Genomic DNA, 56,782 nt, shown 5'->3' with positions numbered 1-56,782 from the left:
TTTCACTTCCTGAATGTTGGAAACCACCTTCTCGTAGGAGCTGTCTTTGGTAGCAATAACAACCACTGGCATGTTCTCGTCAATCAGGGCAATGGGGCCGTGCTTCATCTCGGCGGCAGGGTAGCCTTCGGCGTGGATATAGCTGATTTCCTTGAGCTTGAGTGCTCCTTCCAAAGCTACGGGGAAATTATAGCCCCGGCCCAGGTAAAGGAAGTTCGGAACGTCCTTGAAGATTTCGGCAATCTGCCGAATCTCAGTGTCGAGCAATAAGGCTTGCTCTACCTTCGCGGGAATGTTGCTCAGCTCCACCATCAGCTCACGTAGCTTCACATCGGATAACGTGCCGCGCTTGTGGCCTACAATCATGGCTAGTAAGGTGAGCACCGTTACCTGAGCCGTGAAGGCTTTAGTGGAAGCTACGCCGATTTCAGGCCCGGCGTGCGTGTAAGCTCCGGCATCAGTGGCGCGAGCAATGCTGCTGCCCACTACATTGCAGACACCAAAAATTGTGGCTCCCTTGCTCTTCGCTAGCTCAATGGCGGCCAGCGTATCCGCGGTTTCGCCCGACTGGGAAATAGCAATAACAATATCACGCTCCGAGATAATCGGATTGCGGTAGCGGAATTCCGACGCGTACTCTACTTCTACCGGAATGCGCGCTAAGTCTTCGAGCAAGTATTCTGCTACCAATCCGGCATGCCAGGAAGTGCCGCAAGCCACGATAATAATGCGCTGGGCATTCACAAACTTCTGCTCGTAAGCCCGCACGCCGCCCATGTTCAAATGACCAGCTTCCAACTCCAGTCGGCCACGCATAGAATCGAGGATAGAACGAGGCTGCTCGAAGATTTCTTTCAGCATAAAATGCTCGTAGCCACCTTTCTCGATGCTTTCCAGCTCCAACTCCAGCTTCTGGATATAAGGCGTCTGATGGACGTCTTCTTTCGAGCGAATTTCCAGCTGGCCATCCCGAATCACGACTAGCTCATAGTCATTCACATACACTACTTCGTTGGTGTACTCAATGATGGGCGTAGCATCAGAGGCAAGGAAGAACTCGTCTTTGCCAACCCCAATTACCAAAGGCGAGCCTTTGCGGGCCGCAATCAGCTGGTTTGGGGCGTCCTTACTCAGTACGACGATAGCATAAGCACCTACTACTTCGTGCAGAGCCAAACGGACCGCTTCTTCCAGTGAGCAACTGTTCTGCTTCTGAATTTCCTCAATCAGATTAACAAATACTTCGGTATCGGTATCTGACTGAAACACATGTCCTTGCTGCTGCAAGTGGATTTTCAGAGCAGCATAGTTCTCAATAATACCATTATGAATAATGGCGATGCGCTCGGAAGTAGAATAGTGGGGGTGAGCGTTCACATCGTTGGGCTCACCATGCGTGGCCCAGCGCGTATGACCCATGCCAATATGAGCGTGCGTGTCCTTCTCCTTGATGAAATCAACGAGTTCCTGCACCTTTCCCTTCTTCTTATAGACATTCAGAGTGCCATTGAGCAGGGCCACACCGGCCGAGTCGTAGCCCCGGTATTCTAAGCGGCGTAAGCCTTTAATAATAATAGGGCAGGCTTCACGATAGCCGATGTAAGCAACGATTCCGCACATAGCGCGTCAGAAAATATAGTTTTGAAAGAAAAAGACGGCCCGCTTCCGGCACAAAGGGCGTGCCGACGCGCTAAGGCCGCCTGGGGGGCAAATTGCTAGCGCAATTTAGAATAATAGACGCGGAGCGTGATGTTGTCGGCGTCGAGTACAGCCCGGTTGAGGGTAAGAGTGGGTCGGGTCCGAAGTGTAGGGGAGAGGATAAGCGCGGCAGGACGAGTAGCATCCGTCTGGCTGTATATGTAGCTCTGGACGTAATTCGTAATCAGAACGCTATAATATTGTCTGTTATTCCCTAAGTCGTAGACGCGAGCCTGGGCTTCCACCCGTTGTCCTTGGCCACCTATGCTATCGCCCAGTATTACCCGGTCGGTCCGAAAATTATTGACCAAGCTCTGTAGTACCTGGTTATTGGCGTTGGCTTCATAGAGATAAAGCCGCCGAGGCAATGGAAACAAAGCAGTCGCAAATGGCTTTATGGGTATTATCAACTCGGCTCGGTTGATAGCAATGTCCTTCCGATCTTTCAGCGCTTTAAGGCCCGCGGGAATGTCCAGGCGCGTGCCAAAACCGATACCCTCCTGTACATAACTAATGCCACCGGCTTCTGAAGACGGTACTGCCATCTGCCCGTTTGTGAGACGCGCAAAAGGACCCGCGGCCGATAAGTCACTGATAATTTGAGTGAAGTAGCGCGGCGCATTCAGGTTAATACTGGTAGTGGCCTCACCGGCACCACGGGGCGGGCTGCCAAAGTAAACGGAATAGGAACGCCACTTCCTCGGGGCAGTCCCATCATGGTAATAAAATACTACCCGCAGCTCGTTGGAGCGATTAAAACCTACGACCGTACCTGAGAATTCATTGGTTGGCGCAACGGCTACGCCTTTCCAGAGAGCATCCAGTTGGGTCTGCGTGAAGGTTTCGTTTTGCAAACCTGAAAAAACGCCCCCTAGCAAAGCTGGAGTTTGTCCGGGGCGCGAAAGTGCCAGCCGAACGGGCACATTTATTTTCCTGGTAGCTGTATCGGTAGTTGAAGCAGGAGTAACGCGCTCCCGACGAGTCTTGAGCGCGCCAACCAAGTTACTACCGATAGCCTGACCTATGGGCAGGTCGGTATTCGCATTATAGCTGCTCCGATCATCAAGTTTTTGCGGAAGTGCAGATACATTGAACCGCAAGGGTTGCGTAGCTGTACCGTACACCTGGTCAAAGCTCATGACCATCACCGTCGAGTCCAGCACGGTGCCGACGAACTTAGCGGGCAATGAATCAGCGGGCATATTCACCTGCAAATTCAGGAACGAGCGGGCCGTAGTAGTACCCAGGGCTGCATCACTGATCCGTCCAACCAAAAAGTTGTCGGCTTTCAGCGTTTCCAGCGAGTCTTGCAAAATCGTAGCTACGGGCGCCTTGAACTCGCTGTAGTCAGTAGTAAGAGAAGCCGTATCCGGCGGATCCACCCGAATGTCATTCGGATCGTCGCAGCTGGTAGTCAGCAGGAAGGCGGCGGAAAAGCAGAGGGTCGCGGTGAGGCGAAAGGCGCTAGCTGGCCAATTCATTATAAAGCGCGTAGTAAGAAGTCAATAGGTTCTCGTCGGCGCCCACCTGACCGATGCACTTCTTCTGGGTGTTCTGGGCATACTCGGTGAACATAGCGTTCATGTTGTCGCTGAAATCTTCGTCAGATTTTACTACCGAATCAGCATAATCCATCCCGACTTTGATAAAGCCCTCGTAGTCGGCTGATTTCAGCGCGGCCAGCATTTTGTCATCAATGTCCAGCATTTTGGCTTTCTCAATGATGTCGCCGCTGAATTTGTGCGCGAACTCGTTGTTATAAATCGTAAATACCGATTTAGCGTCCTTGAAAATAGGGTCTTTCTTATAAGTCGTTTTCAGGTACATCGGAATCAGGCCGGTCATCCAGTCGTTGCAGTGAACGATGTCCGGCGCCCAACCCAGTTTCTTCACGGTTTCAAGCACACCTTTGCAAAAGAAGATGGCGCGCTCGTCGTTGTCGGCGTGAAACTTATCGTTTTTGTCCACCAACACTGACTTACGGTGGAAATAATCTTCGTTGTCGATGAAATAAACCTGAAGCTTAGCATTCGGAATAGAAGCCACCTTGATAATCAATGGCTTCTCCTCTTCACCCACGGCAATATTGATCCCCGACAAGCGCACTACTTCGTGTAAACGGTTCTTGCGCTCGTTGATAATACCGAAACGGGGAACAAAAATGCGGATCTCCATCCCCATTTCCTGCATGCCTTGCGGCAACATCCGCAGAAACTCCGCTACCTTGGTCGTCTGCAAAAACGGATTGATTTCCGTGGCAGCATAGAGTATTCTCAACTTGGACATATCGGGTTAGTAGAGGTGATTAAGTAAGAGGCAATAGTTTTGGATGCACAAAATTAAACATTTTTAAGCGGAAATTCAATAAAACCCACCTGCGGGTCCTTCCCTCAGGCCTTCTACCTTATGGAGATACTGCAATCGGCCGCCGCGTTGCAAGCCCAAACTGAAAAATGGCGCCGTGATGGTCAACGCATTGGCTTAGTGCCTACTATGGGGGCATTACACGATGGCCATCTGCGGCTGGTACAGGCCGCTGCCGCTGAAAACGACGTAGTAGTAGTCAGTATTTTCGTGAATCCGACCCAGTTCAACAGTCCTGACGATTTTCGGCTGTATCCGCGCCTGCCCGAAGTGGATGCTGCTTTGCTCAAACCGGCTGGCTGCACAGTGCTATTTCTGCCCTCAGTGGAGGAAATGTATCCGCAGCCTAGTAAACTGCGCTTCGATTTTGGCTCTCTGGAGCAAGTAATGGAAGGAGCGCACCGACCAGGCCACTTCAATGGAGTGGCTACGGTAGTAAGCAAGCTTTTCCATCTGAGCCGTCCTCATCGGGCTTATTTTGGCCAGAAGGACTTGCAGCAAATCACCATTATTCGCCAGTTGGTGGCTGACTTATCATTTGATCTAGAGCTTATCAGCTTCCCAACAGTGCGCGAGGCCGATGGCTTGGCAATGTCCTCACGCAATCGGCGCTTGCCCGCCGAAGCGCGGGAAATTGCCCCCCAACTCTATGCGGCGCTACAATTGGGAGAGAAATTAGTAGAGCAAAATCAACCGATAACTACTATAAAGGAACAAGTGCTGACCTTTCTGGCGGCTGAGAAAGCCATCAAAGTGGAATATTTTGAAGTTGTTGATGCGCAAACGCTCCAACCATTGCAAGTATTGATTCAGGGCCAGGAAGTTGCGCTGTGTATAGCCGCTTGGTTAGCAGAGGTCAGATTGATAGACAATTTCTTACTAGTGCACCGCCCGCTGTTGGTATAGCTGAATATATTGCTGGTAAAGACGGTGGTAAAATGGAGCCAGCCGAGGTTGGAACTGCCCTTCGCGCTTTAGACACGTCAATCTCTGTAATGCCGACGAACTAATCACGTAGAAAGGCTTAAAAAGCCCTCCAGGCAAGCTAGTAGCAATACTAGGCAGCCTGGGGGGCTTTTTTGTGCGAGCTGTAATAAGCTGATGGGTTCATAAGGAGAGCGACTAGATAAAGCGTTCAGGACCGAATCCCTATCTTTGCCGCCCTTATTTCACTTGCATTATTCTTCATGCATATCGAGGTTCTAAAGTCTAAAATCCACCGCGCCAAAGTCACGCAGGCCGAGCTGCATTACGTTGGCAGTATCACTATCGATGAGGACCTGCTCGACGCGGCCAATATGGTAGAAAACGAGAAAGTGACCGTAGTAAATGTGAACAACGGGGAGCGGTTCGAAACTTATACTATTCGTGGAGAGCGCGGCGCAGGCATGGTGTGCCTGAATGGTCCGGCCGCGCGCCGCGTGGCCGTCGGAGATATTGTTATCATATTTTCTTACGCCCTAATCGACTTTGCGGAAGCGCGCGCCCATAAGCCCACGCTCGTTTTCCCCGATCAGCATAATCGGCTGGTATAGGTCGAAGAAGCGAATGGTTGCTTACTGTAGACAACTATGCGCTCATGCTAAGGTAAATACACTATGAAGCAACTGCTGACTATACTTAAATACGGACTGCTCTTGGCCCTGTCGGGGCTGCTGATGTGGTACGCAGTGCGCGGACAGGATCTGAGCCGTATTGGCGAATATGTGCGAGAGGCCAACTATTTCTGGCTGTTCGTTACCATGGTCTTGTCAGTATTGGGGTATCTGAGCCGCGCTTATCGGTGGAAAATGCAGCTAGATCCGACCGGCCACAAAGCCTCCTACTGGGATGTATATCATGCCATGATGGTGGGCTACCTGGCTAATCTGGTGCTGCCACGCATGGGCGAGGTAATTCGCTGCTCCGTGCTGCGTCGCAGCAGTGGCGTGCCCGTGCAGGTATCGTTGGGTACCGTCATTGCGGAGCGCGTTATTGATGTGCTGATGCTGCTGGGACTACTGGGGGCCACGCTACTGCTGGAGTTTGACAAGTTCTGGTCGTTTGTAATGAGCTTGCTGACTGATAATTATGAATCGTTTGCTGCCCACCGAACTACCTTGCTGGCTATTGCCGCCATTGCCTTAGTGCTGCTGCTGCTGACTGCTTACGCGCTGTTCAGGAATCTGGAACGGCTGCGGCAGAATGCGTTCTTCAATCGTATTGTGGGTCTGGCAAAGGGGCTGTTATCAGGCGTATTCAGCGTGCTGAAGCTCGAGAATAAGGGGATATTTTTATTGCACACCATTTTTACCTGGTTAGTCTATTATTTAATGGATTACCTGGCTTTTTCCGCCTTCCCCGAAACCTACAACCTAAGCATGGTGGCTGGTTTGGCAGTACTGACCTTTGGGGCATTCGGGATGGCGGCGCCGGTATCAGGCGGTATTGGGGTGTTTCACGTACTGGTGCAAGCCACACTGCTCGTATATGGGGTTTCAAAGGAAGCCGGCATTGCCTACGCGCTGGTGGTGCACGGGTCTCAAACCTTATTAGTCGTCCTGATGGGCGGAATCAGCTTCGTATTAAGTATGGTAAAATCAGGCCGGATAGCACGCCGCAGTGCAGCGTCGTTGGCCGTAGCTACACCCGCCGATGTGGAGCAAGGATAAGATTGTTGACCGAAACGAGTTAGGACCATTGCTGGCGCAATGGCGGGCCGAAGGCCGCCCAGTGGTTTTCACTAATGGCTGCTTCGATCTGCTTCACCTGGGTCATGTAGATTACCTGGAGAAGGCACGCCACTTAGGTGGAGCTTTAGTCGTAGGCATGAATACCGACGCTTCTGTCAGTTGCCTGAAGCCGGGCAGGCCGCTACAGGACGAAATGTCACGGGCGCGCATCCTGGCGTCCCTTTTGTTTGTTGATGCCGTAGTGCTGTTCGATGAGCCCACGCCGCTTGCCCTGATTGAGCTGATTAAGCCCGACATTCTGGTGAAGGGCGACGACTACGCAATCAGTGGAATTGTCGGCCACGAATTGGTGTTAAACAATGGCGGGCAGGTACTCACCGTACCACTCGTAGCTGGCTACAGTACCACGCGGATCGTGGAGCGCATACGGCAGCTTCCTTCTTAACCTTTACTTTACTCTTCAAGCCCATGTATCTATTCCTCATTCTGGCGATGGTTGTAAGCGGGCTGATTCAGTGGCGCTTGCGTAGCAAGTTCTCTGAATATGCCAAGATAGGTCTGCAATCGGGCCTGTCCGGTAAGCAAATAGCGGAGCTTATGCTCGCCGACCACGGTATTACCGATGTGCGCGTTATTTCTACCGAAGGGCGCCTTACTGACCACTACAACCCCGCTGATAAAACGGTAAACCTAAGCGAGGCCGTGTATGCAGAGCGTTCGGCTTCCGCAGCTGCCGTTGCCGCCCACGAGTGCGGCCACGCGGTGCAGCACGCCACCGCTTACAGCATGTTGCAGTTCCGCTCCGCTATGGTGCCCGCGTTGAGCGCGGTGTCGCGCTTTATGCCCTTTGTTCTCATTGCTGGTGTGTTCATGATCAACACATCCATGATTCCGCTGGGTATCGGTATTGCGCTGTTCGCGCTTACTACGCTCTTCTCCTTCGTCACCCTGCCAGTTGAGTTCGATGCCTCTAAGCGGGCGCTGGCCTGGATTGACAAGCGCGGCATCGTGACGACTACTGAGCATGCTATGGCTAAAGATGCACTCTGGTGGGCGGCTATGACCTATGTGGTAGCGGCGCTCAGCTCCCTGGCTACTTTGCTTTATTACGTTAGTATTTTCATGGGGGGCGCAGCCGCAGCTAACCCTGAAAAGCAATTGGCTTTAGTACATTCAGATACCAAAAAAGCCCCCCAAAAAGACCGGGGGCTTTTTTGCATTTTAAGCCAGACATTTGTGCTAGTAGCTCGGTTATGTAGGTAGCTAAGTGACGCCTGAATGAGCGTAATTTGCCTTCCTCTGCCGAACCAGTACTTAACTTTCCACCCTAGTTTCCCACCCAAGCTTTTTACGAATGGATTTTCAGTTCACCGAAGAACAACTAGCCGTACAAGCGGCTGCCCGCGACTTTGCCCAATCCGAACTTTGGGCCGGCGTTATTGAGCGCGACGAACACCAGAAGTTTCCCGCCGAGCAAATCAAGAAAATGGGTGAGCTCGGCTTCATGGGTATGATGGTCAGCCCCGAGTACGGCGGCGGCGGCATGGATACCGTATCGTACGTACTGGCAATGGAGGAGATCTCGAAAGTAGATGCCTCCTGTTCGGTTATCATGTCGGTGAACAACTCGCTGGTATGCTGGGGCCTGGAGAAATACGGCACCGAAGAGCAAAAGCAGAAATACCTGCCCCGCCTGACCAGCGGCGAAATCATTGGCGCCTTCTGCCTTTCCGAGCCGGAAGCGGGCTCCGATGCCACCATGCAGCGCACCACCGCCGAGGATATGGGCGACCATTATCTGCTCAATGGCACCAAAAACTGGATAACCAACGGCTCGACAGCTTCTGTATATCTGGTTATTGCCCAGACGAATCCTGAGCTAAAGCATCGTGGCATCAACGCTCTTATCGTAGAGAAAGACACGCCCGGTTTTGTGGTTGGTCTGAAAGAGAATAAGCTGGGCATTCGCGGCTCCGACACGCACTCTCTCATGTTTACGGACGTGAAGGTGCCCAAGGAAAATCGCATTGGCGACGACGGTTTTGGCTTTAAGTTCGCCATGCATGTGCTGGCCGGGGGGCGTATTGGTATTGCGGCCCAAGCGCTGGGTATTGCTTCGGGAGCTTTTGAGCTGGCGCTGAAATATTCGAAAGAGCGTAAAGCGTTTGGGGTTGAAATCTCCAAGCACCAAGCTATTCAATTCAAGTTAGCCGATATGGCTACCGATATCGACGCGGCCCGTCTGCTTTGCCTGCAAGCTGCCCAGGACAAGGACAATCACGTAGACTACACCAAATCGGGGGCTATGGCTAAGCTGTTTGCTTCCAAGGTAGCGATGGATGCCACCGCAGAAGCTGTGCAAGTGCATGGAGGCTACGGTTTTGTGAAGGAATTCCACGTAGAGCGCTTCTACCGCGACGCCAAAATCACTCAGATTTACGAAGGAACATCCGAGATTCAGAAAATTGTAATCTCGCGGGAATTATTAAAATAAGAAGTTCATAGCTTAAAATTCAGATTATTTGCATTAAACCCAGTCATAAAATGACTGGGTTTTTCGTTTTTGTGAATTTTTATATGTTGTTTTGCATTGTCTACGTTTAGACGACTGTGCGGCTCCCTATATATCCCTACCCAAAACATCCCCGAATATGGAAGATTACAATAAAGTAATTGAATCGCTTGGTGTACGTTACATCAAGGCGAAGAACTTGGTATTGCAGCAGCCGTTTACGGTGCGCAATTATTATGATGTTGGTAACAATCTGATATTGCTGCACAAAGGCCACATTGCTTTCGGCGATGAGGAACAAGCAGTAGAGGAAGGTGAAATGCTCTTCATTCCGGGCGGTCGGGCTACGAAAGTGAACTACGGCGGCTCAGGGGGCAAATTGATTACCAACGACGACCTGATCAGCAATAAGGACAAATTTTTCCATTCCAACTCCGACCTCGACCTCATTGGCGACGCGGAAGAAAGCCATAGCCACGTAAGTTTTGAGGCTAAGGTATTTGACTCGGTGAACTTCTTCGCCTCGCTGGACGTGCCGGCTTTCCTGATTACCAATAACTCCAAGCTGGCTAATCTGGTCATCAAGGTGGTAGAGGAGAGTTTGCAGGAACTGCCTGGTCGTGAGCGTCTCATCACTATTTACACCGAGAATATCGTGGTGGAAATTGTGCGCTATATCTTGAAGAACAAGATGTTTGTGGAGCAGTTGGCAACCAACAGCACGTACTTCAAGGACCCACGCCTCATTGACCTGTTCAACTATATCAAGGAGAACATCGGGGGCGACTTGTCGAATAAGGTGCTGTCGAGCGTGGCCAACGTGTCGGAAGACTATGTAGGGCAGTACTTTAAGATGCTGACCGGCATTAATCCCCAAGACTACATCGAATACCAGCGCATGGAGCGCGCCGTATTCCTGCTTCGTACGACCAAGAAGAGCATCCGCGACATTGGTAAGGAAGTAGGCTACAAAGACACGGCTTATTTCTGTCGTCGCTTCAAGATGATGTTTGGGATTCCCGCCGGCAAGATGCGTCGCCGCGAATCTGCAATGAACATCTAATCACGGATTTCCCGGTTCAAAAAAGCCCCCCAGACCTAGTCTGGGGGGCTTTTTTGATGTGAAGCAAACGGCTTTGTTTTCAAAGACGCGCGTTACACAGTATCCAGGACAGCGTTGAAGTTTTGAATAACTCCAGACATCTCGGCTAAAAACTGAGGGGCTTTTTCAATCTGGTTACCAACTACAATAACGTCGGCGCCGGCCTCTAAAGCCGCCTGGGCTTTCTCGGTGGTGTTGATGCCACCACCAACTATCACAGGTACCTCCACTGCCTCCCGCACCGCCCGAATCATGGCTGGCGCTACCGGATACATAGCACCGCTACCACCATCAAGGTACATCAGGCGCAGCCCTAGCTGCTCGCCCGCCATAGCCGTGCAGGCCGCAATACTGGGCTTATCGTAGGGGAGGGGCGTGGTACCGCTCATGTAGCTAGCGGTGGTCTGCCGGCCCGTATCCACGAGCATGTAGCCAGTAGGCAAAATCTCGAGGTTGCTAGCCCTCAGCAAGGGTGCTGCGACTATATGTTGGCCAATCAAAAAATCGGGGTTGCGGCCCGAAATCAGCGACAACAGCAAGATGCCGTCGGCTTGGATATCCAGATGCAGGCTGTGGCTCGGAAACAGCAGCACTGGTACTGTACTGTTCGCTTTTATAAAAAATGAGCGACGCCTGGTGAGTATTCATCACCAGGCTGCCGCCCACAAAAAAATAATCAATAGGATAAGCCTCGCTCAGCGCTAGCAAGTGCCGACACCCGGCCTCGTCCAGTTGGTCGGGGTCGAGGAGCACAGCCAGAGATTTCTGGCCGCGCTGGCGGCGGTTGCTAAGCGTTTCATAGAGACTGCTGTGGCGCATCCGCGTCGTCGTGGTGATAAGTAAAGTCGATGTCCTTCGTTTCCGGCTCCATAACAGTTACCGTCGGAATGTCTGCAAGGTCGGAATTTTTGTTCACTGGCAAATATTCACCGACTTTTTTGGCCACATACGCCATCAAAACGGCAGTTACTTGGGCCATCAGTAGCTTGCCCGTATCCGACTGCAAAAAGTTTTGCAACACGGAAGCTACCATGGTAGGCTCTTTGTGACCAAACTGCTGGTTAGTATCGAACGCCGAAACCGGTAAGCGGCGGGCGTCATCGTAGGCGAGAGGAGGAAACGGGTCGGTTTCAGCGGAAGCGTGGTACACGTCAGGCGCCAGATCGGCCCGACCGGCTGCCGCGTATTGCTGACCGCGGTCAAACTGATGTCCGCCGCCAAATCCGTAGTCATCGCCAACATGCTGGCCACTCGCCTCGTGCCTTGCCGGATTGGAAACATAAGACGCCCGATGAGCGTTTTTGTTCTTTTTCCTTTCCTGCTTTTCCCGCTTCTTCTGCGCCTTTCGCGCCAAGCGGTCGTCCTCAAATTCCTCGTAGCCTTCGTCATCATCCTCGTCGTCTGAGTCGTGTCGGCTGCTGAAGGCTTTAGAAATCAGCCAAATGCCTCCCAGAACACCTGCCCCAATGGCGGCGTATTTGCCCACCTCCTGGGTTTTCTCCTTGATTTGGTCTACGTCGCCCAGCAGGGCACGCTCGTATTCGAGCTTCTGGCGCTCCAGAAATTCCTTTTCGTCCTCGAATAACGGGTTGTGTAGCTCTGCCATGAGTTAGTTACGCTTATCTGATTTGTAAATCGTGTTGTCCAGTGTCTTATCGGCCAAGCCCTGAAACAGCTTCTTATCGACTCCAACCACAAAGATGATCAGGAGCACCAAGTAAAAGCCGGCCACTATCCCGAAGCCCCAAAAGGAGCTGTCGAGGGCTTCGTTGAGCGCTAAACCGATGAAAACATTAAGGAAAATAAAGAAGAAAAGCCCAATTATGCCCATCGTGACACCGTGAGCGGTAGCCACGAAAGCCATTTTGGCTTTCTCCTGGGCTTCGAGGCGCACCAGATCAATGCGTGTATCGAGGTAGCCTTTCAGGTTGCCTATCAGGCTGTCATTGGGGGGCGTTTTAGAGTCGTCGTCAAAGGCCATACGGCAGAGGGTTGAATGGAAAGAAGGGTGTTAGTAGGTCGAGGGCCGGAAAATGCGCGTAGTACCTGATTTTTCAAGCCTTTTGCACATACGAAAAAGGCGGGTTTGTGTCTGAAAAATGAATTACTTTTACCCTATACTGCCGTGTTTTGAGTCAGAATCATTATCAAGTCTTAGGTGTCGGAACCACGGCGTCGGCCCGCGACATAAAAGCGGCCTACAAGCGCCTGGCTATTCAATATCACCCCGATAAGCACGGCGGTAGCCCCCGATTTGAGGAGCAGTTTAAGGCCGTAAACGCCGCTTATCGAGTCCTGTCTGATGCGGGCCGCCGGGCCGCCTACGACCACCAATTGCGCCGCGCTGCCCACGTTCAGGAGGTGCAGCGCCAGCAGCAGGCCTATCGTCAGCAGGGCCAGCGCGTGTATGGCGTGCCGATGCCGCCCCCGCCCGCCCCGATGCGTACGCGCCCCCCAGCCGGGTCGGCGGAGCGCCACTATCGCACTATCCCGAAACGCCGGAAGTTCACGCGCCGAGACTATCTGCTCACGGCTGGGTTCATTGGGCTATTCGTGCTGTTTATAGTTTCGGTGAAAGTGACCATGGACCACGTCACGGCCGTGGGAAATTATGACGATGGCCTGCGCGCTTACACCGACGGAGAGTGGAGCACGGCCCACAGCTTTTTCTCCGAGGCTCTGCACTTCAAGCCCGACTACCCGGAGGCCCTCCGCCGCCGCGCCGAAATCACGGAGCTGATCTATCACCAGCCGGCCGTTGCCCAAAACGATTATCGCGCCGCGCTGACCCATACCACGCGCCCCGCTGACCGCGCTTTTATTCTGCACCGTTTGGGTCGCTACGAAGCGCGCAACCAGCAGTCCGCCCTGGCCGATCAGCTATTAACCCAGGCGGTAACGCTGGACTCGACGCGGGCAGGCGCCTGGATACTACGAGGCGAATTACGGCTGCTCACCAAACGGCAGTTTAGCTTGGCTGTCCGCGACCTGAGTACTGGCCTGCGGCAGCGTACCGTGGCGGGCAGGGCCCCTACGCTTTATGCGCTCACCCTGCGGGGCCTGGCTCATTACCGCCTCGGCGACTACGCCCGCGCTCAACAAGATTATCAGCTGGTAGCTAACGCTAACCCTACGAATGGCCAGGTGCACTATCTGTTGGGACGCGTGGCTCAGCGCCAAGGCCAGCTTGCCGAAGCGTGCGTGGCCTTCACGCAGGCGGTACGGCTAGGCTATAGCTTTGCTAGTGCAGCCCAGCAGCAGAGTTGTCCTTAAAACGTAATTCCTGAAGAAAGCAAAAAAGCCCCCCAGCTTACGTGGGAGTAAATCTGGGGGGCTTTTATAATTTCAATAGGAAACAGCGGCCTTGGTGTCTCGTCCGGAAATAAGTTGACCGTTTAGTGGTAGTCCGGGCCTGCGTTGACCGTTTCGGTGGTAGTCCTAAAATTACTGACTTTTGGTTCGCTAGCAACGGGTGGTTTATAGTAGTTTTTCCAGCGCCGCTCCAACGGTCCCCAGCTGCGGTGTGCTTCATCGGGGCTTTGGTAGTTGCAACTCAGATGGGGGCGTTTGTAGTTGTAGAGAAACACCGCCCGTTCGAGGTGTTGCTGCGCTTCGTCCAGGGAGCGTACCGGCTGGTGACTCAGATACTCCTGCTTGAGGATGCCATTGATGCGTTCGGCCACCGGGTTTTCCCGCGGGTCGGAGTTTTCGGTCATGCTCACCTGCACGTGCCAGGCCGCCAAGGGGGCCAGATATTCCTGGCTACAATACTGGATGCCGCGGTCACTGTGGTGAATCAGGTGACGGCCCGCCCGTTTGGTAATGTGGCGCAGCGCCATTTCCAGCGCGCATCGGCAGTGGACCGTGGCTAACGTCTCGGCTACGGCGAAGCCCATGATACGGTGCGAGTAGGCATCGGTGAGCAGCGAGACATACAAACAGCCGGCTTCGGTAAACCAGTAGGTGATATCCGCTACCCAGACCTGGTTGGGCCGTAAGGGCGTCAGGTCCTTAATCAGGTTGGGATATTTACGGAATTTGTGCCGGGAGAACGTGGTAATGGTTTTGCGCTTGCGCCGCCGAATGAGCAAATTATTCGCGGCCAGCAAGTCAAACAGGGCATCCCGGCCTAACTTGATGCCTTGACGGACCAGTTGCTCTTTCAGCAGGTAGTAGAGCTTCTTGCCGCCCATGCGCGGATGGTCCTTTCGCACCTCGGCCACGAGGTCCAGTACGCACTGTTCCCGCTGCTCGCTGGTGAAGTGCCGATTTTCGTGCTGGTAGTAGGCCTGCCGGCTAAACCCAAGTACCCCACTGACCCGCCGCAGGCAAAAGTGCGGGCAGCTGACTCGCAGGAGCTGGACTACTTGGTACCGGACTTTTTTTCGATGCTCAGGCCCAGCTCCTGCTCGGCCACCCGGATCACGTTTTTGTAGTAGAGCACCTGCAACTCGGCTTGTTCGAGCTGTTTCTGCAATTGCTTGACCTGACCAGTGAGTGCATCGGCATGCTGCACCACTTGCTCGACGAGCGTGGTGGGCGGCTTTTTCGGCGTGTTTTCCATGGCGTGGGTACGTGCCTGCTCTTCTTGCCGGACACGTTCCACCCACTTGGTGACGGTCGAGCGAGTGAGCACCTGGTACTGGCTCATCGCCGACTCAATGGTGTGGCGGCCGAAGTTAATTTCCTCGACCATCTGGCGCATTTTCAGCTCATGCGCCTGCTTGCGAAAGAGAAATAAGTGTTCCATCTGCGGGGGATTGATGGTCAACTCATTTTAGGACAAGACAGTCAGGGTTGACGTACACGCAGTTGACCAGGCCAATGCCTTTGATGATGCCGTGCGCGTTGCCCGAGTACTGGCGGCGCACCAACTCGATGCGCTGGCTGTGGCGTTTGTCGAGCACCGTCTCGTCGAAGAGCACGTAGCCCCGCTCGCTGCCCACGAATTCGGCCCGCACCTGCTGCCAGAGCTGGCGGGGCGTACAGCGCGTGGTCTTGAGAAAGTACTGCACGTTATCGTGCTGCAAACCCGCCAGATGCTCGGCCCGGTAGGTGCCCGTGTACTTCACCTGGCTGCTGAGCAGAAACTGCCCGTACAGCTGAGCCGTGACTTTCATGCTTTTTTGCTCAATTTACCCCTTTTGCGTAAGTCCTAACCCTATGAATGCAGATAAAAGTGTAGGCCAAAAATCGTAATTGGAATAGCTTCCCATCGGTCGGCGAATAGCGCACTTGAATGCGAAGAACGTCCTCCCACTAACGTCTCGGCGGTGCTAGTACCCTTGTGCGCCTTGCGGCTTCCATTCTGCTTTTAACACAGACATCACAATTTTATCGTGAAATACGCCTTGTCGACAAGCAGCCTGTCGTAGACGCCCTTCCACGACAAAGCCAGCTTTCGTGTATGCTTTCAAACCGCCCGTATTCGATTCGGAAACCGTGAGCATAATCCGATTGAGTTGGTGGCTGGTGAAGCCTATGTGGACGATTTGCTTCGTTACTGCCGTACCCACGCCCTTCCCCCACGATGCTTTCTCGCCGATAAAGAGGAAGTATTCGCCCGATTGATTCGTTATGGAAATACCCGAGAGGCCGGCATAGCCAATCAATGCGTTGGTTTCCTCCAAATAGATACCTAAGTTCAGGGTGTTCGCCTGCTGTAAGGTGGCCGCAAACCACTGGTCAATCTGCTCCGTGGTCTTCATGCGTTGGAAAGCCGAGAGCGAATACTCGATGACTTCGGGGTCGCGGAGCCACGTGTAAAAGTGCGCAACGTGTTCCGGTTGCAAAGGAGCGAGCTTCACCATAACCCTGTTCTATCATTTACTTGCCCTGGAGTAGGCAAGCGCTAAAAGTAAGCATGCTATAAACCCAAATCTGACTCTCGGACCAAAGAACCAATTTTATCGTGTGGCCGCCCTGTTTGACAGATGCTCACTTAACTTCTGTACCAAACTTTTAACCAAGGCCAACAGCGCTACGGTCGGCTTGGCCTATACGATGAATTGATCAGCCGCCGCAAGGTTTAGAAGTAGCAGCTACGTATTAGTAATGCTAGTGCACAAAAGCCTCAATAGCCTCACACATTGATGAGGCTGGTACAAAATATTTGTAGGTACTACCATTCTCATAATGCCCTGCCTAAAAAATTCTCCAACTCCATAATGCTTTTGAATGCTTTAAGGTAGTCCGTGTTCCATAGTTACACAGCTAATAAGACCATTTCAAGCTTTCTCTTTTTCTCGATTAAGCGGCCGATTTTGTTTGTAGAATCATATAATGCTTGCTGAAATAAAATTCACTCTATTTTATTTATAATATTTGTATAATTATTATATTAATTTGAATAAATAGGAGAATAAGGAAGTAAATATTTAGCGTACTGCTTACTATAGGGCTATGTGGCAACCACAATTTGATGCTCAAGGACAGCAAGAAGTAGCGTTTTGACTATGGAATCATAGTAGCTTTAGATAAAATGAACCCCAACCGTATTTTATATTGCTTACACTAGAAACAAAAAACCCTCTTCGCAACTCGCGAAGAGGGTTTCTGGTGGTAACGGTTGGAATCGAACCAACGACACCAGCATTTTCAGTGCTGTGCTCTACCGACTGAGCTACGTTACCAACTTTCCTTGGTCCTTTACGACTTAGGAGTGGCAAAAGTAGTAAACCAAAAGCAAGCTGCAAGACTTACACTAAAAAAGTTTTCGCTCAAAACCTTAAATTTGTTAGGCATAACGAGTAATTTTCGGTCCAACCTACCACCCAACTGCTTTCCTGTGACTATCGAAAACATCATTTTCCTACTTGTGGCCATTGCTGGCTTCGGCTTGTTTGCCTGGCAAGCGCGAAAGATCCGCGCCAACATCCTCGTGGGCCGCGACCGTGATATGTCGGGCAATATCGGGGAGCGGCTGCAGAAAACCTTGCTGGTAGCTTTTGGGCAGCAGAAAATGTTCAAGCGCATTACGCCAGCCTTGTTGCATTTGGTAGTGTACGTAGGGTTTTTGGTGATCAATATCGAGGTGATTGAGATTGTGATTGATGGCGTGTTCGGTACGCACCGTGTTTTGCAGTTTCTGGGGCCGGTGTACGATGTACTGATGGCTACCAACGAAATCCTGGGTGCACTGGTGATTTTAGCAGTTATCGCCTTCTGGTGGCGGCGCAACGTGAAGAAGGTTCGCCGCTTCTCCGGGCCTGAAATGCGTGCCTGGCCCCGCATCGACGCTGATATGATTCTTTATATCGAAGTGGTGCTGATGGTGGCGCTGTTTGTCATGAACACCTCTGATTTGAAGTGGCATCGCCTGCAAAACCTGGAGATGCCGGGTTCATTTCCTGTTAGCTCGTTACTGTTAGGCATTTTCCCCAACGATCTGAACTTCCTGCACTTTCTGGAGCGAGCGGGCTGGTGGGCGCATATCGTGGGTATTCTGATTTTCCTGAATTACCTGCCGAGCAGCAAGCACTTTCACATTATCCTGGCTTTCCCGAACGTGTACTACTCGCGGCTGGTGCCGCAGGGGCAGTTCTCGAACGTGGATAGCATTACTCACGAGGTGAAAGCCATGATGGACCCCAGCTATGAGGTGCCCGCCCCACCGGTAGGCCCCGACGGCTCGGCGCTGGCAGCTACCTCATTTGGGGCCAAAGACGTGGAAGACCTCGCCTGGACTAACCTGCTCAACGCTTATTCATGCACCGAGTGCGGACGCTGTACGGCTTCCTGCCCGGCCAATATCACGGGTAAGCTGCTCTCGCCGCGCAAGATTATCATGGACACCCGCGACCGGATGGAGGAGAAATACAACTCCCCGCTAATTTTTCAGCCCAACATCTACGGCGACGAAAGCAAAGGCACTGAGCGGGTGAAAATTGACGTGGAGCAAAATACGCTGCTGCGAGGCCGCGTAACGCCCGAGGAACTGTGGGCCTGCACTACCTGCAACGCCTGCGTAGAGTCGTGCCCGGTGAATATCAATCCGCTGGAGTCTATCATTGAGATGCGCCGCTTCCTGGTACTGGAAGAGTCGGCCGCGCCGGCGTCATTGAACACCATGTTCTCTAACATTGAGAACAACGGCGCTCCGTGGGCTTTTTCACCCTCGGATCGGTTTAACTGGGCTGATGACTTGTACTTGGCTGAAAAGGAGTCAGTAACCGCATAAAAAGAACACAACATCAGGCGGTCATGCTGAGGTCACGAAGCATCTCGCGTGTTTATTCTGATTAGTAATCCTACGTCAACACGCAAGATGCTTCGACAGGCTCAGCATGACGTTCAATAGTAAAAATCAATCAACCAAATGGCTGAGCAAATCACTCCAACCGCCAAACGTCAAGTTACCGTTCCCGTCATGGCCGATCTGGCTGCCCGCGGCGAGCAGCCCGAAATTCTGTTTTGGGTGGGTTGTGCCGGCGCCTTCGACGACCGCTACAAGCGCGTAACTCGTGCTTTCGTACGCATTCTGGAGCACGTAGGCATTAAGTACGCCGTGCTGGGCATGGAAGAAACCTGTACCGGCGACCCGGCCAAGCGCGCCGGCAACGAGTTTCTGTTTCAGATGCAGGCCATGCAGAATATCACCACCCTGGATGGCTATCAGATTAAGAAGATCGTGACGGCCTGCCCGCACTGCTTCAACACGATTAAGAACGAATATCCGGCGTTGGGGGGCAATTATGAGGTGATTCACCATAGCACCTTTCTCCAACAGCTCATCAACGAAGGCAAGGTAGGCGTAGCGGGCGGCGGCGAGTTTAAAGGTCGGCGCATTACCTTCCACGATTCCTGCTACCTGGGCCGCTCCAACAACATCTACGAAGCGCCCCGCGACGTGCTGGCTACTCTTGATGCCGACTTGGTAGAAATGAAGCGGAGCCGCGCCAATGGCCTTTGCTGCGGTGCTGGCGGCGCGCAGATGTGGAAAGAAGCGGAGCCCGGCAACAAAGAAGTCAACATTGAACGCACTGAGGAAGCCCTTTTCACCCTTGATGGTGACGCTCAGGCGCTGGCGCAAACGCGCGGCGTGGAAGACGGTAACGCCGGCGCTACGCCGAGCCCACGCGCCAACACGCGGGGGGCAATTATTGCCGTATCGTGCCCTTTCTGCATGACCATGATGAGCGACGGCGTAAAGAACAAGGAGCGCGAGTCGGATGTGCAGGTCTTCGATTTGGCGGAACTGATAGCCAGTGCTGAAGGACTGAACGCCTAGCGTTGGGCTTAATGGCGTTTTTGTTTATTCGAAACAGCCTCGTCGGAACTTCCCGGCGAGGCTGTTTCTTTGTATGGTTATCGCGCGTATTTCCAGGTCCTAAGCTCCTCCTCTATGTTCGTTCCGTTTGAAGAATTGCCCCCCAGCGCCCGCGTTTGGATTTATCAGGCCGACCGGCCGCTTACGAAGGTAGAGCTAGCAGCTGTTGAGCCCGCGTTGGCACAGTTCGCGGCCGAGTGGACCAGTCACGGCCGCATGCTGCGCGCTTCGGCGGCATTTCGGCACGGGCAGTTTTTGGTATTGGGACTCGATGAAGCCGTCGCTGGTGCAAGTGGCTGCTCTATTGATGCCTCCGTGCGCTTTGTACAAAGTTTGGAACGGCAACTGGGCATAAGCCTGCTGGAAAAGTCGCACCTGTCCTTTCTCGTTGATGGTCAGGTGCAATTACTCGACCGTCGTGAGCTACGTCAGGCGGTAGCTGCCGGCCAGCTCCAGCCCGAAACGCCCTACTTCGACAATACCATTGCCCAGCACAGCAAGCTAATGGCCGCGTGGCCCGCGCCTGCCGCCCAGACTTGGCTGGCCAAATACTTTCAGGCCTCGCCTCAGCGTTAAACTTACGGCTCTATTCCTGCCGAAACTTAGTATTATTGCCAGGCATAACAGCATTACTGGTCTACGCCGAGCGCCTTACCTTCCTACTGCCTTCCTTCTATGAAGAATTCTATTATTGTATGGGCTGCCGCCGGATCTGTGGCTGCGTTGGGCCTGAGCGGCTGCGCGACCTCCGAATCCGGGACGAAAGCTGACAAACGCTTTGCTCGCGGTGAGTATGAAACGGCCATTGCCTTATACAAAGCGCAGGCGGAGCGGGGCAAAAATGCCCCCCAGAGTAATTTTCGGGTAGGCGAATCATACCGTCTCTCCAACCGCATCGAGCAGGCCGAGCTATATTATAAAATGGCTGTAGGAGCAGGATTGAAGAATGCTGATGCCGGCTTTTACTACGGATTGGCACTAAAAGCCAACGGCAAATACGATGAGGCAGCGGCTCAGTTTGATGACTACGTGAAGCTAGGCACCAACCGCGCTTTGGCTGCTCGGGCCGAAATTGAAGCCAAAAACGTACGCCTAAGCAAAGAGCTTTCCGCCCAGACAACGCGCGATGAAATTCAGGCACTTGATCAGGTAAACTCTGAGTCATCGGACTTTAGCGCCACCATGATTCCGGATACCAAGGAAATCGTGTTTGCCTCGGGCCGGGATGGGAAAAAATACCTGGGCAATGGGGAAGGATTCAACGACCTGTACGCCATTCGCTTCGAGGATGCGGAGAAGATGACTGGCGGCACCGTCCGCAAGCTGGAGCCCCTTTTCAACACCGCCGACATGCACGAGGCCAGCGCCACTTATGCCCCGGATGGTAAGATGGTCGTGTTTGCCCGCTCGAACAGCGGCAAGAAAAAGGGCTACCTGAGCGTCGACCTCTGGGCCTCCTATTACCGCAGCGGCGCCTGGAGCGAACCGGCCCTCATCAACATCAACGACCGCACCACCGACGATTTCTCGCCCGTTTTCTCCCCCGATGGCCAGACGCTGTACTTCGCTTCCGGCCGCAAAGGCGGCGAAGGTGGTACCGACCTCTACAAAGCCACCATAGCTGCTAATGGCCGCTTTGCCCCCGCCGAAAACCTTGGTCCTGAAATCAATACGCCGGGCAACGAAAGCTTCCCCGCTATTGCCCCCGATGGCACGCTGTTTTTCTCCTCTGATGGGCATCCCGGCCTGGGCAAGCTGGATGTGTTTGTGGTCGACAAGAGCAAAGTGCGCAACCTGGGCGCGCCCATGAATAGCAGTGGCGACGATTTTGCCCCCTATTTCACGGCGCAGAATGTGGGTGTGTTTTCCTCTAACCGCGCTGGTGGCAAAGGCAGCGACGATTTGTACCGCTTCCGCCGCAACACCACCAAGCTGGTCAACTTCTTCGTTGATGGCACCCTACTGGAGCGCGATACCAATACCGGCACTACCAAGCCCGTGGCCGTCGAAAACGTGGAGCTTTTTGCCAATGGCAACCGTAAGGTTCTGGAGGCCACCACTGGACCTGATGGCAAGTTTAGCTTCAAGCTTGACTCGGCTACTGCTTATGCCCTGGTGGCCGACCGGTCCGGCTACTTTACAGCTCGTACGTCGGTAACAACGGTCGGTAAAATGCCAGCCCAGGATAAATTGCCGGAACAGGTGAATGACATTCGGATCCCTGTGACGCTCACGCTCAATAAAATCGTGAAGAACGTGGCCATTGTAGTTGAGAACATCTTCTACGATTACAACAAAGCCGACATTCGGCCCGATGCCGCCATTGAGTTGGATAAGCTGGTAGAAACCCTGAACGACAACCCCAAAATTACCATTGAGCTAAGCTCCCACACTGACTCGCGCGGCAAAGACGCCTATAACGCCAGCTTGTCGCAGCGCCGTGCCCAGTCGGCCGTCGATTATATTATCTCGAAAGGCATTGCTAAAGAGCGCATTACGGCCAAAGGCTATGGTGAAACGCAACCAGTAGTGCGCAACGCCAAAACTGAGGAGGAGCACCAGCGCAACCGCCGCACTGAGTTCAAAGTGACACGCATCGCCGAATGAGAGTAGATAAGCTGTAAGTCCACTAAAAAGCCCCTCAGAACTGCTCTGGGGGGCTTTTTAGTGCTTTGTTATATATTTCGATGGTGCTGGCAGAACCCTTGAATACATGGTCAGGGATACATAATAAAGCTCTTTAAGCAAGGCCCAACTTATAATGTGTTGATAATTAAATGACTACCTCCAATGTAAAACTGAATAGGATTTAGTATATTCAAAATGGCATAATACTTGGCTTTAAGTATCTAATCGGAGGCATCCCTATTGCTTTCACATTCTTCACTCATGAAAAAGGCCTTACTTCTGAGCTTCAGTTTGCTGATGCTACTCTCGGCCCAGCTGCGTGCGGCACCGGTTATCGTCAATTTTGCCTCCGAGCGCGGCGTACCGTTTCATCTGGTGTTTGATGGCCAACCGCTGACCCGTGGCGGCGTGCGCCAAGTGTCCATCGACCGGCTTACGCCTGGCTTTCACTGGGCTGAGTTTCGGATTCCGACGCCTTACGGCCGGGCCGTCAACTACCGCACACGCGTGTTCTTGGACCCCGGCTTGGAAACCAGCTACGTGCTGATTGCCCGCAATGGCTTCGCGCCGGCCTTGCGCAAAGTAGCAGCCGTACCGCTCGGCCTCGGGCGCGGACCCGGCCGGCGGGCGTATCCTGATGACGTGATTTACGACGATGACCGCCGGGAGCCCAACGCGCCTATCGACCCCTACGGCTCGTATTCTCCCGGTCCGGGCACGGTCTATCCCGGTGCTTATCAGGTAATGACGCCACAGGATGTAGACGCCCTGGCGCAAGCTTTGGCAGCTCGTTCCTTTGATAGCGACAAGTTGATCGTAGCTCGTCAGGCCTTGAGCGAGACGGGTATTCGGGCCGATGATTTGCGTCACCTGCTCACGCAGTTCAACTTCGATGGCGATAAGCTGGAGCTAGCCAAATATGCGTACCCCGCCGTGGCCGACCGGCAGAACTTCTACCGGGTTTATGATGTGTTTCGCTTCAGCTCCAGTGCCCGTGAGCTGGAGGGGTTTGTGGAAAGAAACCGAGGCCGATAGATAGTTTAATCAAATTACAAAAAAGCCCCCCAGAGTAGTTCTGGGGGGCTTTTTTGTGGTTAACACGTTGTTGCTTACCGAAGCCGATCCATGCTACGCACGAGCTGCTCGTCGCGGCGGATGAAGCGGTTGGCCAATACGTTGAGCAGCAAGGCTAGGGTAGGTAGGTAGAAGCCGGCCTCAAACTCGCCGGGAACCTTGATGTTGAGCAGTTGCTCGCCTACCCCGGAGTAGTAGAAGCCCGCCCCGATGGTAGCCACAATCAGCAGAAAGTTGGCTAAACCTAGCTTAAGCTGACGAAAACGGTTCTTGAATTGAAAAATCTCGTACACCGCTACCGCCGCCGAAACGAATGTTAAAATAGCAATGGGATACGTGGGTGTTGGGGCTGGCGAGCCCGGCTGAGGTTGTGTAAAAGCCAGCCTATAGGCCGACAGCACCACTTCCTGGCCGGTTAGTGAGTCGGTTTTGCTCCAGATAGGCAGCACTAGCACACTCAGCATGGCCAGGGCCAGCAAAAGAAGGAACACGCTTTGGATTCTTTGTATCATCTTTGTGGTTTGACGGTTCATGCCGCATTGCCGAAGCCTACGGGCCGGCAAAAGTAGCCAACAACGACCGTAATAACCGCATTTCAAGTCAATGCTAAGTGCTTATATAGTAGATGCCGTCCGCACCCCAATCGGACGATTTGGCGGTGCGCTCAGTAGCGTCCGCCCCGATGACCTCGCCGCCCACGTACTGCGTGAGCTGTTGCGCCGCAATCCGACCCTCGATAAGGCGGCCGTAGAAGACATCATTATCGGTGCCGCCAACCAGGCCGGCGAAGACAACCGCAACGTGGCCCGCATGGCTGGTCTGCTGGCGGGTTTGCCCGCGTCGGTGCCCGGCAACACCGTGAATCGCCTGTGCGCTTCGGGTTTGCAAAGCATTATTGATGCTTCGCGGGCCGTGCGCTGCGGGGAAGGAGACGTATATCTGGCCGGTGGTGCCGAGAGCATGACCCGTGCGCCTTTCGTAATGGCCAAGTCGGAAACTGCCTTTGGTCGGGAGCTTACCGCTCATGACACCACTCTCGGCTGGCGCTTTGTCAATCAAAAGCTCTCGAAGCTGCATCACCCATATGCCATGGGCGAAACGGCGGAGAATGTAGCCCGCAAGTACGGCATCACTCGCCTGGAGCAGGATGAATTCGCTTTCAACTCGCAGCGCAAATACCACCGCGCCAACGAGAAAGGCCGTTTCCGCCGCGAAATCGTGCCTGTATTCGTGTCCAACCCTAAGGGTGATGCGGCATTGTTTGACACCGATGAGCCACCGCGCTTGTCGACTATTGAGAAGCTGGGCACACTCAAGCCTGCCTTTCAACCCCAGGATGGTACTGTAACAGCTGGCAATTCTGCGGGCATCAACGATGGTGCGGCCGGGGTGATTGTGGTGAGCGAAGAAGCGCTGAAACGCTACAACCTCAAGCCGCTGGCCCGCGTAGTAGCCGCCGCCGTGGCTGGCGTTGATCCAGCTTTTATGGGTCTCGGTCCAGTGCCAGCCAGCCAGAAGGTGTTGCAGCGTGCGGGCCTGACCATGAATGATATGGATCTGATTGAGCTGAACGAAGCGTTTGCTGCTCAGTCGATTGCCTGCATGCGTGATCTGGAGCTTGACCCTGAAAAAGTAAACGTGAACGGTGGCTCTATTGCTATTGGGCACCCGCTGGGCGCTAGTGGTTCACGTATTACGGCTACGCTGCTGCACGAAATGCAGCGCCGCGAGGGTGTACGCTACGGACTGGCTACCATGTGCGTAGGGGTCGGGCAGGGTGCGGCAGTAATTTACGAGAAGATCTGATTTGCCCCCCAGCCTTATGTCTGCTGCCCAGCTGCGCCCCACATTGGAATTACCCGTGCGTGGGGCGCGGCTGCGGCCCTGGCAGCTAAGCGATGCCCAGGCATTGAGCACGCACGGCAGCAGCCGCGCCATCTGGCTCAACCTGCGCGACCGGTTTCCAAATCCCTACACCCTCACCGAGGCTGAACACCATCTGCGCTTTGTACTAAGCCCGGAAGGCATGACCGATGTGCACTTGTGTATAGAGGTGGATGAGGAAGCGGCGGGCAGCATCAGCGTGTTATTTAAGCAGGATGTCAATCGGCGTTCGGCGGAAATCGGCTACTTCTTGGGGCAACGGTTCTGGGGACGCGGCGTCACAACGGCGGCTGTCGGGGCATTGACGGAGTACGCGTTTGCCAACTTTGACCTGTGCCGCCTGTACGCCGTGGTATTTGCTCCGAATGCAGCCTCCGCGCGCGTGCTGGAAAAAGCTGGGTATGAGCTGGAAGCACGGTTGCGCAAGAGTATTACCAAGGACGGCCAAACCATGGACTCCCTGCTTTACGCCTCCGTAAAGTAGCGTAGGCAGTAGCTTACGTCCTTATTAAACGGTTTCCGACAGCGCATTGCGCCCGCTAAAGCCTCCGCTAACATGCGCTATTTTCTTCATCTGGCCTACGATGGCACCCGCTTCCACGGCTGGCAGGTGCAGCCCAACACGCTCACCGTGCAGCAGGAACTGGACCGGTGCCTCTCGCAGGTGCTGCGCCAGCCCGTATACTCGCTGGGCAGCGGCCGCACCGATTCGGGCGTGCACGCCAGCCACCAGGTGGCCCACTTCGACGCCGATTTGCCCCCCAGCCTCGATGAGACCACGATTCTTTATCGTCTCAACCGCGCATTGCCCCCCGACATTGCCGTGCGCCGTCTGCACGCTGTGCCGGACAAAGCACACGCCCGCTTCGATGCCGAAGCCCGCACCTACGAGTACTTCGTGCGCCTCATTCCCGATCCGTTTGGCGTTAACCAAAGCCTGTACCTCGACCGTGCGCCCGACCTAGCTGCTATGAATGCTGCCGCTGCCTACCTCGTCGGCTCCCGCGATTTTACCAGCTTTTCCAAAGTGAAAGGCGGCGAAAATCATTACATCTGTGTGTGTTATGAGGCGGGCTGGCATCCTGTTCCGGGCGGTTTGGTATTTCGCATTCGGGCCAACCGGTTTGTGCGCGGCATGGTGCGCTTGGTGGTGGGCACATTGCTAAGCGTAGGGCGTGGCAAACTGACACCGGAAGAGTTTGGCCATATTCTGCACGCCCAAAGCCGTATTGCGGCAAGCGGCGCTGCCGTGGCGAAAGGATTATTTCTGAGTAGAGTAGAGTATCCAGCGGAATTGGTAGCAGCGGAAGAGCCTACCGGAATGCCGTACTTTGTGTTGAGTTCTTAAACGCCATCCCAAAAGGCGGTCATGCTGAGGCAACGAAGCATCTCGCGTGTTTAGTAGGATTACTACTCCAACCTCAGCACGCGAGATGCTTCGCTGTGCTCAGCATGACGTTCTGGTGAAGCGGGGCGGTCTGGTTTTAGAATGACATCGTTCATTTGCAACCTCCAGCGCCCGAGTGTGGTTACTTGACATTAGTACCCTGTATCGATTAAAAAACCCTCTGTGGAGCAAACAACTACCGCCACCAAAACCGGCAATATCTTCGACTGGCAGGTGCTAAGCCGCCTGATGAAGTACGTGCGGCCCTACCGGCGGATATTTTATTTCCTGATTTTCCTGACGGTAGCCACGGCCGCATTAGGTACGTTGCGCCCTTTTCTGATCCAGAAAATGGTGGACCGCAGCATCGAGCAGGGCGACCTGACGGGCGTGAATCAGATGTTTACGCTACTGCTGGTACTGCTGGTGGCCCACACGCTGGTCAGCTATCTGCAAACCTACTTTGGCGGTTGGCTGGGCCAGTACATTGTGCGCGACATTCGGGTTGATCTATATCAACACATTCTAAATCTGCGCCTTAAGTTCTTCGACCGCACGCCCATCGGGGTGCTGGTAACCCGCAATATTTCCGACGTGGAGACCTTGTCGGATGTGTTCAGTGAGGGGCTAGCGGCGATGATTGGCGACATTTTGCAGCTGCTGTTCATCATGGGCTTCATGTTCTGGATTGACTGGCGCCTGACGCTGGTGAGCCTGTCCGTGATTCCGCCCCTGATTATCAGCACGTATGTATTTAAGGAGAAGGTGAAGCAGTCATTTCAGGAGGTGCGTACGGCGGTGGCTAACCTGAACTCCTTCGTGCAGGAGCACCTAACGGGTATGAATGTGGTACAGATCTTCAATAATGAGGAGCGCGAGTTTCGCAAGTTCAAGGCTATCAACCAGGAACACACGCGGGCCAATGTGAAGTCAGTGTTGTATTACTCCATCTATTTTCCGGTGGCCGAAGTGTTGGCCGCCATTGGCGTGGGCTTGCTGGTATGGTACGCCGCGCAAGGGCAAATTGAAGGCACTATTTCCAAGGGTGCTCTTATTGCGTTCATTCTGTATAACGCGCTGTTCTTCAGGCCAATTCGTCAAATCGCCGACCGATTTAACACCTTGCAGCTTGGCTTGGTAAGCACGGAGCGTCTGCTCAAGCTGCTGGACAGCAAAGAACTGATTGCCGACACCGGCACATTATCGCCGGCTGCTATCCGTGGCGATGTAGCGTTCGAGAAGGTCTGGTTTGCCTACAACGACGAAGAGTACGTGCTGCGCGATATCAGCTTTGAGGTGAAAGCGGGCCAAACCATTGCCTTTGTGGGCGCTACCGGCGCGGGCAAAACCTCGATCATTAACCTGCTTAGCCGCTTCTACGAGATAAACAAAGGCACTATCCGCGTCGATGGCCACGATCTGCGCGAGTTCGACCTAAAAGAGCTGCGCAAGCACATTGGCGTGGTATTGCAGGATGTGTTCCTGTTTGCGGGCACCATCGCCGACAATATCACGCTGGGCAACAAGGACATTACCGAAGCCCAAATCTGGGAAGCGGCCGATTTAGTGGGTGCCCGTCGCTTTATTGAGCGCCTGCCGGGCGGGCTCCATTACCCCGTCATGGAGCGCGGGGCCACATTGTCGGTAGGTCAGCGCCAGCTGATTAGCTTCGTGCGGGCTATGGTATATCAGCCGCGCATTATCATTCTGGACGAGGCTACCTCCTCGGTGGATAGCGAAACGGAGGAGCTGATTCAGGAGGCGATTGATAAGCTGATGGAAGGTCGCACCTCGCTGGTTATTGCGCACCGCCTTAGCACTATTCAGAAAGCCGACCGCATTATTGTGCTCGACCGGGGCGAAATCAAGGAATCGGGCACGCACGAGGAGCTATTGCGCCACGGCGGCTTCTATCAGCAGCTCTATCAGATGCAGTACAAGGACGTAAGCCTAGAAATTAGAATCGAGAAGTGAGACAGGAGAACCAAGTCTTAACTACATCTCACTTCTAATTTTTCGCTTCTCACCTCAGACTTCTAAACTATGCGTTGGTTCTGGCTTATCGGTTTTTCTTTGGCACTTGTTCTGGCCGGCGTGTATGCGTATCTGGGAGGCTTTCGCCAGCCTGAAGTAGTGGTGATAACAACTGCGAAACCCATCTTTTTGGCTGGTCGCTATTACAATGGTCCCGTCCAAGGCGATGAGTTTGGACCTTTATTTCGTCAGGCGCAACAATACAAGGAGAAAAACCACCTTCAGGGAATACTAGGCAATATCTATTACAATGATCCCGAAGCGGCCGGCGACACGGTGAAAGCCTTTATCGGCCTTATCGTAGCGGATACGGTTTCGCAGAATTTGCCCCCGGCTACCGTTACAGCACATTTAGCGGCGGGCAGCGAGTAGTGCAGGCTCGCCTGGAGGCCAGCTACATGCTAGCACCCGGCAAGCTATACAGTGGCATTAAAGAATACGCAAAGCAACAGAAATTAGGGCTCGGTCAGGTATACGTGGAGCAATTTCCGGACACCGGGCCAGTGGAAGTGCTGGCGGTAGTGAAGTAATAGGCTAAGAGCATAAAAAAGCCCTCCAGAGAATGTCTGGGGGGCTTTTTACTTGGTATAATGATCGTTTTATTGGCGACCTATGTAGTAGGAGGCTCCCAGCGTCAGGCTGCTCAAACCGAAATTGGCCCCGAAGCTTGAATCCTTGCTTTCCGTTCCGTATTGACTTGGCTGTAAATCATCAGGTTTGGAGCGGGCACTACTATAGCCTATATTCCCCATTGTCAGTTCCAGCCCAAGCTTGTTGGTAGGGAAGAAAACCAGCGCCGGCGTAATATTTACAAAAGCTCCATTGCCTTTATGCTTCTGCGTGAGAAAGCCCGGCTCATCACTTTCCTGAGTACTTTGTTGGTGATAGTACCCAGCCGATAATTGACCATAAAAGCCAAAATTCTCTGTCGGCAGATAGTAATAGCGCAAGAAGGGTGCTACTCTGAAAGAGTTGGATTTAGAAACTCGCTCCACCGTATTAGACGACAGCCCTGTGTAATAAGGGGATGTGTACTTATGAGAGTTGAAGCCAACGCTGAGGCCGAGCGCTAAGTTTTCGGCCACGAATAAGCCGTTGCTGGGGCTTATGCTGAAATTGCGGTTAGTCGTTTCAAACTCACGCTGATTAACTGGGATTGATGGGTTATCATGAGTATTTTTAGAGGTAGAACTTCCGTACCCGATGCCGCCGCCGAATAGCGCGGTGCCTTTGCTGATTTGGGCCTGTGCCGCCGATGTGGCAACACCTAAAAGAAGGGCAGAAAAAAGAAATATCTTCATGCAGAAGGTTAAAGAAGGGTGAATAGATAAAAAGGGCAATACCAAACAGGCAAAGAACGCAACCAGACTTGCATATTGTATATAGCATATAATATTATTTATAACACGAAAAAGCCCCCAGAGAATATTTGGGGGGCTTTTTAGAGAGTTAAGCTAAGTCGGGGTGGCAGGATTCGAACTACGGCCTCATCGTCCCGCACGACGCGCGCTACCGGGCTGCGCTACACCCCATTAGAGGTATCATATAAGGCACCAAGCCTTCCTTTTACCGCACAAAAAAGCCTCCGAATCGAAATTCGAAGGCTTCTTTTAAACAGCGAACTGTTTTTGTCGGAGTGGCAGGATTCGAACCTACGACCTCCAGCACCCCATGCTGGCGCGATACCAGGCTACGCTACACCCCGATGGTATTGAGCTGCAAAGATAAGACACGATTTGGGTTTGGCACAATCTTCGGAAGGATAAAATTTGTGGCCAAAACTGATAAAGCTGCCCAAGCACTTCCCAAACACAAACTGAAAAGTTTGATGAAAAGAAGAAGCCCCTTGCCAGCAGATGGGGTAATATCTATTTATCAGTTGAGCCTGAATAGAATGCAGTTGTAAAGAGGAAAATTAGAATAGAAGAATACCAACTGTATTATACTTTTACAGGATATTGACTTTATCTCTTTCGTTTCGGATGCACATGAAAAACTTTACTGTATTGCTGGGCTTAGGAATGGTCATTTTACTGACAGTGCCGACACAAGCCCAAACGAAAACCGCTGCTACGCCTGCTGCTAAGTCAGCCGCGCCGGTTACCTCCGCGCCAGTCGCTTCTGCTGCTGTAGTAGAGAAGCCAGCCGATGCTACCGTGCCCGCTGGTGCGCCCTCCTTGATAACCGATAAGATGGAAGCACCAGCCGCTTCTTCCGGAGCGCTTAAGGTAAGCCTGGATAATAACCCTTTGACCAAGAGCCTGATTGTGCGCACTGACGCCGCCGGCCCTACCCGCGTAGAAATAAACGACGGCGAAGGCCGGCCCGTGCTGACCCGCAATATGATGGTGGGCAATAAGCCAACTTCGCTTGACGTAAGTCGCTTACCTGCTGGCTACTATATTGTGCAATGCACCGCTGGCGAGCGCAAAGGCATGCGCCGGGTAATGCTTGGTCAATAAGAATCAACATACTAAAAAAGCCCCCCAGACGACTCTGGGGGGCTTTTTTGTTTGATACAAACTTGTAGCGCTAGGCTTACACTTCTTCCGTCTGCAACTGGCGCTCGTAGAGGGCACGGTAGAGGCCATTCGCATCGGCCATCAGGGCAGCGTGGGTGCCGTGTTGCACGATCTGGCCGTCGTCGAGAACGAGAATCTCATCAGCCAGCTTCACGGATGATACCCGATGGGAAATGATGAGACTGGTGCGGTTGGCCATAATGCGTTGCAGGCTACCCAGAATGGCATTCTCCGTGTTGGTATCCACGGCCGAAAGCGAGTCATCCAGAATGAGGATTTTGGGCTCTTTGACTAAGGCGCGGGCAATGCTGACGCGCTGTTTTTGCCCCCCGGATAGCGTAATGCCCCGCTCACCGAGCTTGGTATCGAAGCCCAGCGGAAACTGCACGATATTATCGTACACGTTGGCGTCTTTGGCCGCTTGCAGCATTCTCTCCTCGGTCGGGTTTTCAAGGCCGAAGTTGATATTGTTTCGGATGGAGTCAGAAAACAGAAAGACATCCTGGGGTACGTAGCCGATTTGCTCCCGTAGCGACGTCAGGGCGTAGTCGCGTACGTCGGTGTCGTCGAGTAGAATGCTGCCGTCGGTTACGTCGTAGAGGCGGCAGATCAGGGCAGCCACGGTGCTTTTGCCCGAGCCCGTATTGCCGATAACCGCCAACGTTTGACCGGGCCGGATACGGAAGCTGACGTTTTTAAGCGCCTGGATACCCGTGTCGGGATACGTGAAGGACACGTTGTCGAATACGATATCACCCCGAATGTCGCGCTCTACATGCTGACGCGAGATGATATCCGTCTTCCGATGCATGAACTCGTTGATGCGCGCCTGCGAAGCTTCCGCCCGCTGCACGAGGCTGCTGGTCCAGCCCAGCGCCGTAACGGGCCAGGTAAGCAGGTTCACGTAGATTAGAAATTCAGCAATGCTACCCACACTGATAGTACCGCGAATAACTTCCTGCCCGCCAATCCAGACGGTGATAATGGTGCTTAAGCCCACCAGGAATAGAATCAAAGGGAAAAACAGGGAGTTCACGAAGTTCAGACTCAGTGACTTCTCGCGGTAATTGTCGCTGGCTGCGGTGAACTGCTGGTGCGAATCCTCTTCGCGCACAAAGGACTTCAGCACCCGAATACCCGAAAATGCCTCCTGCACGAAAGTGGTCATGCTGGAGAGGGAACGTTGAATCTCGTCGGACTTGCGCTCAATCAGATTATTGACGTAGAAAATGCTGATGGACAGAATGGGCAGGGGCAAAAGCGTATAAATCGTCAGCTTCACGTTCACCATCAGCATCAGCGGGATGATGAGCACAAACAGAATGACTAGCTGCATAAAGTACATAAGCGCCGGCCCGATGTACATGCGCACGCGGCCCACATCCTCGGAGATGCGCGACATCAGGTCGCCGGTGTTGTGACGACGATAAAAGCTCAGCGGCAGCGACTGGTAGTGCTGGAAAATCTCGTTCTTCTGGTCGTTCTCCACCCGCCGCGACATCACAATTAGCGTCTGGCGCATAAAGAACAGGAAAATGCCCCGCAGCAGCGCCATAATCACGATGAGCAGGCCATAGAGCAGCACGTTGCGCCCAAACAGCTCATACACGCCGCTTTGCGCCTGCGTGCCGGCAAAAAGGTGATATAAGTCGATGCCCTCATTCACCAAATCGAAGGCGTAGCGCACGATTTGGGCCGGAAAAATAGCCAGCAGCGTCGACAGCGCCACGAATAGCACGCCGCCCAGGAAGTGCCATTTATAGCGGTACAGATACTTATTGGTAGAGGCAAGAGCGCGCACAGGTCGAGGGGTTGGAATGGGTAAGCGAAGGAGGCCGCCGAACCGTGTAAGCCCGACGGCTGGGGGGCAAAATCAGAAAATCGGGTTACTTTTGCCCCCAAATTGAGGGGTAATGCTAAGCTCCAGCTCAGTAATTCGTCGTACGTCTAACGGTAGTTACGACCACAACGATTCACCACACTGGAGCTTCGTCTTGCCCTCAAAGATACAACAACCGCTTTCCACCCATTTTACCTTCCCACCCACCCTTTTTAATTTTTTGTCCCGCATGGTTGAAATCCAGGAGTTGACCGATACCTCGGTCTTCGGTCAGATTGCCGAGCATCAACACGAACAGGTCGTATTCTGCCATGACCACGAGACTGGCCTCAAGGCTATTATCGGTATCCACAATACGGTGCTGGGCCCGGCCTTGGGCGGTACCCGCATGTGGGAGTACGCCTCCGACGCAGAAGCCCTGAATGACGTGCTGCGTCTCTCACGCGGCATGACCTATAAGGCAGCCATTTCGGGCCTGAACTTAGGCGGCGGCAAAGCTGTCATCATCGGCGACGCCAAAACGCAAAAATCCGAAGCCCTGCTGCGCAAGTTTGGCCGCTTCGTAAAGAACCTCAACGGCAAGTACATCACGGCCGAAGACGTAGGGATGACGACCAAGGATATGCAGTATATCCGCATGGAAACCAAGCACGTAGCTGGCCTGCCCGAGAGCATGGGCGGCTCCGGCGACCCCTCGCCCGTGACGGCTTTTGGTACCTACATGGGCATGAAAGCCGCCGCCAAAAAGGCCTTCGGATCGGAGAGTCTGGCTGGCAAGCGCATTGCGGTGCAGGGCGTAGGCCACGTGGGGGGCTATTTGTTGGAGCACCTCATTAAGGAAGGCGCCAAAATCGTGCTGACCGACTACTACGAGGACCGCAAGCTGGAAATGGCTGCCAAGTACAACGCGGTAGCCGTAGGCCTCGATGAAATCTACGATCAGGACGTAGACATCTATTCGCCTTGCGCACTGGGTGCTACTATCAATAATGACACGATTGACCGTTTGAAGTGCCGTGTTATTGCGGGCTGCGCCAACAATCAGCTGCAGGACGAGAACGTGCATGGCCCGGCGCTGGTAGAGCGCGGCATCGTCTACGCGCCCGACTTTCTCATCAATGCTGGGGGGCTAATTAATGTCTACTCCGAGGTAATTGGTGGTAGCCGCAAGTCAGCCCTTAGCCAGACTGAAAAGATTTACGACTTCACCACCGAGGTACTTAACAAGGCGGAGCAGGAGGGTACTCATCCTCAGAAAGCCGCCATTCGCCAGGCTGAGCAACGTATTGCTGCATTAGGCAAGGTAAAATCAACTTATTAAGAGAAGTGAGATATGAGAAGTGAGAGGTGAGACTTTTTTGCTTGTTTCGCCTCAAGCATATTTAAGAAGAGATAAGTTTAAAGTCTCACCTTTCACTTCTCATATCTCACTTCTAAACACATGAAGCACCGGTTCAGGGAACTTAAAGTCTGGCAAAAAGCAATGGAAGTAGCACGTCTGACTTACGTAACCTGTGCTGACTTTCCAAATGAAGAGCGATTTGGGTTGATTTCACAAATGCGCCGGGCAGCAGTCTCAATTCCTTCAAACGTAGCCGAAGGCGCAGGGCGAAATTCAGTGAAAAAGTTTCAACATTTCCTGTCCATTTCCAACGGCTCATCTTACGAATTGGAAACACAGTTTCTATTGGCTGAATCTTTTGGCTATATCAACGCTTCTGTAACGGAAGAAATGTGTGGCCGCATAGAAGAATTGCAGCGCATGCTACATGGGTTGAAAAAATCCCTAAACGATCAAACTACCTAATCAATAAGAGGCGGCAGAAGTCTCACTTCTCACTTCTCTGTACTCACTTCTAGAACAAATGCTCAATCGTCGCTCGCTTCGCATCAAGGTTATGCAGGCCCTATACGCTTACCATCAGGCAGTAGGGTCAGATTTTCTGCTGGCCAATGACCGCATTGCCGAGGAATTCGCCCCCGATCTCACTTCCCCCGAACCCCAGGACCGTAAGGTGTTGCAGGGCCGGCGCAAGCTAGCGGAGGTCATCTTTAAGGAATGGCACAAGACCAAAGCCGAACCGGAAAAAATCGAAGATGCTGCCGTGAACGAGGCCGTGGCCGATGCCATCAGCTTCTACGAAAAGCAGGTCAAGAAAGAAGGAACTTTCTTTGAGGGGCAAATGCTGCACGCCGCTGAAAGTATTCACGACCAATACCTTCATCTGCTGAATCTGCTGACGGCTTTGCTGCGCGTGATGGAAGAGGAGCGCGACCGGGAAGCGCGGCGGTTTACCCCGTCCAAGGAAGCATTGCTTGATACTACTCGCTTTGAGCAAAACCAGGTGCTGGAGAAGCTCGTGGGCAACAAGCAGCTGCAGGACCTCACCATTCGGCGTAAGCTGCAGTGGAACGGCGAGCAGGAAATGGAGGCGCTGCGCACCGCCTGGCGCCAGGAAATAAAGCAGGATGCCGAGTTTCAGGCGTATCTGGCCGCGCCGGGGGGCAATTATGTCGAAGACCAGGAGGCGCTGAAGAACCTGTACAAAACCTTCGTGTTTAAGGAAGGCGCCCTGGCTACCCAACTGGATGAGGCCGACCTAAATTGGGAAGAAAATCGCTCAGTGGTCAAAAACCTGGTGGTCAAAACCCTGAAGATGCTGGATGAGGCAGCCGATGAGAACTTGGAGCTCATGGCGCTTTCAGCCAATTGGGCCGAGGACAAGGAGTTTACTCAAAGCCTGTATCAGCAAACGCTCGCCGACGACGAGCGCTACGAAAAGCTAATTGCCGAATCGGTGCAGAACTGGGACGTCGAGCGCGTAGCCCAACTCGATAAGATTGTGCTGAAAATGGCCCTCTGCGAGATGCACCTTTTCCGCAGCATTCCGGTGAAGGTGACCATCAACGAGTACATCGAAATCAGTAAAATTTACAGCACGCCCAAAAGCAAGCAGTTCATTAACGGTATTCTGGATAAGCTGGCCCAGGATTTGACGGCTAGCGGTGCTATCCGTAAGTCGGGTCGCGGCTTACTCGATAATCAGTAGTTTTTTAGAAATGAGTACAAAGACGTGAGACGTGAGACGTGAGACTTTCTCCAGTTGTCAGCTAAGCTTTATATCTCATTTGACGTGTTTGCGTACTTAACGGTAGCGCATGTCTCACTTCTCGCCTCTCTATACTCACTTCTCACTTCTCACTTCTCCAAAAAATATGGGTAGCAAAACCACTACCGGCCTTGTGTGCTTCGCGGGCGGTGCCCTTACCGGAGCTGTTTTGGGTCTGCTGTACGCGCCTGAAAAAGGCCGCGAAACCCGCAGCTGGCTTAGTTATCAGCTCGAAAAGTACCGCGAGGTACTGGCTGATCTTACCGAAAGCCTGGTGACGAGCCGGGTAGATGCCGGCCCTTCCACGGCTAAGTCGGAAGGGCAGAAAGTAATTCGCGAAGCCAAAGACAAAGCGGAGCAGCTGCTCGGCGATGTAGATCAGCTCATCAACCAGATTAATTCCCGTAAGACGGTTTAGGTAATGCGCTGACTTGACGGTGTGCTGATGTGCTTAGGATGGTTTTCCATCGAGGCGCATCAGCACACTCGCATTTCACGCGGCCAAGTAGCTACAGCGCTTTACCTGAAAATGCCGATTCGTTTTACGGCACATTTGCACATCAAACAATCAGTAGATCAATAGAATGCATACAATCACCCTTATTCCCGGCGACGGCATCGGGCCCGAAATCACGAAGGCCGTTACAGATATTTTTAGTGCCGCCCAAGTACCCGTGCAGTGGGAAGAGCAGAACGCCGGCCAAACGACTTTCGACCAATCGGGCGAGTTGATTCCGCAGGCGCTGCTGGACTCGTTGGAGAAAAACCGCGTGGCCCTGAAAGGTCCCATCACGACGCCCGTCGGCAAAGGCTTCCGCAGCATCAACGTGTCGCTGCGCCAGAAATACGACCTCTATCAGAACGTGCGCCCATCTAAGACCAATGCCGGCATTGTGACACGCTACGAAGGCATTGATATCGTGTTGTTTCGAGAAAATACCGAAGGCTTGTACTCGGGCCTGGAAACGTGGGATGAGCGCCTGGGCATTGCTGATTCTACGAACCGCATTACGGTAGCGGGTTCGCGCAAGATTTGTCGGGCCGCCTTTGCGTATGCTGCCAAGCATAACCGCAAGAAGGTAACGCTGGCGCACAAGGCCAACATCATCAAGATGGCCGGCACCTTGATGCTCAACGCCTGCAAAGAAGCGGCGGCGGAGTTTCCGCAGGTGCAGTTTGAGGAGAAAATCATCGATAACATGTGCATGCAGCTCGTTAATAAGCCCGAGCAGTTTGATGTTATCGTGACTACTAACCTCTTCGGTGATATTCTGTCTGACCTTTGCGCCGGCCTCGTAGGCGGCTTGGGTGTGGTAGCGGGCGCCAACATCGGCGACGATATGGCCGTGTTTGAAGCCGTGCACGGCTCAGCGCCGGACATTGCCGGCCAAGGCAAAGCTAACCCTACGGCCCTGCTTCGCTCGGCCCTGATGATGCTTCACCACCTCGGCGAGCACACGCACGCCGACCGCCTCGAAGCTGCCCTGGATGCCACGCTGATGCAAAAAGAGAAGTGCACCGGCGACCTGGGGGGCAAAGCCTCGACCAGCGAGTTTGCCCAGGCCGTAATTGATAATTTAAAGTAGAAAAAGCCCCCCAGCACCTAATTTTATGCGCCTCAACAGGGGCAGATGGGTGCCAGGTGCCGGAACCCTGCATAGCATTCACCTGTTTTAGTTTTTTTAATTGAAAACGAAGAACTTAGGCTGTCCAAATAGGACGGTCTGCTAACCAACTCCATGAAACGTACCCTGATTCCCTCCTTGTTCGCCTTTGCATTGTTGCTGGGCGCTTGCGACAGTAGTAGTTCCACTGACGTAGGCACCGCCGGCATGAACGCCGCCGCTACCGCCGCTGAAGTTACGGCCAGCCCGGTAGTTGATAACCCCAACGTAACCAGCGAAACCGAAGCGCCCAACCCCAACGCGCCGGTGATGACCTTCGCCGAAACCGAGCACAACTTCGGCGATATTAAGCCTGGTGAGGTGGTAAAGCACACCTTTGCCTTCACCAACACCGGAAAGAGCCCCCTGCTGATTGAAAACGCAACGGCTTCCTGCGGTTGCACCACGCCCAACTGGACCAAAGAGCCCATTGCTCCCGGTGGCAAAGGCACCATTGACGTGCAGTTTGATAGTCAAGGCAAAACTGGCCTTCAGAACAAGCAGATAGCAATTCGGGCCAACACGCAGCCTACTATCACCCAGATTGCTATTCGTACCAATATCCTGCCTGACGGCCAGAACGGACCGTTAGCTCAATAAAACGATAAGCAAGGGCGGCCCGCAAGCCGCTCTTGCTATTTTTGCTGACTCGTGCGTTGCTGCCGGCTACCTTGGTGGCTGCGGTATTTTCTCCTTAACCCAACACCTTTCCAATGTTCCTCACGCTTTTATTGCAAGCCCCGGCGGGGGGCATTACCCAGTTTCTGTTTCCGGTAGCTATTGCTGCCGTGGTGTATTTCTTCATGATCCGGCCGCAGCAGAAGCGGGCGTCCACGGCGCGTAAATTCCGCGAGTCGCTGACCAAAGGTGCTACCGTGGTTACTATTGGTGGCCTGCACGGCAAAGTCGTGGATGTGCACGAAGAGTCGGTAATTGTAGAAGTAGACCGGGGCACCCGCCTCAAGTTTGATCGTAGTGCCATTGCGCGGGAGGTAACTCCAGGTGCGAAGGCTCCCGTAACAACGCTATAATTGCCTTAACTATACCGCTTTGCCGCTCACTCGTGCTGCCCGTCTGGTTCGCTGGTTCACCAGCCCGTTTTACGGGCAGGAGAGTAGCTACTGGCGGGCAGTTACCGTTTGTTTTGTGGCGGCCTCCACGTTTTGGCTGCTGAATGCGCTGAATAAAACCTATTCTACCCGCATTACTTACCCCTTGACCTGGCGCTACGACGCGACGCGCTATATACCGGTGCAGCCGCTTCCCAGCGAGGTAGCCGTAAACGTGACGGGGCGCGGCTGGAAGCTGTTGCGCAAAAGCCTGATGCTGGATGTGAAGCCGGCGGAGGTGCCCATAAGCCGCGTACCCACGGCCACGCGCTTTGTCACGGGCCGGTCATTGCAGCCGGCGCTTCAGGCGGCTATGGAAGGCATGCAGTTCAATTATATTCTGACCGATACGCTTTGGGTAGAGTTTGATGAGTTGGTAACACGTCGCCTGCCGTTAGCGCTCAGCCCCGATGTTGATGGTTCCGCTTTGCCCTACGCGGCGCGCTTTGTGCCCGAAAGCATTGCTTTTCGGGGTCCGTCCCGCACTGTGAATCGCCTGTCCAGCCCTTACCCCGTGCATTTGCCCAAGGCGCCGGCCGGTAGCAGCGACGGCGCCATTATAGTACCAATCGGCGGGCCGGCCTCAGTCGAAACCAATGTGCAGGAAATCCAGGTGCGCCTGCGGCTGCGCCCCCTGCTCACGGTGCCCGTGCAGGTAGTACCTGAGCTCAACAATTTTCCGGTTGGGGAGCAGTTCCGGTTCTTCCCCGCTACCGTAACCGTGGAGGTGCAGTGCTTTCCCGAAGATACTGCCCAATTGAATCTGCAGGAGCTGCGCGTAATGTTGAACTACCGCAAACTAACTGCCCCCGATTCTAGCTTGGAACCTATGCTCGTACAAGCGCCTACCTTAGCCCGCGGCACGCTTATCAAAACGTCTGCCGTACGCGTTTCACGGGTTCGATGAGGATGCTGCGGATCGGTATTACCGGCGGGATTGGATCGGGGAAGAGCATTGTCTGCCGGTTGTTTCATCTGCTGGGCGCACCTGTTTACGACTCTGACTATCGAGCCAAATGGATCATGGCCAATGATTTGAGTCTGCGAGCTGAGCTATTGACCACCTTTGGCTCTCAGACATTTAGTGAAACGGGCCAGCTAGATCGAGCGTATCTGGCTCGCGTCGCCTTCTCTGACCCCGCGCAGCTAGCCCAGCTTAATGCCTTGGTGCATCCGCATGTGGGCCGCGACTTTGAAACCTGGGCGACAGCGCAGCAGCAAGCGGGGCATCCGTATCTGCTGAAAGAAGCGGCTTTGCTCTTCGAGTCGGGCGTTTACCGGCAACTCGACCGTATTATCACCGTTTTTGCCCCCCAGCAAGTGCGGCAGGCCCGCGTATTGCGCCGCGACCCTCATCGTACTGCTGCTGATATTCTAGCTATCGTAGACAAGCAAATGAGCGAGGAGGAGAAGGTGCAGCGCGCCGATTATGTTGTGTATAACGACGACCAGCAGTTGCTACTGCCACAGGTGCTGGCGCTCGATACGCTGTTCAGACAATCGGCTTAGTACTTCGCTATCTGATTATCATGCTGTGCTCGAAGGCTCGGTTAGGGTCAAAAAGCTTGCGGTACGTAACGTGTGTTTTAGAAATTTGGGTTCCGATAGAGCGGATAAGAGCCAACATGCCAAGATGGAAACCGCCGACCCAGTTCAGTTCAATCTCCATAGAGCCAGCCTCCTAAGGACGGCGAAACACAGACAGTATCTTGATGCCTTCAGCCCGAATAACGTAAACTTCCTGCCCCACGCTATCGGCGTAGGTTTGGGGGTGCCAGCGGTAAGCGGTAATAAAGTAACGGGCACCGGCATTGGGGACATACCGAATACGCGCACGCTCAACGGGGGCAAAATTAAAGAGTTGTTATAAAGAGGATAGTGAAACGGCACCTGAATAGAAATCTGAGCGGCTGAGTCACGAGCAAGTACCCATTCTAATCCCTGGCGATACGCCAAGCCCCAGTAATCACGCTCAAACAAGCGCTCAGCCGTTGAGGCAGGTAGAAAGCTGAAATAGACATTCTGATAAGGGTGTAAAAGCACCATTCGGGTGGCTGTACGGGCAACCTCCAGGCCGCCTAAGCCCAACGCCACTAGCGCCAGAGTGCGCTTTAACCCCCGTTGCTGCCTTACCGATGCAACTAAGATGCGTACACCTTGTACTGCTAGCAGTAAGAATGCCGGGTATATAAAGTAAAGATGGCGCCAGCTCTCATAGAGCGAGGTTCTAAATAGGATAACTATCACCAAGGGCCCCAGAAACCACAGGAGCAGCAGCAGCTGAAGCCGGCCGGTAGCTTGCACTAATGATTGGCGCAAAGCCAGCACCCACGCTGATAGACCTAAACATGCCGCCATAGTATAAGGCACGGGGGTAGTAATACTGATCCATACTAAGATATAGTGCCAGGGCAGCTGATTAGCTGGTAAAAATGCCCCCCAGTACAAGTTGGTAAAGGGCCACGGGTAGCGGCCCATGCGCGGCAGCGCTTGCCAGAGGTCAGCCCACGATAAGGACCATAAATAGGGCCAGCCAGCTACAATGCCAAGCACGGCAAATACCCCGTACCATAGCCCGATTTTGGCGTAATGCTGCGGCGTATAAGCGGAAGTAGAATGCCTGGTTCGGGACTCCATCCATAACAACAGCGCCGTAAATAGGAATAGCTGAAGTCCTTGCACCCTTATATCAACAGCCAGCGCCGTGGCTAATCCATGAATGATAGCCCGGCCAGGAGTAGGGTGTGCCATTAACTCAATCAGGGTGTACATGGCTAAAGTGAAAAAAGCCATGTACACGATGTCTTTGCCATTATAGAAGGCCTCGGCAAAGAAGCGCGGGGAAAGCACCAGCATAGCCGCGGCGAGAAGACCCCAGCGCCAGTCTTGAAAAACAGCTGATCCGATCCGATACAAAGCCCATACGCCAAGCGTGAATACCAGAAATACACAGAAGTGCCGTAGTAGATAGAAGGATCGGGAGTCGTCGTGAGCGATTAAATAGCCCAATAGCGCGACTGGAATTTCAAAAACGGGCCCGTGGTCGCTGTCCTTAAAAGCCTTTATGTCGGGAATCAGGTGGCTACCTGGCTGCTGTGCCACTAACGTCGGCGCTACTAATTGGGCGACGTACTTTACACTCACTAGTCCATTCAGGTGGTTGTTCGGCTCATCCCAGGAGACTCCGTAATCATCATGCAGCCAAATGCCCAGCCCAAGTATTGCCAGAAAAAAGCCCCCCACAATCCACCGGCTACCCACTTTGAAGATGTAAAAACGAAACAGATCAGGCATAAAGAGTGCGACAGCCGCTACAATGGCGGCGCAAGTTAATAGCTAGCCAGGCAAGAGATTGGACAGATTTGTTTGTTGAAATGCCCAACTGTAGCCACAAAAAAGCCCGCTTCACGAGTGAAGCGGGCTTTTTTGTGGCTACAGTTGGGCAAGATCCTTAGATAGACCCATAAGTAACTGTACGAACAGTAGTTGCACCGTTGCTGGTCGATGTCTGCTTAACAACCAAGGTCGAAGAAGTCAAATCAGCGGCCCCGCTAAGCGTAGAGGGGAAGTTCGGGCACAAGCACGGCTCAGTAAAAGTGATGACCGTGCGGTCGGCGTTCCAGCTCCAGGTGCCAGCTGCCGTTTGTGGGTCGTTAGAGGCACATTTGCTGGGGCCTTCATTTATCTCCAAGACATTTTTATCGTTGAAGCGGATGAAATCATCCTTGCCACAAGCGGCTAATGCCGCGTAGTTGTCAACAGTTGTGGTAGCGCCGGCGCTAGTTGTGGTCACACTAACATCGGCCGTTGCACGCCAGTCTTTGTTGATCAGCAAGGTGGTTTTCGCGTCAACTGGATCTGGGTCACTCTTTTTAGGACAAGCAGTAAAAATGCCAGCGAGCAACAACAGGAGGGTAATATGGAACAGATTTTTCATGGTAGCGAGATGGATGGAAATGGAGCAACTCAGCAGTATCACAGCTGCCGTAAAGACAAGCTGAATACGCTATACGCTTCAGCAGGTTACTTTACTATAAAAATTCCACTAAACTGAGTGAAAATATTGATTTTTTACGGGCTGTAGCATATAAATCTGATTCAAGCACGTAGAAAAACAAAAAAGGACAGCCGTTGCCGACTGTCCTTTTGGTGGGAGATACTGGGTTCGAACCAGTGACCCTCTGCTTGTAAGGCAGATGCTCTGAACCAGCTGAGCTAATCTCCCTTTGTTCCCGTTTGGGATGGCAAATATGGCAGGTCATTTTCGAATACGCAAAAAAAACCGCGACCTTCGGGCTATAATTTTTGGTGAGAGGGACCCAAAACCCTCTCAACTGTTTCACTACCAGAAAATTTCGGTTGTTGATTCGTTTAAAAAAGTTTTTTCTGTACTCCCTGCTGGGGGGCATTTTGCTGCTGTTGGGGGGCATTTTGGGAATCTGGCTGGGGGAGGAGCGCATCATTGCGCTGTTTGTGCGGGAAGCTAACCGGCACCTGCGTACGCCTGTGCAAGTAGGTGAAATAGATCTTTCTCTGATCGACCAGTTTCCGCGAGTGTCCGTGACGCTGCAGAATGTGGTAGTAGGCGGCTCGTTGCCCCAAGATACCGTGGCACTGGCCCGTGCCCGGCGGTTGTATTGTGCTTTCGATGTTTGGGACCTCGTAGCCGGGCGCTACCACATTCGCGCCGTGACGCTGGATTCGGCAACAGTGCAAGTGCGCTACGACGCGCAAAGTCAACCTAACTGGGATGTCTTTCGCGCCGATTCACTGGACACAGCCGGTGATAAGCCCTTCGCTTTTGACCTGGAGCGAATCGTGCTACGCCGCGTACTGGTAATATACGACGACGCCGCCCGGCGCCAGCGCCACACTATTCGGGCCCACGACTTACGGGCGGGGCTTTCGGTGACTGACGCGCTTATTGATATTCAAGCTGACGGCAGGGCGCGCATCGAGGCTATCGAGCTAGGTCAGGATACGTATTTTCGGCAGAAGGAATTAACGCTTAAAACGCTGATAGCCATTGACCGGCCAGGACGGAGGGTTACCATTCAGCCTTCTGAGCTGCGCATTGGGCCAGCTACCTATAGTGTGGCTGGTACGGTCGGTTATGGGGGCGCAACGCAACTGGACCTACGTTTAGAAGGCCAGCAGACCGACGTGCAATCGGTGGTGGCTTTGCTGCCCGCGCGCCTGGCTGGCAACTTAAGCGCTTACCGTAGCCGGGGAGAGGTTTATTTTCGAGGTACGGTGCGCGGGGCCATGTCTGCTACCAGCAACCCGCGGGTAGACGTGCAGTTTGGCTGCCGCGATGCTTCCTTTTATCACCCTGAGTACCGCGAAACCGTGGAGCACGTTTACCTGACCGGCTCCTTCGATAACGGGGAAAAACGTTCACTGCGCACGTCTACGCTGGCCTTGCGGCAGGTGCGCGGTACGTTGCACGGGCGCGCATTGGGGGGCAATTTGCGCTATCATAACTTCGACGACCCAACGGTGCAGCTCGACTTAAAAGCTGACCTAGACGTGGCGCGGGCCTTGCGCTTCTATCCGGTGGCGGCGGTACGCCAAGCCAGTGGCGATGCGCGGCTGGCGGTGCGCTTCAACGGCAACTTGCGAGCGTTTCGGGCCCAACCGGCGGCCGCCGCGGTGCAGTCTAGCGGCGACCTGACGCTGCGGGGCGTGAGCCTGCGGCTACGCGATTTCGCGCAGCCATTTACGGGCCTGAGCGGCAACTTTATTCTGCGCCGCAACGATGTGGCTGTCAGTGATTTTAAAGGTCGTATCGGGCGCTCCGACTTTCAGCTAAACGGCCTGTTTAAGAACGCGCTGGGCTGGCTGCTGCTCCCGCGCCAACAGCTGCTAGTAGAAGCTGATGTGGAGTCCAGGCTGTTGGATTTCGACCAGCTGCTAAGTGCACAGCTGGCTGACGCAGCTTCACAAAAAGCCCCCCAACGGGTAAAACGCCCGGCCGGCACTCGGAATATGAGTTTCATGTAGCGCCCAACCTGGCTCTGGACGTGCAAGCCAAGGTGGGCCGCGTTCAGTTTCGGCGGTTTCGGGGGCGCGACCTGAACGGCACGGTGCGCCTGCGCGACCAGGTTATTTCCTCGCCAACGCTGAGTGTGGCGGCGGCCGGGGGTCAAGCTAGTATTCAGGGTAGCATCGACGCGCGCCAGCCCGACTTGCTGAAGGTGCATACCACGATGGCGTGCTCGCAGCTGCCGCTCGACAGCCTGTTTTATGTCTTTGAGGACTTCGGCCAGAAGTTTATTACGGCTCGTCACCTGCGTGGCCGCCTCACGGCTTCGGGCGAGTCGGACTTATACTTCGACCGCCGCCTGACGCCCCTCACCGACCGTATGGAGGCCGAAGTACGAGCTACGGTGCGTGATGGTCAGCTCAATGACTTTGAGCCGTTGCAGAAGCTCTCCATGCTAGCCCGCCGGGAACAGCTGCGGCATTTGCGCTTCGCGGAGCTCACCAACAACTTTTACATTCAGAGCCGGACAGTGTATATGCCAGAAATGGAAATCCGCTCGAACGTGCGCACGGCCTCCATTATCCGCGTTACGGGCACCCACACCTTCGATCAGCAGATGGACTATCACCTCTCGATTCCGGTGTTGCCGGGGCTGTTGCATCGGGCTTCAGTAGGGGGAAATGGTACTATCGGTCCCAACCTGCTGCTGGCGATTCAGGGCGACGAGAACAACTTCAAGGTAAGCTATGATCGGGCGCGGGCGCAGGCCAACCGGGCCGCCGCAACGCCTCCGGGCAGCGGTCCTCGGCCCAATCTGGGCGAGTTGCTGGAAAGTTCAGCTGCGGCGCCTGATCCTGCTTCCACGCCTGCTACCCGGCCGGCTGAGGCGCGCAAGCCATTTGAGGTGAAAAAGCCTGCGAAGAAGCCAACTCAGCCGCAGCCGGACGAATATTTCGATTTTTGACTTCCTTGCTGTTAGTTGGAAGTAAAAAAGCTTCTGGTACTAGGGTTTTTCTTAGGAGACAGTTGAGCATCAACATTTCCAGATAGAGTGCGTTAAGGGTATCGGTATTTTCCTTTCCTTCCAAACACAACCGCTATGAATGACAATCAAGTATTGCAGAACTATTCCGAACAGGAAAAAACGGCTTACCTAAGTGTAATTGCCAGTCTGGCCTCAGCCGACCGCCAGGCTTCGGACGCTGAAATTGAGTTTTTGCAGCAGCTCGCTCAGGCAGCCGGCCTCTCTAGTGGTGCTACCCAGCAAGTAGTAAGCGCCGCCCAGGACGCCAGCAACAGTACCGTACAGCAGAATCTGGACGCCTTAAAAGGCAGTGAGCTTCGCTTCTCCTTGGTAACCGACCTGATTAGTTTTGCCCGCGCCGACGGCGCGTATTCCAACGACGAGGAGGCAATGGTCAACAAAATCTCGTCGTATCTGGGCATCAATCAGCAGCAGCAGCACGCGCTGGAGCAGGTGGTTGACCAAGCCGAAAAAGTGCCCCATGATCCGAATGACCCTGCCAAGCAAGGCTTCTTTGGCGGCATTACGGATAAGCTTTCAAGTGTTGGTATTCCAAAAGGAGCCCTGATGGGTGGCCTGTTGGGCGTAGTAGCCCCCATGGTGTTATCGCGCGTAATGGGCGGCGGCAACCGTGGTGGTATGATGGGTGGTGGTGGCCTGGGCGGCCTGATGGGCGGTAGCTCCATGGGTGGCCTGATGGGCGGTATGGGCAGCGGCATGGGTGGCCTTTTGGGCGGCTTGCTCGGCGGCGGTTTGCTGGGCAACGTAATGGGCGGTGGCGGTCAGCAGTATCCGCAGCAGGGCTCACATGTAGGCAGCGGCGGCTTAGGCTCGCTCACGTCTATTCTGGGTGGTTTGGGCGGACGCCCTAACTCAGCACCGCGTTCCGCCGGTGGTGGTGGCCTCGGCAGCCTCCTGGGTGGCGGCGGCGGCATGGGCGGCCTGCTTGGTGGTCTGCTCGGCGGCCGTTAGAACTAGCCGGTTATATCCTTACATAGAAAAAGCTCCCCAGAATATTTCTGGGGGGCTTTTTTGTTTTGTAAACTTAAGGTATATGCTAAGTGGCTGTTATTTCCCCAGTACGGGCTGCTCAATTGATTCGAGACCTTGTAGGCGGTCAACAGGTAGTTGGCTGCTGGCCAGCATATTGGCAAACTTCCCACCGTAGCGCTCCACAGCCTCCACAATGGCGTAGTTCAGTTCCTCTTTCACCGCCAAAAACTCATCATAGCTATTAGTTTCGACGAAATACTGCACGGCGGCTTCCTTAGCCGTGGGCGTGAGGGCTGTAAACTGCAGCTGCACCTCGTCGGTGGTAAGAGGGTGGGCACGAATCGTGGCGGTGGCATCGGCAATAATGCGGCGCAGCTGGTCGCTGGTCGTTTCGTGGCTGATGGTAAGCGTGAAGTTGACGCGGCGTGCCGTGCGCAGAGAAAGGTTGTCCAAAGGCTTGTCAATCATGGACTTATTAGGCACCGTAACGTAGCTTTTCTCCACCGTGCGCAAGCGAGTACTGCGGAAACCCACTTTCTCAACGGTGCCAGTTACGCCGCCCACGGTCACTAGGTCGCCTACATTGAAGGGGCGGTCGAGGAAGATGGTGAACGAGGCAATCAGGTTTTCGAGGCTCTCCTTGGCCGCAAAAGCCACCGCCAGGCCGCCAATGCCCAAGCCGCCGATTAAGGCCGTAACGTTTACCCCAAAGCCTTTCCCGAGAATAATCAGGAAGGCAATAATCATCACAAACACCTTCAGCAGGTCCTTGGCAAAAGGAATAAGCTGATTATTCAGCCGGGAAGGTAGAATCTCGGCCCGGCGGCTGAACACCAGCACGAAAAAATCGATGAGGCGCAGAATAACCCAGCAAATAGCCGTGATAAAGCCAATCTGGTAAATGCGAAAAATAACTAGCTCTACCCAGTGCTCACTTTTGTCCAGATCAGAGTTGCGAACCGGATAATCAAGCACTTTGAAGGCCAGGAAAATGGTCAGCAGAAAGACTACGACTGCAATAGGCTGGATAAGCAAAGCCTGAAATTGCCGTTCGCTTACGTCCTCGGTCTGCTTGCGGAGGAAGCGAAACAGTATCCGCGACAGCAGCCTTGACAACAACGTTTTGAAAGCGTATCCAATCAGCAGAATAGCCCCGCACACGAGGTAAGTGCCAATGTTGTTGCCGAAAAATCGGTACTGAAGAAATTCGTTGACAGTCATGATATTGCAAAATATGATTGTCCTCTTTAGCGGACAGTCAACAAACTATACCAGCTCCCGCAAGGCCATCTCAAACGACTTCTGGGCCAGCGCCGTACGGTCGTCGCCCTGCTGGCGAGTTCGCTCCAAAGCCCGACGAATAACACGTGACGTATCGCCGAAAATAGCTTGGTCGGTGATTTCGGCGTTGGTCTCCATCAGGTAAGCGAATACCCGCGCCATGCCACAGTTGGCAATGAAATCGGGGATGACGGAGGCGTGTTGGTCGGCGTACTCGCCGGTGGGACCGAAGAAGATTTCGGGGTCCTGAAACGGCACGTTGGCTCCGCAGGAAATAACCTCCAGGCCACCAGCCAGCATTTGCTCTACCTGCCCCCGCGTAACCAGCCGGGACGAGGCGGCGGGAATAAATATCTCGGCCCCGGACGACCAGATGCGCTGGCTTATTTCCTCAAATGAAAGCAAGCCGCTGGCGGTAAGCGTGTTATTCTTTCTAACAAGGAACAGCTGCCGAATCTCTTCCAGCGAAAACCCATTCTCATTCAGCAAGCCCCCGGCCCGGTCGATGATGCCCGTAATACGGACGCCCTGGCTGGCCAAATAGTAGGCTGCCGCGGCACCTACATTGCCCCAGCCCTGAATCAGGGCACGCTTACCAGCCAGCTCACCGCCCCAGAGCTCATAGTAGTGGCGCACGGCCTCCGCCACGCCGTAGCCAGTGATAAGGTCGGCTACGGTGTACTTGCGGCTTAAGCTGGGCGTGAATGCAGCATCTTCAATTACCTTGACCACGCCCTGGCGCAACTGCCCCAGCTTCTGAATCTTCTGCGGCTCGGTGGCGCGGTAGTGGCCATTTACGATTCCTTCCTGCGGGTGCCAGAGGCCGTAGTCCTCCGTGATGGGAATTACGTCGTGGATTTCGTCCACGTTCAGGCTCGCCGCCGGTGCCGTAGTAATTCTTGAGCAGCGGAATAACCGCCTTGTACCAGCGTTCCAGCACGCCGCGCTTGCGCGGGTCCTGCGGGTCGAAGTTGATGCCCGATTTTGCCCCCCGATGGCCGGCCCTGATACCGTGAATTTTACTTCCATGGTCTTGGCCAAACTCTCTACCTCACGCTTATCCAGACCCAGGCGCATGCGGGTGCCGCCGCCAGCAGCTCCGCCCCGCAGGGAGTTAATGACAACCCAACCTTCGGCCTCCGTTTCGGCGTCCTTCCATTCAAAAACTATTTCGGGACGCTTATTTTCAAATTTGGCCAGCAGGTCTTTCATCAGAAATACAATAAAATAGATAGAGTGGAAAATATGACACAAAGGTAAGTAGAGCCATGCTAGCGGTCAGAAATAAGCTTTTATAACCAAATTTTTTGTGAGTAAAACCACAGTAAACTCGGTTACTGACAAATCTTTTCAGCGCCATGTTCGTTTCAAAGGAACTTTGCAGGTATAGAATATCGTATGATCCTTATTCTCTCCCTAAGTTTTCCACCTTTGTACTAGTATATGAAACCACTGCTGGCGCGTGTAGAATCCAAGAAAGTAGATAAGGCTGCCGCAATGCTGAAAGTGCTGGCCCACCCCAAACGCCTCGCAATCGTGGATTTGCTGGGTAAAGAGGACAAGATGACCGTAACGGAGATTTACCGTTCGCTCGACTTGCCCCAAGCCATTGCCTCTCAGCACCTTATTACTTTGAAAGACCGCGGCATTCTGTCGTCGTTCAAAGTAGGTACTAAGATCTACTACTCCCTGTCCATTCCTAAGCTGCTCGACGTGATCGATTCACTCGAGGATTGCTGCGAATCCATGTAATTGCCGGTTTCGGCAACGGAACCAAACGAAAAAAGACCGCTATTGGCGGTCTTTTTTCGTGTAACGCGAAGCGGTGCTTCGCTCGTTGAGCATCTGGCGCTGAAGAATACCCCAATTGTTAGTGTTCAACGAGCGAAGCACCGCTTCGCGTTACAGCGTAGTTGTTGTCGGCTGGTTTTCTAAGTCAAAAAGCTCCGTGATAGTATCAATTACCTGATCGGCTTCGCCGCGCTTGCAGGCTGCTTTTAGCTGGAGCACAGGCTGCTTCAGAAACTTCTGCATCAGGGAGCGGGTAATTTCGTCCATGCGCTTGGCTTCTTCGGGGGCCATTTTCTTCTGGTAGCGGTCCATTTCTTCCTGCCGAATCTGCTCCAGGGCATTCTTCAGCTTCTGAATAGTGGGCGACACCAGCATTTCCTTGGTCCAGTCGGCGAGGCTGGCAATGCTTTCGGTAATAATAGCGCGTACCTGTGGCACGGCGGCTAAGCGCCGCTCCAGCGCCGCGCTGGCCTTGCTATGGATAGCATCGATGTTATACACCAGCACGCCGGGCACGTTTTCTACTTCTGCCTCCACGCTACGGGGTACCGAGAGGTCGATGAAAAACTTGTAGTTCAGGACGTCGAGGCGCGCCACCATATCGGTGGTGAAGAAGGGCGAGTCGCGGTTGATAGAGGAAATAACCACGTCGGCATCTTTCAGCCCAGCTACCAAGTCTTCAAAGTCGAGTACGCGTAGGCCGCACTCTAGGGCTATTTCTTCGGCCTTGGTGCGGGTACGGTTGCAAATGCTAACATTGGTGAAGAGGTTGCTGTCGCCGAGGTGGCGGCAGACATCAGCCCCAATTTCGCCCAAGCCCACCACCAAAATGCGTGGGTTAGCAACGTCGGCGGTTAGCTCTTCTACCAGTTCCAGCGTGGCGTAAGAGGTAGAGGCGGCTCCATCGCGGAAGCTGGTCTCTTGCTGAACGCGCTTGTTAGTGAAGAAAATAGTATGCATCAGGCGGTGCAGAAACGGACCAGCGGCGTCCGCATCGGCCGTCCATTGGTAGGCGTTCTTTACCTGATTACTGATTTGCAAGTCACCTACTACTTGGGCATCAAGGCCCATGGCTACCTCGAAGAGGTGCTGAACGGCCGCCTCGTAGGTGTCGAGCACATCGAAGTACGACGCGTAGGCGTGGCTCTCGGGTAAGCCCTTAAGGTGGCCCAAAGCCGTGATGATGGCCGTGCTGTGGTCGTAGTCGGCGGCGTAGTATACCTCCGTTCGATTGCAGGTACTCAGCACGAGCAGGTCGCTGAGACCCAGGTCGTGATGGAGCGTATGTAGGAAGCGGCGGCAGGCAGTCTCGTCTAATGCAATGAGCTCCCGAATTGCTAGGGGTGCTTTCTTGAAAGACAGGCTGACAGCCTTGAATGGGTGGAGCATAGCTGGTGCTAGTGCGAGAATCAGGGGGCAAAAATACGGCGGAAATCGCTAGTGTAAAAACAGCTAATACTCCGTGGTGGTTCGACTATACGTAAAGTATCGTGTCAAAACGCTTATAGCTAGGTTGGGGGGCTTTTTAGGCCTTATATAAACTTGAAAAATTCGTGTGGCAGCCTGCTGCGAAGCAGAACCGTGGAACCTGAGTTGGGGTGAAATCGTCTGCATCGGGCGCGGGCACGTATCTTCGTTGCTCGTGCGTTTGTGGTTCTTCGCGCCTCCCGTGGGGGCTTTTTTGCCTTACAGCTTTTCCGCCTTTGCTACCGATTTACGATCAGAAGTCCCGTATTAAGCTTGTAGTGCTGGCTGGTGCCCTACTCATTGCCGCCGCTACGGTTATCTACACCAATATTCTGGTTGGCCGCCTCTCCGAGCGCGAGCAGCAGCAGATCGACCTGTATGCCAAGGCCCAGCGCTATATTATTAGCACCGAGGAGGAAACCAACCTAGTGTTTGTGCAGGAGCAGATCATTGATGCCAATACCACCATCCCCATCATTTTCACCGATGACCAAGGCAATATTCAGGGCACCAAAAATATTGACTTGCCGAAGGGTATGTCGGAGAAAGCGTCGATTCGGTTTTTGCGCCAGCGTATCGAGAAAATGAAGGCCCAGCATCCGCCTATTGTGGTGGAGTACGCGGCCGGGCTGCGCAACTATATTTATTACCAGGACTCAGTGCTGCTCACGCAGCTGCGCTACTATCCGCTGGTGCAGCTGGCTATCATTGCCTGCCTGGGCGTCATTGCCTACTTCGCCTTCAGCTACTCGCGTCGGGCCGAGCAAAACCGCGTGTGGGTAGGCTTAGCCAAAGAAACGGCTCACCAGCTAGGCACGCCCCTGAGCAGCCTGATGGCTTGGCACACCTACCTGAAGGACTCGGAGCGGTTTCGGGACGAGCCCATTGTGGAGGAACTGGGCAAGGACGTACGGCGCCTGGAAATCATCACAGAGCGCTTTTCCAACATTGGTTCGGTGCCCGTGCTCAAGGATGAAAATATTCTGCAGGTTACCCAGAACGCCATTGCTTACCTGCAAAGCCGGGTATCGAAGAAAGTGGTGATTAAGATTGAAACCAGCCTACCCACGCACACGCCGGCCAAACTCAACATTCCGCTGTTCGATTGGGTGATCGAGAATATCTGCAAGAACGCCATCGACGCGATGGATGGGCGCGGCAGCATCACCATTCATCTGCGCCGCCCGGCTCGTAATAAGTCCCAGATTGCCATCGACATCACCGATACCGGTAAGGGCATTTCCAAAAGCAAGCTCGACCGGGTTTTTCTGCCCGGCTACACTACCAAAAAGCGGGGCTGGGGCTTAGGCTTAGCGCTGGCTAAACGAATTATTGAAAATTACCACCAAGGCCGACTATTTGTAAAATGGTCGGAAGTAGGTAAGGGTACCACGTTTCGAGTGGTGCTGAATGGGGAGTAGCGCCTCAACCTCTAGCCCCTTCTCCGGGGGAGAAGGGGGACTAGTTCTAGTCTTTTAGCAGACAACTAGTTTTCTAGAAAAGCCACAGGCTAGTTCCCCTTCTCCCTTTGGAGAAGGGGTTAGGGGTTGAGGCGCTATTAGAACAATTTAGCGCGTAATAGCATTCGTGGCCGCGCTGCTCGCCGGTGCTGCCCGCTGCAGCTTCACTTCTTTCCGGTTGGTGATTTCCACATAGCTGTTACCGGTTACTGGCTTACCGCTGTGGGTGCCCGATACACGGCACATGCCTTCCCAATAGCTCATCTTAATGCCGGGCAGCAGCTTTAGCGTCAGTTCCTGATCGGGAATAACTGGCTCAATAGTAAGGTCGTAGCCCTGGCTGGGCACGCGCAGGCGCCATTTGCTGGGGTAACGCAGCTTAGAGCTTGGGCTAGTCCAATAGTCGAGGGTTTCGAGTTGAAAATCTTCGGCGGCGAGGTGGCTGTTTTGGGCCTGGGGGCCAAAATGCGAGCCTCCGCTTACTGTCTGGCCGGTTGTTTTATTGAAAAGCTGGTAGGCCATGATTTCTTCCCGTGGCTCATCGAGCTGCACGGAAAACCAATCCCAGCCGAGGTCTTTCGTGGTCACGGAGTTGCAGTTCCATTGACGGTCGTACCACAGCTCGCCTTCCACCTCCCGCAGCTTACCATCAACTTCAACGGTACCAGTGGCCGCGAGGCGAGGGTAGCTGTAGTAGCCGGCCCGGGCCACGTTACCGTAGTTTTCGTAGCCGGTACCACCGTGCAGCAGAATGGGCTTGGCGGGCGTAGTGGTCAGATTCACGGCGGTACCCGCGTGGGCAGCCATGCGGGCTTGCAGGTGGTACTTGCCTTCCTGACCGGTGAGCGTCCAGCGCTCATCCTTTTTCCGCATTTGCAGGCTCAGGGGAAGAGTAGCGGGGAGCAGCTTGGGTAGCCGTTCTACTTTATAGTCGTAGCGAAATTGCTTGGTCTGTGGGTCGGTGAGGGCGAAGTTGACCATCTGGTAATCCTGCTTGCCCGTGGGGTTGAAGTGAAAGAACACATACTCCACTCCGTAGCTTTGGCCCGTGGCTTTATCTTTCAGATGGCCCGTGAAGTACCACCATTCCAGAGAGTTGCGCAGGTGAGGCGCTTCCTCCTGGGGCAACTGCGCGCGCTCCGTAAACACATCATATTTGTTGGTCGGCTTAAGCGTACAGGCAGTAGCAAGGAACAGCGAAAGAAAGAGTAGCAGAAAATTTCTCATACCCCCAAAGAATGCCTTTGGGGGGCAAAAGGTTTGCTGAAAGTTGCTTTAGTGATGCCGAAATAGCCCGGCTGCCCGGCGCCACAGGCCGCGCGGGCTGTACCAAGGTGCCCCATAGTAACCGCCGACGACAATCATTTCACCTGAAAGCATTTTGGTGTCAGGTGCAAGCGTAACACTAATTGCATCAGAACTAGTTGGATTAATGAAGTACTCTTGCCTGATGTAGCCTATTGAGCTGAATACCAACTTGACAACTTTCGCTTCGCGAAGCTCTTCAGGAAGAATCAACTCAAATTTCCCATCAGCATCAGTGCTGACTCCCACGTTGGTTTCTGCTATAAGGACAGTGACACCTGGCATTGGCTGTTGGGTAGCGGAGTCCAGCACCATACCCCGAACTACTGGCGGTAAAAGCTTGAGCGACAACGGCTCCACACGGCGCGGCACCGCTACCATTCCCATCGTAATTACATGCTGCTCAGTCGGAATAGTGCGCTGGGCTTGGGCTTCGGGCGCTACTCCCGACTCTAACCCGACTAAGGCCACCGTCGCGGCCGCCCATTTCTGCCAACGTGGTGCTGGAGTAGGCGGAATGAGCAGCGGCCTATTCAGCTGCTGCGTAGTAAAGCGTCCACAGGCACGGCCCGACTGCTGGCGCTGCATCCACATAACCACCTCGGCATCAGTCATACGCGAGAAATCTACCACTACTTTGTCGCAGGAAGCGCAGTGGCGGCCTTGGGCGGCCGGCGTCATCTGAGCCCAGTTTTCGTGGCAGGGCTGCGGAACGGTGATAATAGGGCGGTACGACATAGCAATGGCGGTTACGAGTTTCCCCATTGATGCCGCATTGCGCCCGATTCCACACAAAGAGGAAATAATAATTTATATCAAGTAATTACCTAGCCGCAGCGCGGTGATAGGTTTGTAGTAGTAAATAAGCTTTCTAATTCGGAGGCCGGGTAGCGGCGACAGAAACGCTGGACGACTCTGTCGCCGTTACCCGGCCTTAGCCATCTAAGCAAGCCAACTTCTACAAATCCATCGCCGCGCTGCGGCTGAGTAGCTAGGTTATGCAGCCCCGACGCAATATTCTTTATCTTTTGCCCCCCAAACCTTCTGCTTCTCACCTTCCGAATGAGTTCTTTCTCCTCCCTCTTCCGTCGTAAAGACATTTCCACCATCCTGCAAAACCTGCCCGTCGATACGGCCGCCCACCCCGGCAGTACGGAAGAAGGTGCTTTGGAGCGCAACCTCACCGTGCGCGACCTCACGGCGCTGGGTATTGCCGCCGTCATTGGGGCCGGTATTTTCAGCACCATCGGCAATGCCAGCCACGACGGTGGCCCGGCCGTGTCGCTGCTGTTCGTTTTCACGGCTATTGCCTGCGCGTTTTCGGCCTTGTGCTACGCGCAGTTTGCAGCTACCATTCCCATTAGCGGCTCGGCTTATACATATGCCTACGCCTCATTCGGGGAGCTGATGGCCTGGATTATCGGGTGGGCCCTGATTATGGAATACACCGTGGGCAACATCGTGGTAGCTATTTCCTGGTCCGATTACTTTACCGGGCTCATGCAAGGCATTGGCTTAGAGGTGCCAGCTTACTTAAGTATGGGTTTTCAGAGCGCCTACCAGGGCTACCACAACGTGCTGGAGCTGATGCTGGCCGGCCGGCCGCTCACCGAAGCCTCGCCCGCCGATATGGCCGGCTATCAAACCTGGATTACCGCACCGGAAATCTCGGATTCCCTGCGCCTGGTTATTGATTTACCCGCTTTCGGCATCACGTTCCTCATTACCTGCCTGGTATATGTAGGCATCAAGGAATCAAAAAACGCTTCCAATCTGCTGGTGCTGCTCAAGCTTATTGTGGTGGCGGTGGTGATAGTAGTGGGCGTTTTCTACGTGAACACCGGCAACTGGACTCCCTTCGCGCCCAACGGCGTGAGCGGCGTACTCAAAGGCGTATCGGCGGTATTCTTCGCCTACATCGGCTTCGATGCCATCAGCACGACGGCCGAAGAGTGCAAAAACCCGCAGCGCGATTTGCCCCGCGCCATGATCTATGCGTTGATTATCTGCACCGTCCTTTACGTGATTATTACGCTGGTACTGACTGGGATGGTGTCGTATAAAGAGCTAGGCGTAGGCGACCCATTGGCTTTTGTCTTTACCAAAGTGGGTTTGCCGAAGCTGGCGGGCCTGGTGGCGGTAAGTGCCATTTTTGCCATGGCCTCGGTGCTGCTCGTGTTCCAGATCGGGCAGCCCCGCATCTGGATGTCGATGTCACGCGATGGCCTTTTGCCCCCCGTGTTTGCCCGCGTACACCCACGCTTCCGAACGCCCTCGTTCAGCACGATCGTCACGGGCCTGTTTGTGGGGGTTCCGGCGTTGTTGCTCAATATGGACCTAGTAATCGACCTGACCAGCATCGGTACCCTGTTTGCGTTTGCGCTGGTATGCGGCGGCATTCTGGTAATTGATCCGCGCGGCACCTCCGAAGCGCGCTTCAAGGTGCCTTACCTCAACGGTAAGTTCCTCGTACCGCTCGTAGTACTCGTGGGGGGCATTTTATTACTCACCTATAATGGCGAGCAGGTAGCCGAGTTCGGTCGGGCCGTGCGCGGCGACGATGGCTACGAAGGCTTCCGCCACTACATCCCGATGCTGGTGTTCCTG

At 53.9% G+C, this 56,782-nt stretch carries 51 protein-coding genes, 4 tRNA genes and 4 pseudogenes (2 of these 59 cut by a window edge); 35 read left to right on the top strand and 24 right to left on the bottom strand.

The genetic code is table 11. From position 1 onward, the window contains the following. From glmS to MKZ35_RS16360, 3 genes are all read right to left on the bottom strand, one after another. Window positions 1-1,620 carry the 5' portion of a glutamine--fructose-6-phosphate transaminase (isomerizing) gene (gene glmS / locus MKZ35_RS16370; protein WP_482514265.1) on the bottom strand. Its footprint begins 216 nt before the window's first position, so the window shows 1,620 of its 1,836 coding nt (coding positions 1-1,620); its start codon is at window positions 1,618-1,620; its stop codon lies off the left edge, out of view. Window positions 1,621-1,715: 95 nt separating this feature from the next. Beyond that, window positions 1,716-3,179, bottom strand: coding sequence for a DUF4270 family protein (locus tag MKZ35_RS16365; protein WP_482514264.1), 1,464 nt, complete (start codon window positions 3,177-3,179; stop codon window positions 1,716-1,718). Further along, window positions 3,163-3,984, bottom strand: coding sequence for a glycogen/starch synthase (locus tag MKZ35_RS16360; protein WP_084443442.1), 822 nt, complete (start codon window positions 3,982-3,984; stop codon window positions 3,163-3,165). The genes MKZ35_RS16365 and MKZ35_RS16360 overlap by 17 nt, the downstream gene beginning before the upstream one ends. A 120-nt stretch (window positions 3,985-4,104) precedes the next feature. Here MKZ35_RS16360 and panC point away from each other — a divergent pair, with 120 nt between their 5' ends. The 7 genes and pseudogenes from panC (at window position 4,105) to MKZ35_RS16325 (ending at window position 10,309) form a co-directional block, all read left to right on the top strand. Then, window positions 4,105-4,968, top strand: a complete 864-nt coding sequence (gene panC, locus MKZ35_RS16355; RefSeq protein WP_482514263.1) for a pantoate--beta-alanine ligase — start codon at window positions 4,105-4,107, stop codon at window positions 4,966-4,968. A 281-nt stretch (window positions 4,969-5,249) separates the two neighbouring features. Continuing rightward, a complete protein-coding gene (gene panD / locus MKZ35_RS16350) occupies window positions 5,250-5,597 on the top strand; it encodes an aspartate 1-decarboxylase (RefSeq protein ID WP_482514262.1) in 348 nt (115 codons plus the stop codon). A gap of 63 nt (window positions 5,598-5,660) precedes the next feature. Next, entirely contained in the window at window positions 5,661-6,713 is a 1,053-nt protein-coding gene (locus tag MKZ35_RS16345) for a lysylphosphatidylglycerol synthase transmembrane domain-containing protein (protein WP_482514261.1), read from the top strand. Next, entirely contained in the window at window positions 6,697-7,179 is a 483-nt protein-coding gene (rfaE2, locus tag MKZ35_RS16340) for a D-glycero-beta-D-manno-heptose 1-phosphate adenylyltransferase (RefSeq protein WP_482514260.1), read from the top strand. The genes MKZ35_RS16345 and rfaE2 overlap by 17 nt, the downstream gene beginning before the upstream one ends. Window positions 7,180-7,202: 23 nt before the next feature. Then, window positions 7,203-7,865: pseudogene (locus tag MKZ35_RS16335) on the top strand (zinc metallopeptidase); the annotation flags it as partial. A 223-nt stretch (window positions 7,866-8,088) separates the two neighbouring features. After that, the gene (locus MKZ35_RS16330; RefSeq protein WP_482514259.1) at window positions 8,089-9,228 is read left to right on the top strand and encodes an acyl-CoA dehydrogenase; all 1,140 of its coding nucleotides are present in this window, start codon (window positions 8,089-8,091) and stop codon (window positions 9,226-9,228) included. Window positions 9,229-9,385: 157 nt separating this feature from the next. Then, window positions 9,386-10,309 (top strand): helix-turn-helix domain-containing protein, encoded by a 924-nt coding sequence (locus tag MKZ35_RS16325; protein ID WP_084443435.1) that lies wholly within the window; start codon window positions 9,386-9,388, stop codon window positions 10,307-10,309. A 92-nt stretch (window positions 10,310-10,401) separates the two neighbouring features. Here the strand turns inward: MKZ35_RS16325 and MKZ35_RS16320 are convergent. The 3 genes and pseudogenes from MKZ35_RS16320 to MKZ35_RS16310 form a co-directional block, all read right to left on the bottom strand. Then, a pseudogene (locus tag MKZ35_RS16320) lies at window positions 10,402-11,167 on the bottom strand (phosphoglycerol geranylgeranyltransferase). Next, complete coding sequence (locus MKZ35_RS16315) at window positions 11,145-11,954, bottom strand: hypothetical protein (protein ID WP_482514258.1); 810 nt, start codon at window positions 11,952-11,954, stop codon at window positions 11,145-11,147. Before MKZ35_RS16315 ends, MKZ35_RS16320 begins: the two are co-directional and overlap by 23 nt. Window positions 11,955-11,957: 3 nt before the next feature. Further along, a complete protein-coding gene (locus tag MKZ35_RS16310) occupies window positions 11,958-12,329 on the bottom strand; it encodes a phage holin family protein (protein ID WP_482514257.1) in 372 nt (123 codons plus the stop codon). A gap of 149 nt (window positions 12,330-12,478) precedes the next feature. On the opposite strand from MKZ35_RS16310, the gene MKZ35_RS16305 reads away from it, so the two are divergent. After that, entirely contained in the window at window positions 12,479-13,621 is a 1,143-nt protein-coding gene (locus MKZ35_RS16305; RefSeq protein WP_482514256.1) for a J domain-containing protein, read from the top strand. A 122-nt stretch (window positions 13,622-13,743) separates the two neighbouring features. Here the strand turns inward: MKZ35_RS16305 and MKZ35_RS16300 are convergent, their stop codons facing one another. The 5 genes and pseudogenes from MKZ35_RS16300 to MKZ35_RS16280 form a co-directional block, all read right to left on the bottom strand. Continuing rightward, window positions 13,744-14,703 (bottom strand): IS3 family transposase, encoded by a 960-nt coding sequence (locus MKZ35_RS16300; RefSeq protein ID WP_482514774.1) that lies wholly within the window; start codon window positions 14,701-14,703, stop codon window positions 13,744-13,746. Window positions 14,704-14,711: 8 nt separating this feature from the next. Next, window positions 14,712-15,098, bottom strand: a complete 387-nt coding sequence (locus tag MKZ35_RS16295) for a hypothetical protein (RefSeq protein ID WP_482514255.1) — start codon at window positions 15,096-15,098, stop codon at window positions 14,712-14,714. A 40-nt stretch (window positions 15,099-15,138) separates the two neighbouring features. Continuing rightward, window positions 15,139-15,468 (bottom strand): annotated as a pseudogene (locus MKZ35_RS16290) (IS701 family transposase); the annotation flags it as partial. A 156-nt stretch (window positions 15,469-15,624) separates the two neighbouring features. Next, window positions 15,625-16,158 carry a GNAT family N-acetyltransferase gene (locus MKZ35_RS16285; protein WP_482514254.1) on the bottom strand — a complete coding sequence of 178 codons (534 nt, stop codon included), beginning with the start codon at window positions 16,156-16,158 and terminating at the stop codon, window positions 15,625-15,627. Between the two features lie 746 nt (window positions 16,159-16,904). Continuing rightward, window positions 16,905-16,980: transfer RNA gene (locus MKZ35_RS16280), tRNA-Phe, on the bottom strand. Between the two features lie 155 nt (window positions 16,981-17,135). Between MKZ35_RS16280 and MKZ35_RS16275 the strand changes: the two genes are divergently transcribed. From MKZ35_RS16275 to MKZ35_RS16255, 5 genes are all read left to right on the top strand, one after another. Then, window positions 17,136-18,527 carry a 4Fe-4S dicluster domain-containing protein gene (locus MKZ35_RS16275; RefSeq protein WP_482514253.1) on the top strand — a complete coding sequence of 464 codons (1,392 nt, stop codon included), beginning with the start codon at window positions 17,136-17,138 and terminating at the stop codon, window positions 18,525-18,527. 189 nt (window positions 18,528-18,716) lie between these two features. Next, entirely contained in the window at window positions 18,717-19,577 is an 861-nt protein-coding gene (locus MKZ35_RS16270) for a (Fe-S)-binding protein (RefSeq protein WP_482514773.1), read from the top strand. A 114-nt stretch (window positions 19,578-19,691) separates the two neighbouring features. Beyond that, on the top strand, window positions 19,692-20,192 hold the full coding sequence (locus tag MKZ35_RS16265) for a hypothetical protein (protein ID WP_482514252.1): 501 nt from the start codon (window positions 19,692-19,694) through the stop codon (window positions 20,190-20,192). Between the two features lie 99 nt (window positions 20,193-20,291). Further along, entirely contained in the window at window positions 20,292-22,223 is a 1,932-nt protein-coding gene (locus MKZ35_RS16260) for a CHU_0125 family OmpA-like outer membrane integrity protein (protein ID WP_482514251.1), read from the top strand. Between the two features lie 282 nt (window positions 22,224-22,505). After that, window positions 22,506-23,279 carry a proline and serine-rich protein 1 family protein gene (locus MKZ35_RS16255; RefSeq protein ID WP_482514250.1) on the top strand — a complete coding sequence of 258 codons (774 nt, stop codon included), beginning with the start codon at window positions 22,506-22,508 and terminating at the stop codon, window positions 23,277-23,279. A gap of 74 nt (window positions 23,280-23,353) precedes the next feature. Here the strand turns inward: MKZ35_RS16255 and MKZ35_RS16250 are convergent, their stop codons facing one another. After that, on the bottom strand, window positions 23,354-23,830 hold the full coding sequence (locus MKZ35_RS16250; protein ID WP_482514249.1) for a DUF4293 domain-containing protein: 477 nt from the start codon (window positions 23,828-23,830) through the stop codon (window positions 23,354-23,356). A 91-nt stretch (window positions 23,831-23,921) separates the two neighbouring features. Here MKZ35_RS16250 and MKZ35_RS16245 point away from each other — a divergent pair, with 91 nt between their 5' ends. The 6 genes from MKZ35_RS16245 (at window position 23,922) to MKZ35_RS16220 (ending at window position 29,153) form a co-directional block, all read left to right on the top strand. Beyond that, entirely contained in the window at window positions 23,922-25,124 is a 1,203-nt protein-coding gene (locus MKZ35_RS16245; RefSeq protein WP_482514248.1) for a thiolase family protein, read from the top strand. 16 nt (window positions 25,125-25,140) lie between these two features. Further along, window positions 25,141-25,686, top strand: coding sequence for a GNAT family N-acetyltransferase (locus MKZ35_RS16240; protein ID WP_482514247.1), 546 nt, complete (start codon window positions 25,141-25,143; stop codon window positions 25,684-25,686). Window positions 25,687-25,758: 72 nt separating this feature from the next. Next, window positions 25,759-26,550, top strand: a complete 792-nt coding sequence (truA, locus tag MKZ35_RS16235) for a tRNA pseudouridine(38-40) synthase TruA (protein ID WP_482514246.1) — start codon at window positions 25,759-25,761, stop codon at window positions 26,548-26,550. A gap of 288 nt (window positions 26,551-26,838) precedes the next feature. Further along, window positions 26,839-28,563: an ABC transporter ATP-binding protein gene (locus MKZ35_RS16230; protein ID WP_482514772.1), complete on the top strand. Its 1,725-nt coding sequence runs from the start codon at window positions 26,839-26,841 to the stop codon at window positions 28,561-28,563. 69 nt (window positions 28,564-28,632) lie between these two features. Beyond that, window positions 28,633-28,995 (top strand): hypothetical protein, encoded by a 363-nt coding sequence (locus MKZ35_RS16225; RefSeq protein ID WP_482514245.1) that lies wholly within the window; start codon window positions 28,633-28,635, stop codon window positions 28,993-28,995. After that, on the top strand, window positions 28,995-29,153 hold the full coding sequence (locus tag MKZ35_RS16220; protein WP_482514244.1) for a hypothetical protein: 159 nt from the start codon (window positions 28,995-28,997) through the stop codon (window positions 29,151-29,153). The genes MKZ35_RS16225 and MKZ35_RS16220 overlap by 1 nt, the downstream gene beginning before the upstream one ends. Before the next feature lie 69 nt (window positions 29,154-29,222). On the opposite strand, the gene MKZ35_RS16215 is transcribed toward MKZ35_RS16220, so the two are convergent. The 3 genes from MKZ35_RS16215 to MKZ35_RS16205 form a co-directional block, all read right to left on the bottom strand. Continuing rightward, complete coding sequence (locus tag MKZ35_RS16215; protein ID WP_482514243.1) at window positions 29,223-29,924, bottom strand: hypothetical protein; 702 nt, start codon at window positions 29,922-29,924, stop codon at window positions 29,223-29,225. A 158-nt stretch (window positions 29,925-30,082) separates the two neighbouring features. Further along, window positions 30,083-30,155: transfer RNA gene (locus MKZ35_RS16210), tRNA-Pro, on the bottom strand. Window positions 30,156-30,254: 99 nt separating this feature from the next. Continuing rightward, window positions 30,255-30,328, bottom strand: a tRNA-Pro gene (locus MKZ35_RS16205). A gap of 283 nt (window positions 30,329-30,611) precedes the next feature. On the opposite strand from MKZ35_RS16205, the gene MKZ35_RS16200 reads away from it, so the two are divergent. After that, on the top strand, window positions 30,612-31,085 hold the full coding sequence (locus tag MKZ35_RS16200; protein ID WP_482514242.1) for a T9SS type A sorting domain-containing protein: 474 nt from the start codon (window positions 30,612-30,614) through the stop codon (window positions 31,083-31,085). A 76-nt stretch (window positions 31,086-31,161) separates the two neighbouring features. Here the strand turns inward: MKZ35_RS16200 and MKZ35_RS16195 are convergent, their stop codons facing one another. Further along, complete coding sequence (locus MKZ35_RS16195) at window positions 31,162-32,946, bottom strand: ABC transporter ATP-binding protein (protein WP_482514241.1); 1,785 nt, start codon at window positions 32,944-32,946, stop codon at window positions 31,162-31,164. 268 nt (window positions 32,947-33,214) lie between these two features. On the opposite strand from MKZ35_RS16195, the gene MKZ35_RS16190 reads away from it, so the two are divergent. The 9 genes from MKZ35_RS16190 to coaE all read left to right on the top strand — a co-directional run bounded on the left by MKZ35_RS16190 (window position 33,215) and on the right by coaE (window position 40,377). Next, window positions 33,215-34,306: a Glu/Leu/Phe/Val dehydrogenase dimerization domain-containing protein gene (locus MKZ35_RS16190; protein ID WP_482514240.1), complete on the top strand. Its 1,092-nt coding sequence runs from the start codon at window positions 33,215-33,217 to the stop codon at window positions 34,304-34,306. Between the two features lie 120 nt (window positions 34,307-34,426). Then, window positions 34,427-34,792, top strand: a complete 366-nt coding sequence (locus MKZ35_RS16185; protein ID WP_482514239.1) for a four helix bundle protein — start codon at window positions 34,427-34,429, stop codon at window positions 34,790-34,792. Between the two features lie 58 nt (window positions 34,793-34,850). Next, window positions 34,851-36,035, top strand: coding sequence for a transcription antitermination factor NusB (gene nusB / locus MKZ35_RS16180; protein ID WP_482514238.1), 1,185 nt, complete (start codon window positions 34,851-34,853; stop codon window positions 36,033-36,035). 166 nt (window positions 36,036-36,201) lie between these two features. Continuing rightward, window positions 36,202-36,513 (top strand): YtxH domain-containing protein, encoded by a 312-nt coding sequence (locus MKZ35_RS16175; protein ID WP_084443414.1) that lies wholly within the window; start codon window positions 36,202-36,204, stop codon window positions 36,511-36,513. 166 nt (window positions 36,514-36,679) lie between these two features. Beyond that, window positions 36,680-37,681: an isocitrate/isopropylmalate dehydrogenase family protein gene (locus MKZ35_RS16170; protein ID WP_482514237.1), complete on the top strand. Its 1,002-nt coding sequence runs from the start codon at window positions 36,680-36,682 to the stop codon at window positions 37,679-37,681. Between the two features lie 153 nt (window positions 37,682-37,834). Continuing rightward, window positions 37,835-38,359, top strand: a complete 525-nt coding sequence (locus tag MKZ35_RS16165) for a DUF1573 domain-containing protein (protein WP_482514236.1) — start codon at window positions 37,835-37,837, stop codon at window positions 38,357-38,359. A 113-nt stretch (window positions 38,360-38,472) separates the two neighbouring features. Continuing rightward, a complete protein-coding gene (gene yajC, locus MKZ35_RS16160; protein WP_482514235.1) occupies window positions 38,473-38,790 on the top strand; it encodes a preprotein translocase subunit YajC in 318 nt (105 codons plus the stop codon). Between the two features lie 19 nt (window positions 38,791-38,809). Next, entirely contained in the window at window positions 38,810-39,775 is a 966-nt protein-coding gene (locus MKZ35_RS16155; RefSeq protein WP_482514234.1) for a YbbR-like domain-containing protein, read from the top strand. After that, on the top strand, window positions 39,772-40,377 hold the full coding sequence (gene coaE, locus MKZ35_RS16150; protein WP_482514233.1) for a dephospho-CoA kinase: 606 nt from the start codon (window positions 39,772-39,774) through the stop codon (window positions 40,375-40,377). Before MKZ35_RS16155 ends, coaE begins: the two co-directional genes overlap by 4 nt. 144 nt (window positions 40,378-40,521) lie before the next feature. On the opposite strand, the gene MKZ35_RS16145 is transcribed toward coaE, so the two are convergent. From MKZ35_RS16145 to MKZ35_RS16135, 3 genes are all read right to left on the bottom strand, one after another. Then, window positions 40,522-42,162, bottom strand: coding sequence for a glycosyltransferase family 39 protein (locus MKZ35_RS16145; RefSeq protein WP_482514232.1), 1,641 nt, complete (start codon window positions 42,160-42,162; stop codon window positions 40,522-40,524). Between the two features lie 157 nt (window positions 42,163-42,319). Then, a complete protein-coding gene (locus MKZ35_RS16140; RefSeq protein ID WP_482514231.1) occupies window positions 42,320-42,805 on the bottom strand; it encodes a hypothetical protein in 486 nt (161 codons plus the stop codon). Between the two features lie 210 nt (window positions 42,806-43,015). Then, window positions 43,016-43,093, bottom strand: a tRNA-Val gene (locus tag MKZ35_RS16135). Between the two features lie 137 nt (window positions 43,094-43,230). Here MKZ35_RS16135 and MKZ35_RS16130 point away from each other — a divergent pair. The 3 genes from MKZ35_RS16130 (at window position 43,231) to MKZ35_RS16120 (ending at window position 46,850) form a co-directional block, all read left to right on the top strand. Continuing rightward, window positions 43,231-44,871, top strand: coding sequence for an AsmA family protein (locus MKZ35_RS16130; protein ID WP_482514230.1), 1,641 nt, complete (start codon window positions 43,231-43,233; stop codon window positions 44,869-44,871). 20 nt (window positions 44,872-44,891) lie between these two features. Next, complete coding sequence (locus tag MKZ35_RS16125) at window positions 44,892-45,818, top strand: hypothetical protein (protein WP_482514229.1); 927 nt, start codon at window positions 44,892-44,894, stop codon at window positions 45,816-45,818. A gap of 135 nt (window positions 45,819-45,953) precedes the next feature. After that, window positions 45,954-46,850, top strand: coding sequence for a TerB family tellurite resistance protein (locus MKZ35_RS16120; RefSeq protein ID WP_482514228.1), 897 nt, complete (start codon window positions 45,954-45,956; stop codon window positions 46,848-46,850). A 96-nt stretch (window positions 46,851-46,946) separates the two neighbouring features. On the opposite strand, the gene MKZ35_RS16115 is transcribed toward MKZ35_RS16120, so the two are convergent. Further along, complete coding sequence (locus tag MKZ35_RS16115; protein ID WP_482514227.1) at window positions 46,947-48,092, bottom strand: mechanosensitive ion channel family protein; 1,146 nt, start codon at window positions 48,090-48,092, stop codon at window positions 46,947-46,949. A gap of 45 nt (window positions 48,093-48,137) precedes the next feature. Next, window positions 48,138-49,364 (bottom strand): annotated as a pseudogene (locus MKZ35_RS16110) (Glu/Leu/Phe/Val dehydrogenase dimerization domain-containing protein). Between the two features lie 231 nt (window positions 49,365-49,595). Here MKZ35_RS16110 and MKZ35_RS16105 point away from each other — a divergent pair. Beyond that, window positions 49,596-49,904 (top strand): ArsR/SmtB family transcription factor, encoded by a 309-nt coding sequence (locus MKZ35_RS16105; protein ID WP_084443403.1) that lies wholly within the window; start codon window positions 49,596-49,598, stop codon window positions 49,902-49,904. Window positions 49,905-50,054: 150 nt separating this feature from the next. On the opposite strand, the gene hemA is transcribed toward MKZ35_RS16105, so the two are convergent. Further along, window positions 50,055-51,332 (bottom strand): glutamyl-tRNA reductase, encoded by a 1,278-nt coding sequence (gene hemA, locus MKZ35_RS16100; RefSeq protein ID WP_482514226.1) that lies wholly within the window; start codon window positions 51,330-51,332, stop codon window positions 50,055-50,057. 314 nt (window positions 51,333-51,646) lie between these two features. Here hemA and MKZ35_RS16095 point away from each other — a divergent pair, with 314 nt between their 5' ends. Beyond that, the gene (locus tag MKZ35_RS16095; protein WP_482514225.1) at window positions 51,647-52,831 is read left to right on the top strand and encodes an ATP-binding protein; all 1,185 of its coding nucleotides are present in this window, start codon (window positions 51,647-51,649) and stop codon (window positions 52,829-52,831) included. Between the two features lie 147 nt (window positions 52,832-52,978). Here the strand turns inward: MKZ35_RS16095 and MKZ35_RS16090 are convergent, their stop codons facing one another. Both MKZ35_RS16090 and MKZ35_RS16085 read right to left on the bottom strand, forming a co-directional pair. Then, window positions 52,979-54,097 carry a lipocalin family protein gene (locus tag MKZ35_RS16090; protein ID WP_482514224.1) on the bottom strand — a complete coding sequence of 373 codons (1,119 nt, stop codon included), beginning with the start codon at window positions 54,095-54,097 and terminating at the stop codon, window positions 52,979-52,981. Window positions 54,098-54,145: 48 nt separating this feature from the next. Beyond that, window positions 54,146-54,913, bottom strand: a complete 768-nt coding sequence (locus tag MKZ35_RS16085; RefSeq protein WP_482514223.1) for a carboxypeptidase-like regulatory domain-containing protein — start codon at window positions 54,911-54,913, stop codon at window positions 54,146-54,148. 324 nt (window positions 54,914-55,237) lie between these two features. Between MKZ35_RS16085 and MKZ35_RS16080 the strand changes: the two genes are divergently transcribed. Beyond that, window positions 55,238-56,782: the 5' portion of an amino acid permease gene (locus tag MKZ35_RS16080; protein ID WP_482514222.1), read on the top strand. It continues 207 nt past the right edge of the window; 1,545 of the gene's 1,752 nt are visible here — the first part of the coding sequence; it begins with the start codon at window positions 55,238-55,240; the stop codon falls past the right edge of the window.

Source organism: Hymenobacter sp. R533113 (genome assembly GCF_056835965.1).
This window is presented reverse-complemented; position numbering and strand designations above follow the sequence as displayed.

Bases quoted from the DNA above. Each gene is read 5' to 3' on its own strand.
- MKZ35_RS16365 (WP_482514264.1), bottom strand. From the start codon at position 3,179: ATGAATTGGCCAGCTAGCGCCTTTCGCCTCACCGCGACCCTCTGCTTT.
- MKZ35_RS16360 (WP_084443442.1), bottom strand. From the start codon at position 3,984: ATGTCCAAGTTGAGAATACTCTATGCTGCCACGGAAATCAATCCGTTT.
- panC (WP_482514263.1), top strand. From the start codon at position 4,105: ATGGAGATACTGCAATCGGCCGCCGCGTTGCAAGCCCAAACTGAAAAA.
- panD (WP_482514262.1), top strand. From the start codon at position 5,250: ATGCATATCGAGGTTCTAAAGTCTAAAATCCACCGCGCCAAAGTCACG.
- MKZ35_RS16345 (WP_482514261.1), top strand. From the start codon at position 5,661: ATGAAGCAACTGCTGACTATACTTAAATACGGACTGCTCTTGGCCCTG.
- rfaE2 (WP_482514260.1), top strand. From the start codon at position 6,697: ATGTGGAGCAAGGATAAGATTGTTGACCGAAACGAGTTAGGACCATTG.
- MKZ35_RS16330 (WP_482514259.1), top strand. From the start codon at position 8,089: ATGGATTTTCAGTTCACCGAAGAACAACTAGCCGTACAAGCGGCTGCC.
- MKZ35_RS16325 (WP_084443435.1), top strand. From the start codon at position 9,386: ATGGAAGATTACAATAAAGTAATTGAATCGCTTGGTGTACGTTACATC.
- MKZ35_RS16315 (WP_482514258.1), bottom strand. From the start codon at position 11,954: ATGGCAGAGCTACACAACCCGTTATTCGAGGACGAAAAGGAATTTCTG.
- MKZ35_RS16310 (WP_482514257.1), bottom strand. From the start codon at position 12,329: ATGGCCTTTGACGACGACTCTAAAACGCCCCCCAATGACAGCCTGATA.
- MKZ35_RS16295 (WP_482514255.1), bottom strand. From the start codon at position 15,098: ATGGAACACTTATTTCTCTTTCGCAAGCAGGCGCATGAGCTGAAAATG.
- MKZ35_RS16285 (WP_482514254.1), bottom strand. From the start codon at position 16,158: ATGGTGAAGCTCGCTCCTTTGCAACCGGAACACGTTGCGCACTTTTAC.
- MKZ35_RS16270 (WP_482514773.1), top strand. From the start codon at position 18,717: ATGGCCGATCTGGCTGCCCGCGGCGAGCAGCCCGAAATTCTGTTTTGG.
- MKZ35_RS16265 (WP_482514252.1), top strand. From the start codon at position 19,692: ATGTTCGTTCCGTTTGAAGAATTGCCCCCCAGCGCCCGCGTTTGGATT.
- MKZ35_RS16260 (WP_482514251.1), top strand. From the start codon at position 20,292: ATGAAGAATTCTATTATTGTATGGGCTGCCGCCGGATCTGTGGCTGCG.
- MKZ35_RS16255 (WP_482514250.1), top strand. From the start codon at position 22,506: ATGAAAAAGGCCTTACTTCTGAGCTTCAGTTTGCTGATGCTACTCTCG.
- MKZ35_RS16250 (WP_482514249.1), bottom strand. From the start codon at position 23,830: ATGATACAAAGAATCCAAAGCGTGTTCCTTCTTTTGCTGGCCCTGGCC.
- MKZ35_RS16245 (WP_482514248.1), top strand. From the start codon at position 23,922: ATGCTAAGTGCTTATATAGTAGATGCCGTCCGCACCCCAATCGGACGA.
- MKZ35_RS16240 (WP_482514247.1), top strand. From the start codon at position 25,141: ATGTCTGCTGCCCAGCTGCGCCCCACATTGGAATTACCCGTGCGTGGG.
- truA (WP_482514246.1), top strand. From the start codon at position 25,759: ATGCGCTATTTTCTTCATCTGGCCTACGATGGCACCCGCTTCCACGGC.
- MKZ35_RS16230 (WP_482514772.1), top strand. From the start codon at position 26,839: ATGAAGTACGTGCGGCCCTACCGGCGGATATTTTATTTCCTGATTTTC.
- MKZ35_RS16225 (WP_482514245.1), top strand. From the start codon at position 28,633: ATGCGTTGGTTCTGGCTTATCGGTTTTTCTTTGGCACTTGTTCTGGCC.
- MKZ35_RS16215 (WP_482514243.1), bottom strand. From the start codon at position 29,924: ATGAAGATATTTCTTTTTTCTGCCCTTCTTTTAGGTGTTGCCACATCG.
- MKZ35_RS16200 (WP_482514242.1), top strand. From the start codon at position 30,612: ATGAAAAACTTTACTGTATTGCTGGGCTTAGGAATGGTCATTTTACTG.
- MKZ35_RS16190 (WP_482514240.1), top strand. From the start codon at position 33,215: ATGGTTGAAATCCAGGAGTTGACCGATACCTCGGTCTTCGGTCAGATT.
- MKZ35_RS16185 (WP_482514239.1), top strand. From the start codon at position 34,427: ATGAAGCACCGGTTCAGGGAACTTAAAGTCTGGCAAAAAGCAATGGAA.
- nusB (WP_482514238.1), top strand. From the start codon at position 34,851: ATGCTCAATCGTCGCTCGCTTCGCATCAAGGTTATGCAGGCCCTATAC.
- MKZ35_RS16175 (WP_084443414.1), top strand. From the start codon at position 36,202: ATGGGTAGCAAAACCACTACCGGCCTTGTGTGCTTCGCGGGCGGTGCC.
- MKZ35_RS16170 (WP_482514237.1), top strand. From the start codon at position 36,680: ATGCATACAATCACCCTTATTCCCGGCGACGGCATCGGGCCCGAAATC.
- MKZ35_RS16165 (WP_482514236.1), top strand. From the start codon at position 37,835: ATGAAACGTACCCTGATTCCCTCCTTGTTCGCCTTTGCATTGTTGCTG.
- yajC (WP_482514235.1), top strand. From the start codon at position 38,473: ATGTTCCTCACGCTTTTATTGCAAGCCCCGGCGGGGGGCATTACCCAG.
- coaE (WP_482514233.1), top strand. From the start codon at position 39,772: ATGAGGATGCTGCGGATCGGTATTACCGGCGGGATTGGATCGGGGAAG.
- MKZ35_RS16145 (WP_482514232.1), bottom strand. From the start codon at position 42,162: ATGCCTGATCTGTTTCGTTTTTACATCTTCAAAGTGGGTAGCCGGTGG.
- MKZ35_RS16140 (WP_482514231.1), bottom strand. From the start codon at position 42,805: ATGAAAAATCTGTTCCATATTACCCTCCTGTTGTTGCTCGCTGGCATT.
- MKZ35_RS16120 (WP_482514228.1), top strand. From the start codon at position 45,954: ATGAATGACAATCAAGTATTGCAGAACTATTCCGAACAGGAAAAAACG.
- MKZ35_RS16115 (WP_482514227.1), bottom strand. From the start codon at position 48,092: ATGACTGTCAACGAATTTCTTCAGTACCGATTTTTCGGCAACAACATT.
- MKZ35_RS16105 (WP_084443403.1), top strand. From the start codon at position 49,596: ATGAAACCACTGCTGGCGCGTGTAGAATCCAAGAAAGTAGATAAGGCT.
- hemA (WP_482514226.1), bottom strand. From the start codon at position 51,332: ATGCTCCACCCATTCAAGGCTGTCAGCCTGTCTTTCAAGAAAGCACCC.
- MKZ35_RS16090 (WP_482514224.1), bottom strand. From the start codon at position 54,097: ATGAGAAATTTTCTGCTACTCTTTCTTTCGCTGTTCCTTGCTACTGCC.
- MKZ35_RS16085 (WP_482514223.1), bottom strand. From the start codon at position 54,913: ATGTCGTACCGCCCTATTATCACCGTTCCGCAGCCCTGCCACGAAAAC.